The organism is Flagellimonas flava (assembly GCF_050617915.1).
Lineage (GTDB): Bacteria > Bacteroidota > Bacteroidia > Flavobacteriales > Flavobacteriaceae > Flagellimonas > Flagellimonas flava_A.
This window is the reverse complement of sequence record NZ_JBODQE010000002.1, coordinates 519,045-575,682: the sequence shown is the minus strand read 5'-3', so window position 1 is coordinate 575,682 and position 56,638 is coordinate 519,045. Positions and strand designations below refer to the sequence as shown.

At 42.1% G+C, this 56,638-nt stretch carries 59 protein-coding genes and 1 other RNA gene (2 of these 60 only partly in view); 34 read left to right on the top strand and 26 right to left on the bottom strand.

The features are described from left to right. Window positions 1-186 carry the final stretch of a lysophospholipid acyltransferase family protein gene (locus ACRHOZ_RS08340; RefSeq protein WP_420399154.1) on the top strand. The gene continues 627 nt to the left of window position 1, outside the view, so 186 of the gene's 813 nt are visible here — the last part of the coding sequence; its start codon lies off the left edge, out of view; its stop codon occupies window positions 184-186. On the opposite strand, the gene ACRHOZ_RS08335 is transcribed toward ACRHOZ_RS08340, so the two are convergent. The 3 genes from ACRHOZ_RS08335 to ACRHOZ_RS08325 all read right to left on the bottom strand — a co-directional run bounded on the left by ACRHOZ_RS08335 (window position 183) and on the right by ACRHOZ_RS08325 (window position 2,827). Next, entirely contained in the window at window positions 183-833 is a 651-nt protein-coding gene (locus ACRHOZ_RS08335; protein ID WP_431124520.1) for a hypothetical protein, read from the bottom strand. The genes ACRHOZ_RS08340 and ACRHOZ_RS08335 overlap by 4 nt on opposite strands. Window positions 834-836: 3 nt before the next feature. Continuing rightward, complete coding sequence (locus ACRHOZ_RS08330; protein WP_420399156.1) at window positions 837-1,331, bottom strand: RNA polymerase sigma factor; 495 nt, start codon at window positions 1,329-1,331, stop codon at window positions 837-839. Between the two features lie 68 nt (window positions 1,332-1,399). Further along, on the bottom strand, window positions 1,400-2,827 hold the full coding sequence (locus tag ACRHOZ_RS08325) for an amidohydrolase (protein ID WP_431124517.1): 1,428 nt from the start codon (window positions 2,825-2,827) through the stop codon (window positions 1,400-1,402). A gap of 102 nt (window positions 2,828-2,929) precedes the next feature. On the opposite strand from ACRHOZ_RS08325, the gene ACRHOZ_RS08320 reads away from it, so the two are divergent. Further along, the gene (locus ACRHOZ_RS08320; RefSeq protein ID WP_431124639.1) at window positions 2,930-4,231 is read left to right on the top strand and encodes an NAD(P)/FAD-dependent oxidoreductase; all 1,302 of its coding nucleotides are present in this window, start codon (window positions 2,930-2,932) and stop codon (window positions 4,229-4,231) included. Here ACRHOZ_RS08320 and xerD read toward each other — a convergent pair. Next, window positions 4,204-5,145 carry a site-specific tyrosine recombinase XerD gene (xerD, locus tag ACRHOZ_RS08315; protein WP_431124514.1) on the bottom strand — a complete coding sequence of 314 codons (942 nt, stop codon included), beginning with the start codon at window positions 5,143-5,145 and terminating at the stop codon, window positions 4,204-4,206. The two genes, ACRHOZ_RS08320 and xerD, sit on opposite strands and share 28 nt — an antisense overlap. Window positions 5,146-5,364: 219 nt before the next feature. Here xerD and ACRHOZ_RS08310 point away from each other — a divergent pair, with 219 nt between their 5' ends. The 3 genes from ACRHOZ_RS08310 (at window position 5,365) to aroQ (ending at window position 6,932) form a co-directional block, all read left to right on the top strand. Continuing rightward, window positions 5,365-5,856: a hypothetical protein gene (locus ACRHOZ_RS08310; RefSeq protein WP_431124512.1), complete on the top strand. Its 492-nt coding sequence runs from the start codon at window positions 5,365-5,367 to the stop codon at window positions 5,854-5,856. A gap of 121 nt (window positions 5,857-5,977) precedes the next feature. Further along, window positions 5,978-6,442 carry a hypothetical protein gene (locus ACRHOZ_RS08305; RefSeq protein ID WP_431124509.1) on the top strand — a complete coding sequence of 155 codons (465 nt, stop codon included), beginning with the start codon at window positions 5,978-5,980 and terminating at the stop codon, window positions 6,440-6,442. Window positions 6,443-6,518: 76 nt separating this feature from the next. Further along, a complete protein-coding gene (gene aroQ, locus ACRHOZ_RS08300; protein WP_431124506.1) occupies window positions 6,519-6,932 on the top strand; it encodes a type II 3-dehydroquinate dehydratase in 414 nt (137 codons plus the stop codon). 55 nt (window positions 6,933-6,987) lie between these two features. Here aroQ and ACRHOZ_RS08295 read toward each other — a convergent pair whose 3' ends face one another. From ACRHOZ_RS08295 to ACRHOZ_RS08270, 6 genes are all read right to left on the bottom strand, one after another. Next, entirely contained in the window at window positions 6,988-7,269 is a 282-nt protein-coding gene (locus ACRHOZ_RS08295) for a DUF3817 domain-containing protein (protein WP_431124503.1), read from the bottom strand. Between the two features lie 2 nt (window positions 7,270-7,271). After that, window positions 7,272-8,663, bottom strand: coding sequence for a dihydrolipoyl dehydrogenase (gene lpdA / locus ACRHOZ_RS08290; protein ID WP_431124501.1), 1,392 nt, complete (start codon window positions 8,661-8,663; stop codon window positions 7,272-7,274). 136 nt (window positions 8,664-8,799) lie between these two features. After that, on the bottom strand, window positions 8,800-9,324 hold the full coding sequence (locus tag ACRHOZ_RS08285) for a DUF1572 family protein (protein ID WP_431124498.1): 525 nt from the start codon (window positions 9,322-9,324) through the stop codon (window positions 8,800-8,802). Then, window positions 9,321-9,731 carry a peptide-methionine (R)-S-oxide reductase MsrB gene (gene msrB / locus ACRHOZ_RS08280; protein ID WP_431124495.1) on the bottom strand — a complete coding sequence of 137 codons (411 nt, stop codon included), beginning with the start codon at window positions 9,729-9,731 and terminating at the stop codon, window positions 9,321-9,323. The genes ACRHOZ_RS08285 and msrB (ACRHOZ_RS08280) overlap by 4 nt, the downstream gene beginning before the upstream one ends. A 115-nt stretch (window positions 9,732-9,846) precedes the next feature. Next, window positions 9,847-10,338: a peptide-methionine (R)-S-oxide reductase MsrB gene (msrB, locus tag ACRHOZ_RS08275; protein WP_431124492.1), complete on the bottom strand. Its 492-nt coding sequence runs from the start codon at window positions 10,336-10,338 to the stop codon at window positions 9,847-9,849. Between the two features lie 103 nt (window positions 10,339-10,441). Then, window positions 10,442-11,029, bottom strand: a complete 588-nt coding sequence (locus tag ACRHOZ_RS08270; protein WP_431124489.1) for a collagen-like protein — start codon at window positions 11,027-11,029, stop codon at window positions 10,442-10,444. 158 nt (window positions 11,030-11,187) lie between these two features. On the opposite strand from ACRHOZ_RS08270, the gene glgB reads away from it, so the two are divergent. The 5 genes from glgB (at window position 11,188) to ACRHOZ_RS08245 (ending at window position 18,520) form a co-directional block, all read left to right on the top strand. Continuing rightward, the gene (gene glgB / locus ACRHOZ_RS08265; RefSeq protein ID WP_431124486.1) at window positions 11,188-13,083 is read left to right on the top strand and encodes a 1,4-alpha-glucan branching protein GlgB; all 1,896 of its coding nucleotides are present in this window, start codon (window positions 11,188-11,190) and stop codon (window positions 13,081-13,083) included. 98 nt (window positions 13,084-13,181) lie between these two features. Then, the gene (locus ACRHOZ_RS08260; protein ID WP_431124482.1) at window positions 13,182-15,581 is read left to right on the top strand and encodes a glycoside hydrolase family 31 protein; all 2,400 of its coding nucleotides are present in this window, start codon (window positions 13,182-13,184) and stop codon (window positions 15,579-15,581) included. 40 nt (window positions 15,582-15,621) lie between these two features. Next, entirely contained in the window at window positions 15,622-16,431 is an 810-nt protein-coding gene (locus ACRHOZ_RS08255; RefSeq protein WP_431124479.1) for a M48 family metallopeptidase, read from the top strand. A 96-nt stretch (window positions 16,432-16,527) separates the two neighbouring features. Then, the gene (locus tag ACRHOZ_RS08250) at window positions 16,528-17,853 is read left to right on the top strand and encodes an MFS transporter (RefSeq protein ID WP_431124476.1); all 1,326 of its coding nucleotides are present in this window, start codon (window positions 16,528-16,530) and stop codon (window positions 17,851-17,853) included. Between the two features lie 265 nt (window positions 17,854-18,118). Further along, window positions 18,119-18,520: a hypothetical protein gene (locus ACRHOZ_RS08245; protein WP_431124473.1), complete on the top strand. Its 402-nt coding sequence runs from the start codon at window positions 18,119-18,121 to the stop codon at window positions 18,518-18,520. Between the two features lie 185 nt (window positions 18,521-18,705). On the opposite strand, the gene ACRHOZ_RS08240 is transcribed toward ACRHOZ_RS08245, so the two are convergent. Genes ACRHOZ_RS08240 through ACRHOZ_RS08225 form a run of 4 tightly spaced genes read right to left on the bottom strand, consistent with a single transcriptional unit; the run spans window position 18,706 to window position 21,654 of the window. Beyond that, a complete protein-coding gene (locus tag ACRHOZ_RS08240) occupies window positions 18,706-19,431 on the bottom strand; it encodes a head GIN domain-containing protein (RefSeq protein ID WP_431124470.1) in 726 nt (241 codons plus the stop codon). 30 nt (window positions 19,432-19,461) lie between these two features. Continuing rightward, window positions 19,462-20,553 carry a hypothetical protein gene (locus tag ACRHOZ_RS08235; RefSeq protein WP_431124637.1) on the bottom strand — a complete coding sequence of 364 codons (1,092 nt, stop codon included), beginning with the start codon at window positions 20,551-20,553 and terminating at the stop codon, window positions 19,462-19,464. Next, entirely contained in the window at window positions 20,534-21,094 is a 561-nt protein-coding gene (locus tag ACRHOZ_RS08230; protein WP_431124467.1) for a hypothetical protein, read from the bottom strand. Before ACRHOZ_RS08230 ends, ACRHOZ_RS08235 begins: the two co-directional genes overlap by 20 nt. A gap of 2 nt (window positions 21,095-21,096) precedes the next feature. Further along, complete coding sequence (locus tag ACRHOZ_RS08225) at window positions 21,097-21,654, bottom strand: RNA polymerase sigma factor (protein ID WP_420399174.1); 558 nt, start codon at window positions 21,652-21,654, stop codon at window positions 21,097-21,099. Between the two features lie 346 nt (window positions 21,655-22,000). On the opposite strand from ACRHOZ_RS08225, the gene lon reads away from it, so the two are divergent. Continuing rightward, window positions 22,001-24,451, top strand: a complete 2,451-nt coding sequence (gene lon / locus ACRHOZ_RS08220; protein WP_431124463.1) for an endopeptidase La — start codon at window positions 22,001-22,003, stop codon at window positions 24,449-24,451. Window positions 24,452-24,500: 49 nt separating this feature from the next. Continuing rightward, window positions 24,501-25,193: a (d)CMP kinase gene (gene cmk / locus ACRHOZ_RS08215; protein ID WP_431124460.1), complete on the top strand. Its 693-nt coding sequence runs from the start codon at window positions 24,501-24,503 to the stop codon at window positions 25,191-25,193. Between the two features lie 165 nt (window positions 25,194-25,358). Here cmk and ACRHOZ_RS08210 read toward each other — a convergent pair whose 3' ends face one another. The 3 genes from ACRHOZ_RS08210 to ACRHOZ_RS08200 all read right to left on the bottom strand — a co-directional run bounded on the left by ACRHOZ_RS08210 (window position 25,359) and on the right by ACRHOZ_RS08200 (window position 27,314). Further along, a complete protein-coding gene (locus tag ACRHOZ_RS08210; protein WP_431124457.1) occupies window positions 25,359-25,982 on the bottom strand; it encodes an FMN-dependent NADH-azoreductase in 624 nt (207 codons plus the stop codon). A 63-nt stretch (window positions 25,983-26,045) separates the two neighbouring features. Then, window positions 26,046-26,627: a Crp/Fnr family transcriptional regulator gene (locus ACRHOZ_RS08205; RefSeq protein ID WP_431124454.1), complete on the bottom strand. Its 582-nt coding sequence runs from the start codon at window positions 26,625-26,627 to the stop codon at window positions 26,046-26,048. Window positions 26,628-26,933: 306 nt separating this feature from the next. Beyond that, complete coding sequence (locus ACRHOZ_RS08200) at window positions 26,934-27,314, bottom strand: LysM peptidoglycan-binding domain-containing protein (RefSeq protein WP_431124451.1); 381 nt, start codon at window positions 27,312-27,314, stop codon at window positions 26,934-26,936. A gap of 266 nt (window positions 27,315-27,580) precedes the next feature. On the opposite strand from ACRHOZ_RS08200, the gene rpsA reads away from it, so the two are divergent. From rpsA to ACRHOZ_RS08150, 10 genes are all read left to right on the top strand, one after another. Further along, the gene (gene rpsA, locus ACRHOZ_RS08195) at window positions 27,581-29,419 is read left to right on the top strand and encodes a 30S ribosomal protein S1 (protein ID WP_431124448.1); all 1,839 of its coding nucleotides are present in this window, start codon (window positions 27,581-27,583) and stop codon (window positions 29,417-29,419) included. 115 nt (window positions 29,420-29,534) lie between these two features. After that, the gene (gene pyrR / locus ACRHOZ_RS08190) at window positions 29,535-30,074 is read left to right on the top strand and encodes a bifunctional pyr operon transcriptional regulator/uracil phosphoribosyltransferase PyrR (RefSeq protein WP_420399179.1); all 540 of its coding nucleotides are present in this window, start codon (window positions 29,535-29,537) and stop codon (window positions 30,072-30,074) included. Window positions 30,075-30,080: 6 nt separating this feature from the next. Then, window positions 30,081-31,004 (top strand): aspartate carbamoyltransferase catalytic subunit, encoded by a 924-nt coding sequence (locus ACRHOZ_RS08185; RefSeq protein WP_431124445.1) that lies wholly within the window; start codon window positions 30,081-30,083, stop codon window positions 31,002-31,004. A 4-nt stretch (window positions 31,005-31,008) separates the two neighbouring features. Continuing rightward, a complete protein-coding gene (locus tag ACRHOZ_RS08180) occupies window positions 31,009-31,341 on the top strand; it encodes a ribonuclease Z (protein ID WP_431124442.1) in 333 nt (110 codons plus the stop codon). Between the two features lie 32 nt (window positions 31,342-31,373). Then, entirely contained in the window at window positions 31,374-31,736 is a 363-nt protein-coding gene (locus ACRHOZ_RS08175; RefSeq protein WP_431124439.1) for a four helix bundle protein, read from the top strand. A gap of 77 nt (window positions 31,737-31,813) precedes the next feature. Beyond that, on the top strand, window positions 31,814-32,719 hold the full coding sequence (locus ACRHOZ_RS08170; protein WP_431124436.1) for a ribonuclease Z: 906 nt from the start codon (window positions 31,814-31,816) through the stop codon (window positions 32,717-32,719). A gap of 62 nt (window positions 32,720-32,781) precedes the next feature. Continuing rightward, window positions 32,782-33,429: a pyridoxamine 5'-phosphate oxidase gene (gene pdxH / locus ACRHOZ_RS08165; RefSeq protein ID WP_431124433.1), complete on the top strand. Its 648-nt coding sequence runs from the start codon at window positions 32,782-32,784 to the stop codon at window positions 33,427-33,429. A 10-nt stretch (window positions 33,430-33,439) separates the two neighbouring features. Then, a complete protein-coding gene (locus ACRHOZ_RS08160) occupies window positions 33,440-33,925 on the top strand; it encodes a SixA phosphatase family protein (protein ID WP_431124430.1) in 486 nt (161 codons plus the stop codon). A gap of 3 nt (window positions 33,926-33,928) precedes the next feature. Beyond that, window positions 33,929-36,004, top strand: a complete 2,076-nt coding sequence (gene ppk1, locus ACRHOZ_RS08155) for a polyphosphate kinase 1 (RefSeq protein WP_431124427.1) — start codon at window positions 33,929-33,931, stop codon at window positions 36,002-36,004. 10 nt (window positions 36,005-36,014) lie between these two features. Beyond that, window positions 36,015-36,902, top strand: coding sequence for a Ppx/GppA phosphatase family protein (locus ACRHOZ_RS08150; RefSeq protein ID WP_431124424.1), 888 nt, complete (start codon window positions 36,015-36,017; stop codon window positions 36,900-36,902). Here the strand turns inward: ACRHOZ_RS08150 and ACRHOZ_RS08145 are convergent. Then, entirely contained in the window at window positions 36,899-37,480 is a 582-nt protein-coding gene (locus ACRHOZ_RS08145) for a tRNA-(ms[2]io[6]A)-hydroxylase (protein WP_431124421.1), read from the bottom strand. The two genes, ACRHOZ_RS08150 and ACRHOZ_RS08145, sit on opposite strands and share 4 nt — an antisense overlap. Before the next feature lie 57 nt (window positions 37,481-37,537). Then, the gene (locus tag ACRHOZ_RS08140; RefSeq protein WP_431124418.1) at window positions 37,538-39,268 is read right to left on the bottom strand and encodes a DNA polymerase III subunit gamma/tau; all 1,731 of its coding nucleotides are present in this window, start codon (window positions 39,266-39,268) and stop codon (window positions 37,538-37,540) included. Between the two features lie 106 nt (window positions 39,269-39,374). Between ACRHOZ_RS08140 and rnpB the strand changes: the two genes are divergently transcribed. Further along, window positions 39,375-39,672, top strand: an RNA gene (gene rnpB / locus ACRHOZ_RS08135) — RNase P RNA component class A. Window positions 39,673-39,692: 20 nt separating this feature from the next. Here the strand turns inward: rnpB and ACRHOZ_RS08130 are convergent. The 3 genes from ACRHOZ_RS08130 to ACRHOZ_RS08120 are packed head-to-tail and all read right to left on the bottom strand — an operon-like array spanning window position 39,693 to window position 41,702. Beyond that, the gene (locus tag ACRHOZ_RS08130) at window positions 39,693-40,241 is read right to left on the bottom strand and encodes an RsmD family RNA methyltransferase (RefSeq protein ID WP_431124416.1); all 549 of its coding nucleotides are present in this window, start codon (window positions 40,239-40,241) and stop codon (window positions 39,693-39,695) included. After that, window positions 40,241-41,074, bottom strand: coding sequence for a DUF3822 family protein (locus tag ACRHOZ_RS08125; protein WP_420399190.1), 834 nt, complete (start codon window positions 41,072-41,074; stop codon window positions 40,241-40,243). The genes ACRHOZ_RS08130 and ACRHOZ_RS08125 overlap by 1 nt, the downstream gene beginning before the upstream one ends. After that, a complete protein-coding gene (locus ACRHOZ_RS08120) occupies window positions 41,055-41,702 on the bottom strand; it encodes a hypothetical protein (protein ID WP_431124635.1) in 648 nt (215 codons plus the stop codon). Before ACRHOZ_RS08120 ends, ACRHOZ_RS08125 begins: the two co-directional genes overlap by 20 nt. Window positions 41,703-41,896: 194 nt before the next feature. On the opposite strand from ACRHOZ_RS08120, the gene ACRHOZ_RS08115 reads away from it, so the two are divergent. The 6 genes from ACRHOZ_RS08115 to ACRHOZ_RS08090 are packed head-to-tail and all read left to right on the top strand — an operon-like array spanning window position 41,897 to window position 47,072. Further along, a complete protein-coding gene (locus ACRHOZ_RS08115) occupies window positions 41,897-43,330 on the top strand; it encodes an ATP-dependent DNA helicase (protein ID WP_431124412.1) in 1,434 nt (477 codons plus the stop codon). A 30-nt stretch (window positions 43,331-43,360) separates the two neighbouring features. Beyond that, entirely contained in the window at window positions 43,361-43,927 is a 567-nt protein-coding gene (locus ACRHOZ_RS08110; RefSeq protein WP_431124409.1) for a DUF4126 domain-containing protein, read from the top strand. Window positions 43,928-43,963: 36 nt separating this feature from the next. Next, complete coding sequence (kdsB, locus tag ACRHOZ_RS08105; protein WP_431124633.1) at window positions 43,964-44,677, top strand: 3-deoxy-manno-octulosonate cytidylyltransferase; 714 nt, start codon at window positions 43,964-43,966, stop codon at window positions 44,675-44,677. Next, window positions 44,668-45,372 (top strand): HAD family hydrolase, encoded by a 705-nt coding sequence (locus ACRHOZ_RS08100; protein WP_431124406.1) that lies wholly within the window; start codon window positions 44,668-44,670, stop codon window positions 45,370-45,372. The genes kdsB and ACRHOZ_RS08100 overlap by 10 nt, the downstream gene beginning before the upstream one ends. Further along, the gene (locus ACRHOZ_RS08095; protein WP_431124403.1) at window positions 45,372-46,496 is read left to right on the top strand and encodes an iron-containing alcohol dehydrogenase family protein; all 1,125 of its coding nucleotides are present in this window, start codon (window positions 45,372-45,374) and stop codon (window positions 46,494-46,496) included. Before ACRHOZ_RS08100 ends, ACRHOZ_RS08095 begins: the two co-directional genes overlap by 1 nt. Before the next feature lie 36 nt (window positions 46,497-46,532). After that, entirely contained in the window at window positions 46,533-47,072 is a 540-nt protein-coding gene (locus tag ACRHOZ_RS08090) for a 1-acyl-sn-glycerol-3-phosphate acyltransferase (protein ID WP_431124631.1), read from the top strand. Here the strand turns inward: ACRHOZ_RS08090 and ACRHOZ_RS08085 are convergent. Next, a complete protein-coding gene (locus tag ACRHOZ_RS08085) occupies window positions 47,069-47,563 on the bottom strand; it encodes a hypothetical protein (protein WP_431124400.1) in 495 nt (164 codons plus the stop codon). The two genes, ACRHOZ_RS08090 and ACRHOZ_RS08085, sit on opposite strands and share 4 nt — an antisense overlap. A gap of 173 nt (window positions 47,564-47,736) precedes the next feature. On the opposite strand from ACRHOZ_RS08085, the gene ACRHOZ_RS08080 reads away from it, so the two are divergent. Then, a complete protein-coding gene (locus ACRHOZ_RS08080) occupies window positions 47,737-49,992 on the top strand; it encodes a GH92 family glycosyl hydrolase (protein WP_431124397.1) in 2,256 nt (751 codons plus the stop codon). 27 nt (window positions 49,993-50,019) lie between these two features. On the opposite strand, the gene ACRHOZ_RS08075 is transcribed toward ACRHOZ_RS08080, so the two are convergent. From ACRHOZ_RS08075 to ACRHOZ_RS08065, 3 genes are all read right to left on the bottom strand, one after another. Continuing rightward, complete coding sequence (locus ACRHOZ_RS08075; protein ID WP_431124394.1) at window positions 50,020-50,487, bottom strand: hypothetical protein; 468 nt, start codon at window positions 50,485-50,487, stop codon at window positions 50,020-50,022. Window positions 50,488-50,583: 96 nt separating this feature from the next. After that, window positions 50,584-51,294, bottom strand: a complete 711-nt coding sequence (locus ACRHOZ_RS08070; RefSeq protein ID WP_431124392.1) for a YebC/PmpR family DNA-binding transcriptional regulator — start codon at window positions 51,292-51,294, stop codon at window positions 50,584-50,586. A 61-nt stretch (window positions 51,295-51,355) separates the two neighbouring features. After that, entirely contained in the window at window positions 51,356-51,643 is a 288-nt protein-coding gene (locus ACRHOZ_RS08065; RefSeq protein ID WP_431124389.1) for a 4a-hydroxytetrahydrobiopterin dehydratase, read from the bottom strand. A gap of 220 nt (window positions 51,644-51,863) precedes the next feature. On the opposite strand from ACRHOZ_RS08065, the gene ACRHOZ_RS08060 reads away from it, so the two are divergent. The 4 genes from ACRHOZ_RS08060 to ACRHOZ_RS08045 form a co-directional block, all read left to right on the top strand. Continuing rightward, entirely contained in the window at window positions 51,864-52,460 is a 597-nt protein-coding gene (locus ACRHOZ_RS08060; RefSeq protein WP_431124386.1) for a hypothetical protein, read from the top strand. A gap of 19 nt (window positions 52,461-52,479) precedes the next feature. After that, entirely contained in the window at window positions 52,480-54,060 is a 1,581-nt protein-coding gene (locus tag ACRHOZ_RS08055; RefSeq protein ID WP_431124383.1) for a hypothetical protein, read from the top strand. A 68-nt stretch (window positions 54,061-54,128) separates the two neighbouring features. Beyond that, window positions 54,129-55,118 (top strand): hypothetical protein, encoded by a 990-nt coding sequence (locus tag ACRHOZ_RS08050; RefSeq protein WP_431124380.1) that lies wholly within the window; start codon window positions 54,129-54,131, stop codon window positions 55,116-55,118. Between the two features lie 63 nt (window positions 55,119-55,181). Beyond that, window positions 55,182-56,638, top strand: partial view of a response regulator gene (locus tag ACRHOZ_RS08045; protein WP_431124378.1) — the 5' portion only. 1,507 nt of this gene lie beyond the right edge of the window; only the first 1,457 of its 2,964 coding nucleotides appear in the window; it begins with the start codon at window positions 55,182-55,184; its stop codon lies off the right edge, out of view.

The following is a 56,638-nucleotide window of genomic DNA, read 5'->3' as shown; positions in this document are numbered from 1 at the left end:
CAGTCTATGCAAATCAAAGCTCCTTTGGAAATAGACTACGATAATGAATCCATTGATTCCATTTTGGAAAAATTGGAATATGCCATTGAGCAACATCCATCTTTTTTAAAGGTGATTTCCAAAGAGGAGTTGGCGGCTTATGAGGCCGACCATCAAAAGCGCAGATACAGTTATCGAGGGGATTAGACCTCCAGTTTTTGCAATTCCCTAAAGTTTTTCCGCAATTTTCGGGTAAGAAGGCCATACAAAAGGAAATATATTCCGCCAAACAGGGCCGTGACCACAATTCCGACCACAGCGAATACGGCCATGATCATAAATTTCATCCGCTCCATTGACATATCTTCAATATTGCCATCAAGGTTCAATGCTTCAACAACATTGTCACTAAAGTAAATGCCCACTACCATGATAGCAAAGGTCAATAGTACCATGGATAAAGAGAAGATCACATAGTGCTTCACGGTTTTTCGGGTTCGCAGAATTTTGGAAGTCAATTTTTTGGCACTGTCCAAAACCGAGATTTCGCGGTATCGCTTGTAAAATTGGTAGATAAAATAGAAAACGACCAAATATTGGACTATGCTAACCACCAAAACCACTTTGGAGAGCCCTAAATTGGAATACATATCCAAAGAACTATTCCGCATAGATGGTGCGAGATAGAGTAGGTGGGGGATTATAAATTCAATGATGCTGATATAAAATATCCATTTGACAATGGAAGAGGATTTCTTCCAGATCATGGTATGTATTTCATCGTAGGACAGTTTAGGAAGATGTTCATCCTTTTTCTGCCAGTCTTTTTTTAAGAGTTCCAATTCATCCATCATAGGTTAGGGATTTAATATGGTTCTTAGCTTATTTTTGACCCGGTTCATTTTAACCCTTGCGTTCACTTCGGTAATTCCCAGTGTTTCAGAAATCTCGGCGTAGTCCTTGTCTTCTAAATAAAGAAATACCAGGGCCTTGTCAATATCTCCCAACTGTTTAACTGCCTTGTACATTAATTTGAGCTGCTGCTCCTGGGTATCGTCATATTCGTCGGCCTTAATCTTAAAAATTACCGAATCGTAGTCCTGCGTTTGCACTTTCTTTTTGGATTTCCGATACAAGGTGATGGCGGTGTTCAGGGCTACACGGTACATCCAAGTACTGAACTTGGCATCACCTCGAAACTTTGGATAAGCCTTCCACAATTGTATGGTAATCTCCTGGAAAAGATCGTTGTGGGAATCCCTATCATTGGTATAGAGACTACATACTTTATGAACAATATTTTGATTGTTCTCAAGCTCCGTCACAAAACGATGTTCCAGTTCTTTGTTCACTCAGGTTGGTTGTTTGACTAATTGGTAGGCGTTAGATCACTTTTGTTACGATCTTTTTCTGGATTTGTTCATTTCCGATAATCCAGGGCAGGCGGACGGTCTCCCAAAAGTGGAATATATTTGAAGTCCTTTCCTCTTCTTTCTTCCAATTCAGCTTTGGCTTTGGCTACGGTATCCGGGTTTTCCAGAAGATCTATGGCTGTGAGCGATAGTGCTTTGGCAGCGACCATCATTCCCTTATTTCCTATAGATGTCCCACCCGCAGCTACAGCCTGCCAGCTATGTGCAGGTGTTCCAGGAACCCAGGTGGCGGCACTCATACCCACTGTGGGAACGGTAAAACTTACATCACCAACATCTGTGGATCCGTATGCGCGAGCCTCTTCTTTATAGGCCTGTACATCAAACGCTCGAGCCTCATCCAATTGATCAAATCCAAGACTTTTGGAGATTTTCTCGGCAAACACCTTTTCCTCATCCGTATAACGGATGCCTCCAATTTTGGAAAGATTTTCATGCATCAACTTTTGAAGTGTCAGGTTGGGTAGCAGTTCGTGGGTTCCCCCTATCATTTCGTAATCCATGGTGGTTCCTGTTCCCAAGGCAGCTCCTTCGGCAGCCTTCACAATTCGGTCAAAGATATCGATGACCACATCTCGACTATTGTGACGGGCATAGTAATAGACTTCGGCAAAATTGGGCACCACATTGGGAGCCTTGCCTCCATCCGTAATTACGTAGTGGATTCGGGCTTCCTGCGGAATGTGTTCCCGCATCATGTTCACCATAATATTCATGGCTTCAACCCCATCCAAAGCAGAGCGTCCTCTTTCAGGGGCACCAGCTGCGTGGGCCGAGGTTCCGTAAAATCTGAATTTGGCAGATTTATTGGCCAATGCTGCGCCTGCACTGGCGGCATTCTGGGAACCGGGATGCCAATGAAGTGCTACATCCACGTCATTAAAAAGCCCTTCGCGAACCATATATACCTTACCAGAACCTCCTTCTTCCGCTGGACAGCCATAGAAGCGGATGGTTCCTTGTTTTTTGGATTTTTTCAGCCAATTTTTGGCTTCAATGGCCGCTGCGGTAGACGCCGTACCAAACAAATGGTGTCCGCAAGCATGTCCTGCAGCAGCGTTGGCCGATTTTTTTTCTGCAACCGCCTGTTGCGACAGACCGGGTAGTGCATCATATTCGCCCAAAATAGCTATAACGGGATAGCCGGAACCATATTCGGCAACAAAAGCAGTAGGAATTCCCGCTACGCCCTTGGTAATGGAAAAGCCTTCATCCTCCAAGGTCTCTTGTAATAAGGCAGAACTTTTATATTCCAAATAGCCCATTTCGGCCAATTGCCAGATTTCTTGGGCAATTTCCCCATATTTTTTGGATTTGGAATCCAAGGATTTAACGACGGATTCTTCATTTTTTTGGGATAGGGCGGTATGTATGCACAAGATGCCCGCAATAGCAAACAGGATTGATTTTTTCATTAGGATAGCTGTTTCGTTAGTCAAGATTTAAAGATAGCAAAAAACCTTTCCAAACATGATTTTAGCCATAGGGTATTATGTAAATTTGCGGCTATGTCCAGCATGAATATTCCACAGTCCAATCTCCCGAGGATTATTATAATAGGGGGTGGTTTTGGCGGTATAGCCTTGGCCAAAAAACTAGCGAAAAAAGATGTCCAGGTGGTGCTGTTGGACAAACACAATTATCACAATTTCCAACCGCTTCTATATCAGGTTTCTACTGGAGGACTGGAGCCAGATTCCATTGCTTACCCAATTCGGAAAGTGTTGCAGGGATACCCCAATTTTTATTTTCGCTTGGCCGAAGTAGTTCAAATCGATACTGAAAATCGTAGGATTCACACCAACATTGGCCCTATCCATTACGACTATTTGGTGGTGGCCACAGGTTCCGAGACCAATTTTTTCGGGAACAAGAACATTGAGGAAAAAGCAATGGCCATGAAGACCATCCCGCAATCCTTGAATTTAAGAAGCTTGATCCTCGAGAATTTTGAACAGGCCTTGCTCACAGATGACCTTCATGAAAGGGATGCCCTTATGAATTTTGTTATTGTGGGTGGTGGACCCACAGGGGTGGAATTGGCAGGCGCATTGGCTGAAATCAAAAAAGGGATTTTGCCTAAGGATTATCCTGATTTGGATACCCGTAGGGCACAAATCAATTTGGTGCAAGGAGGTAATCGGATTTTGCCGGCCATGAGTGAAATTGCTTCCCAAAAGGCAGAAAAATTTCTTGAAAAACTGGGTGTCAATGTTTGGAAAAACATCCGAGTGACCGATTATGATGGGAACTTCATTACTACGAACACCGATATCACCTTTGAGGCCGCAACCTTGGTTTGGGCCGCTGGGGTAAAAGCGTTGAGTATTAAAGGATTGGATGCCAAGGAACTGCTTTCACGCGGGAATCGCTTAGTGGTGAATGAATTTAACCAAGTGCTTGGACACAATGAAATTTTCGCCATTGGCGATGTGGCCCATATGGAAACCGAGGCTTTTCCCAATGGGCATCCCATGATGGCTCAGCCCGCCATACAACAAGGACAAAATCTTGGAGGCAATTTGATTCGATTGCTGGAAAACAAGCCTATGAAACCATTTACCTATAAGGATAAAGGTAGTATGGCCACGGTAGGGAGAAACAAGGCAGTTGCCGATTTAAAGCGATTCAGGTTCCAAGGGGTGTTTGCTTGGTTTGTCTGGATGTTTGTACACCTGTTTTTCTTGATAGGTTTCCGAAACAGGGTCGTAGTTTTCATCAATTGGGTATACAATTATATTCGTTTTGACCGGGAGGCTCGACTGATTATAAGGCCTTTCAAAAAAAGATATCAAGATTTCTCCTCAACTTCTGACTGAGTGATCTCGTCCTCTTTCTTGTTTCTGGGATGATGTTCAACAAGCACCTCATGCAAGTGTTTCCGATTTACATGCATGTAGACTTCTGTGGTGGTAATGCTCTCATGACCCAGCATTTGTTGAATGGCTCGGAGGTCAGCTCCACCTTCTAGCAGATGCGTGGCAAAAGAGTGACGAAAAGTGTGGGGACTAATGTTTTTTTGCAGACCAATTTTTTCCGCCAAACGTTTAATAATGGTAAAAATCATGGCTCGGGTCAGTTGTTTTCCCCTGCGGTTCAGGAAGAGGTAATCCTCATGCCCATTCTGGATTTTCAAATGGTTTCTGACCTCATTTCTATAGAGGTTGACATATTTTTTGGCAACTTGACCAATGGGTACAAAACGCTGCTTGTCGCCTTTTCCGGTCACTTTTATAAAATCCTCCTCAAAATAAAGATCGGACAATTTTAGATTGATTAATTCCGAAACACGAAGTCCACAGCCATACAAGGTTTCCAACATGGCTCTATTTCGCTCACCTTCAGCTTTGCTCAAGTCTATATTCCCAATTAACTCATCAATTTCTGAAGAGGAGAGGGTATCCGGTAATTTCCGACCGATTTTTGGTGATTCTATGAGATCCATGGGGTTATCGGTTCGGTAGTCCTCAAAAATGAGGTAGGTAAAAAAGCCTTTTAATCCTGATATAATACGGGCCTGGGAACGAGGATTGATGATTTTGGCCAGTTCATAAATGAACTGCTGAATGGTCTCCTGACCAATATCCAAGGGAGAGGCTTTAATCTCATACTGATGCAGGTAATCCACCAGTTTTTGCAGGTCCCGCGTATAGGCAAAGATGCTATTGTCTGATAAGCCGCGTTCAATTTTCATATAATGTTGGTAGTCCTGCAAGCCTTGTTTCCAGTTCATGTTTTAAAGATAATCACAATTCATATTAGACCACTTGCCCCATTGGTCAATTCAAAAGGGCCATTGATCAATTCAGGGGCCTAAAGGTTGTTCATTGACTGTATTTTCGAACCAAGTTCTGTCAGAAGTAAAGTAGATAAATTCTTCTGGAATTTTAGTGAGGTTCCATACTAGATTTATTAAGAGTGCGTTCTAGGTATTCACAAAGTTTTAACAATTATGAGAAGAACTTACCTAGTTGCAATTGCACTGTTTGCTTTTGTTTTTTCTATGTCAGCCCAGGATAGGAGCAATTTTAAAGCTGGATTTAGCGCCGGGATCCCAGTTGGTGATGCTGAGAATATTTCAAGTTTTAGTATTGGCTTGGACGTAAACTATCACTGGGGTGTTTCGGAGTTACTGGATGCTGGTGTCGCCACTGGTTTTATCAATGCCTTTGGTGAAACCTTGGAAAACCAGACGGAGTTTGAGGACATTCAGTTTATTCCTGTAGCCGGTTCTGTTAGAATTTACCCTACCTACCATTTTAAATTTGGTGTAGATGCAGGTTATGCAGTGGGAATTAATGAGGGCAATGATGGAGGATTGTTTTACAGGCCTGTTGTAGGGTACAACATTACGGGCAATACCGAATTGAACGTCTCATATACTGCAGTGGAAAACGACGGAACTTTTGCCATTGCAACCGTTGGAATTTTGTTTCTCTTTTAAAAAGGAAACTTCAACCTAGGGTGAAAACGGTTTATGGTACGGGGATATGAAACCCCGAATCTGGCTTTTGGAAGGTTCAAAAGCCATAAAACCATAATTAATAACCGTAAATACACTTAAAATGAAAAAAGCATGTATTGTTTTCACCTTAACCATTTTATTCACTTCCATTGGCATCGCGCAAACCAGTTATAGGGCAGCCTTGGGCCTTGGTGTTGATGCCTATGATGAAGCTACTTTCTTTGGAGCAACCGGAAAATATTTCTTTTCAGACCATCATGTGGGACAGGCCGACTTGGGTTTTGAAGATGGTGGAACCATAATTACAATTTTGTATTCCTACCACAAAGCGATTGTCGGATCCAGAAATCAACTCCGTTGGTATGCTGGGGTTGGTCCTAGTATCATCTTGGTTGATGATTTTGACAATATTTTTTCGCTACGGCCTCATTTAGGACTGGATTTTAAACCCAAAGGAGTACCCTTTGTGGTGAATTTTGATTGGAGACCAGCCTTGGTATTGAGTGAGACAGGGGATAGCGCAGCGGCGTCCTTTGGTTTTGGGCTTCAGTTTGCCATAAAATAACTTATAAAATCAAATTGACATAAAAGCAGGCTATTGCCTGCTTTTTCTTTTTAACAGATATTGTACTTTTACCTTCATGAAACTAATGATCATCAACGGCCCCAACCTGAACCTCCTTGGCAAAAGAGAGCCCGAAGTCTATGGGAGCACAACTTTTGAAACTTATTTTAGCCAATTGCAGGATAAATTTCCCGATGTGGAATTGGACTATTATCAATCCAATATTGAAGGGGAGTTAATTGACAAAATACAGGAGGTTGGATTTACCTATGATGGAATCGTGCTAAATGCTGCTTCATATACTCATACTTCCGTAGGTATCGGCGATGCTGTTAAGGCGGTTTCTGCCCCTGTGGTCGAAGTTCATATTTCCAACACGCACAAGCGGGAGGATTTTAGACATGTCTCCTATATATCCTCTGGTGCCAAAGGTGTGATTTTGGGATTTGGGCTGCAAAGCTATGATCTTGCGATTCAAAGCTTCCTATAACAGGAGCATCCCTGTTTACCAGAACTCAACAAACCAGATTATATCCAGGGATTGATTAATCCGCTACTTTTAGGTATTTTTTATCCACATAAAATGTTCCAAAGGGTAGTAGGGAGGCTATAAACAAAATCACAAACCGTTTTAAGCCCCATTTGCGTTCCCAACTTAGAACCACCGCCAACACTACGTACAGGATAAACAATCCACCATGGGCATAACCCACAACCAAATTGGGTTCCAATATTTGAGCCCAGTGCTTCAATGGCATGGTAATGCCAAATAAGAGGAGATAAGATATACCTTCTAGAATTGCGGTAAGCCGAAAAGCCTTGAGCATCCTTATAAATGAATTACTTCATCATAAGCATCCGCAACAGCTTCCATAACAGCTTCACTCATGGTTGGGTGCGGGTGAACGGCTTTTAGTACCTCATGGCCCGTGGTTTCCAATTTACGGGCCACAACGGCCTCAGCAATCATGTCGGTCACTCCAACTCCAATCATATGGCAGCCCAGCCACTCGCCGTATTTTGCATCAAATATCACTTTCACAAAACCATCAGGGGTTCCAGATGCTTTGGCCTTTCCACTGGCAGAGAAAGGAAACTTCCCAATCTTAAGGTCGTATCCTTGTTCTTTGGCTTGCTGCTCGGTCAAACCAACGGAAGCTACCTCTGGAATACAGTAGGTACATCCTGGAATATTCCCATAATCCAAGGCTTCCACGTGCATTCCTGCTATTTTTTCCACACAGAGGATACCTTCCGCAGAGGCCACGTGGGCCAATGCTTGCCCTGGGGTTACATCCCCAATGGCATAGTATCCTGGGATATTGGTCTGGTAGTAATCGTTGACCAAAATTTTATCTCGATCCACGGCAATTCCAACATCTTCCAAGCCAATGTTTTCAATATTGGTTTTAATTCCAACTGCGGAAAGCACCACATCTGCTTCCAGGACTTCCTCTCCTTTGGCTGTCTTTACAGTAGCTTTAACACCATCACCAGAGGTGTCCACTTGGGTTACTTCTGCTGAGGTCTTTATTTTAATTCCATTTTTCTTGAACGTACGCTCCAATTGCTTGGACACATCCTGATCTTCAACGGGCACAATATTGGGAAGATATTCCACAATGGTTACCTCGGTTCCCATGGAATTGTAGAAATAGGCAAATTCCACTCCAATGGCACCACTTCCCACCACAATCATCTTCTTGGGTTGAGTCTCGAGGGACATAGCCTCGCGGTAGCCGATTACTTTTTTGCCATCCTGAGGCAAACTTGGCAATTCCCTACTTCTGGCTCCAGTGGCGATAATGATATGATCCGCACTGTACTCGGCAGTATCTCCATGCTCACCTTTTACCAAGACCTTTTTTCCAGGCTGAACCTTACCAAAACCATTGAGTACCTCAATTTTGTTTTTTTTCATCAAAAACTGAACCCCTTTGCTCATGCTTTCGGCAACACCTCTACTTCTTCCTACCACGGCTCCAAAGTCGTGCTCTACCTTTTTAGCGTTCAATCCGTAGTCTTCAGCATGTTTTAGGTACTCAAAAACTTGAGCGGACTTCAACAAGGCCTTGGTTGGGATACAGCCCCAATTAAGACATACACCGCCCAAACTTTCCTTTTCCACAATGGCTGTTTTGAACCCTAGTTGTGACGCTCGTATCGCCGTTACATATCCGCCAGGACCACTACCCAAAACAATTACATCGAAGTTGCTCATCAGATTTTGATTTTAGTTGAATAAAAATTAGAAACCCGCCTTTTGAAAGGCAGGTGCAAAAATACGCAATTCGGGTGCCAAATACCAAGCTTTGGTTTTGTAGAATTGTTATAAATGTGAAATGGTAATGGGACGTCTACCCAAACATTTTTTTATTGAATGCTGCGGACTGCCCTTTAGGAATGGACAGGGGTACCCAATCCTGTTGCTTTATCATTTTTCCCAAGAACAAAATCTGCCCCACATGACTGGGATAGTGGGCCAATTGACGGTTTACGGCCTCGATTATGGAGTGATCCTCATTTCTTATTTTGACCTTGGAATCAAAGTTGGTATCATCAATGCTATCCAATGCGGTAAAAAGACAGTTCCATCCTTTCTCCCAGGCCTGCAGCATTTCGGATTTGGAGGCGTATGGCCCCTCAAATTCCGTATCGCGGTTTCGCCATGTTTTCTCGCCATCCTCGGTAAGGAAATTGGTCCAGCGACTCAGCATATTTCCCACAATATGCTTTACAATAATAGCGACGGAATTGTCAGAATCCACATATTTCCAATGGATTTCCTCCTCCGATAATTGGTCAAAAGTTTTTTCCCCAAGGGATTTGTAACGAAGAAATTCGGAGCGGACACTTTTTAAATAGTTTTCCTGGAAATTCATTTTTCTTCTTCTGGATTAAAGCCGATACTTACCGAGTTGATGCAATAACGTTGTCCTGTGGTTTCCTGGGGTCCGTCGTTAAAGACATGTCCCAAATGGCTCCCGCAGTTGGCACAGACCGTTTCCGTTCTGATCATTCCATGTGAAGTATCCCGAATGTACTCGATGGCTCCTTCAACCGCCTGGTCAAAGGAGGGCCAACCACAGCCGCTTTCAAACTTGTTATCACTCTTGAACAATTTGGCATTGCACGCTTTGCAGTGATAATCCCCATTTTCAAAATGCAAATTGTACTTCCCGGTAAATGGTCTTTCGGTGCCTTTTTGGCGAAGCACATAATACTCTTCTGGGGTGAGTTCCTTTTTCCACTCTTCCTCCGACTTGTTTAAAGTGAATTTGTTTTCCATACGTCAATTTACAATTATCAATTAATAAAGTACAAAGAGTGTGTTTGTTCTAAAGGACATAAAAAGAAACCGCCTAACATTTAAGCGCATTCCTAAGAATTTATAAAAAATGGAATTATTTGGAATCCGGGATGAAATCCAGTGCCACACCGTTGATGCAATGTCTCTCGCCAGTTGTTCTTCTTGGGCCATCATTGAATACATGGCCTAAATGTCCGCCGCAAGTGGCACAATGTTCCTCCGTGCGCTTATACCCTATTTTGTAATCAACGTCATAGGCCACATTACCCTCGATTTCCCGATCAAAGCTTGGCCATCCGGTTCCAGAGCGGTATTTATGTTCGCTTCGAAACAAAGGAGTGCCGCAACCTGCACAAACATAGGTACCCTTTTCCTTATTTTCCAATAACTCGCTCGTAAATGGACTTTCGGTAGCAGCTTTGCGGAGCACGTAATATTCCATTTCCGTTAGCTCCGCACGCCATTCTTCATCGGTCTTGGTGACCTTATATACCTTTTCTTTTTCCTTGTTTTTTGGTTCTTCCTGGGATACGCCCTTGCATCCTACAAGAACCAAAAACATCGCTAATAACAACTTTTTTCCCATTTCTTTTTATAGGTAGACGCGCATTTGTTAAAATCCTTTCAATCCTAAAATAAAAAAAGTCCCGCTGGTTACAACGGGACCTTAAGTTAGCATTTTTGAAGGACTATTGTAGCTCTATTTTCTTTACACCATCTTCCTGGATTCCCAAGGCGGACATCACATTGGAGAGTTTGGAAGTGTCCATTTTGGAGGAATTGGCAAATACGCTGGGTACAAATACAATCCTGAAGGATTGATTATCGGTAAAACTGGTATCCAAGGCGGAAAGGTCAAAATTTCCGTCAATAAAAAGTTCTACATCCACAAAAGTGTGGGCGGCAACATATTGAATCGTTCCTTCTGGAAGGAAAAAGCTCTGGGGAATCTGGCTCCAGGCATCTGCGGTACTCCCATCGTCAAGGTCAATGGTGCCATCAAACCTGTATATTAAAACAGCATCGGATTCAAAGACCTCGAAATCGGTAACATCACTAAAAGTGATGATGGTGCTATAGATGTTTCCAGCCACATCATAGTTAAAGTTAACTCCATCAACCTCTACCACTTGTCCCTGGATTCCATCTTGGCCGTCAAGTCCGTCAAGGCCATCCCTTCCATCAAGTCCGTCAAATCCGGGAGGGCCTGCCGGGCCTTCACAAGCGGATATTAGTAGGATAAGAAATACTCCAAGTATTGTATTGAATTTTGTCATGATTTTTGATTTTAGATTTGTGTTCATTTATCTTCTTGGGGGATGAAAATCAAAAAGCATTCCATTTTTTAAAATCTAAGCTATTTTGTGATGTGAAGGCCTTAAAATCGGATACTTTGCCAAAGATGTGTAATATTGTAATTACTAAACCACCACCTATGTCCAAAGTAGTTGCCCATAGTTTTTTTACTGAGTTTGACATCAATCTTTTTAAATCGGGAAAGCATTTTAGGCTCTACGATAAATTGGGTTCCCATCTTACGGAAGTTGATGGGGTAAAAGGCACCTATTTTGCCGTTTGGGCTCCCTCAGCACAATCGGTTTCCGTAATCGGGGATTTTAATTTTTGGGACGGAAAGGAGCACGAACTTAATGTTCGTTGGGACGCTAGTGGTATCTGGGAAGGATTCATCCCTGGAGTGGAAAAGGGTGTTAAGTATAAGTACAAGATTCATTCCCACAACAATGATATTTGGACAGAAAAGGCCGATCCTTTTGCCCGCTATTGCGAACAACCTCCAAAAACTGCCTCTGTGGTATGGGATGCTCCCTATACTTGGAAGGACAAGAAATGGATGGAAACCCGGGAACAACATAATGCCTTGGACAAACCATACTCGGTTTACGAGGTGCATTTGGGCTCTTGGAAGAAAAAAAACGGCTGGGAATTTTTATCCTATTCAGAAATGGCCGATGAATTGGTCAACTATGTAAGCGAAATGGGTTTTACCCATGTGGAGTTTATGCCGGTGATGGAATATCCTTTTGATCCCAGCTGGGGCTATCAACTTACGGGATATTTTGCACCTACTTCCAGATTTGGCACTCCGGAAGAATTCAAAATACTGGTGGACAAATTCCACGAGAAAGGCATTGGGGTAATCTTGGATTGGGTGCCTTCCCATTTCCCAGAAGATGCCCATGGACTTGGTTTTTTTGACGGATCCCATCTCTACGAACACCCAGATAGAAGACGAGGATATCATCCGGACTGGAAAAGTTTGATTTTTAATTATGGGAGAAATGAAGTTCGAGCATTTTTGATCAGTAATGCTGTGTTTTGGCTCGATCAGTTTCATGTGGATGGCCTTCGTGTGGATGCCGTAGCCTCTATGTTATACTTGGATTATTCCCGGGAAGACGGGGAATGGGAACCTAATATGTACGGAAACAACGAAAATCTTGAGGCCATGTCATTTCTACGTGAAATGAACACTGAAATCTATGCCAGTTTTAAAGGGGTACAGACCATAGCAGAGGAATCCACGGCCTTTAACGGGGTTTCCAAACCAGTGGATTTAGGTGGCTTGGGCTTTGGAATGAAATGGATGATGGGCTGGATGCACGACACCCTGGAATTTTTCAAAAAGGAGCCCGTACATAGATCCTATGATCTAAATAAGATTACTTTTAGCATGACCTATGCCTTTACGGAGAATTTTATGTTGCCTTTTTCACATGATGAGGTAGTATATGGGAAAAACTCCCTGCTCTACCGCATGCCAGGCGATGAATGGCAACGGTTTGCCAATTTGAGGCTATTGTATGGTTATATGTTTACACACCCGGGAGGTAATTTACTGTTTATGGGAGGAGAGTTTGGACAATCTTCGGAATGGAACTTCCAGGAAAGCCTGGATTGGCATCTGACCCAATATGATTATCACTCAGGAATCCAAGAGGTTATCAAGGATCTGAACAAACTCTACAAAAATAATCCCGCACTGTACGAAAAACAGTTCAGCCCGGAAGGTTTTGAATGGATAGAGCACAACGATCAGGAAAACACGGTTTTGACCTATATTAGAAAAGGGAAGGAACCCAAAGATGATTTGATCATAGCATGCAATTTTACACCTGTTCCCAGGGAAGATTACCGAGTTGGCGTTCCTAAAGCCAGTCAGTTGAAGCTCCTATTTAACAGCGATGACAAAAAATATTCGGGTAGTGGAGTGGCCAAGAAAACACTAAAACCCACCGCAAAGGAATGGAACGGGCGAAAACAATCGGTAACCATGACCTTACCGCCTCTTGGAGTGCTTGTTTACAAATAGATACAGGGCGCAAACGTTGTAGTTCACTGGTGTTCACAACATCTTTTTAATTTCTCGCGCTAAAGTCTTTCTTTTGTGGGTTACATAACCCATCATCGATGATTACCAACACCGAAATAGAAAAAAGGGGAAATCAATTTCCCAATCATATAGTTGATTTTAAGCAGGAGAACGATAAGCTTTATTTTACCACCCACAATGGGGTTATCCTAGAGTTGACCATTTTACGGGATAGTGCCATCCGATTTAGATTTGCCACAGAACATGTTTTTGAGCCCGACTTTTCATATGCCCTTAGTGACGATGTGAGTTTGGGATACAACGAATTGGAGGTAAAAGAAGAAATTCCAGAGTATGTGATTACCACATCCAAAGTGAAGGTTTATATACGCAAGGCGGATTTAAATGTCCAAATTGAGGATTTGGAAGGAACTATGATTTTGGAAGATGAGCTTGGATTCCATTGGGAAGAAAACTACGATTACGGCGGAAACATAGTTAAAATGGGCAAGGTGAGCCATTCCGGAGAAAGCTATTACGGTATGGGAGACAAGGCATCCCATACCAATTTGAAGGGAAAACGGGTAAACAATTGGGTCACTGATTCCTATGCGTATGGAAAGGATCAGGAACCTTTGTACAAGTCCATTCCTTTTTACGTGGGATTAAAAGAGAGTATTGCTTACGGAATTTTCTTTGACAATTCATTCAGTACCTATTTTGATTTTGCCCAGGAGAAGCGAAATGTGACCAGTTTTTGGGCCGATGGGGGGGAGATGAACTACTATTTCTTCTATGGACCCAAAATGAACCAGGTGGTAGAGGCCTATACCGATTTAACCGGGGTGCCAGAGCTTCCACCGCTTTGGGCCCTGGGTTTTCACCAGTCCAAATGGAGTTATTTTCCAGAGAAAAAGGTGAAAAACATAGCATCTACCTTCAGAAAAATGAAGATTCCTTGTGATGCCATTTATTTGGACATCGATTATATGGAGGGATTCCGTTGTTTTACCTGGGACAACAAGCGTTTTCCCAATCCCAAAAAGATGATTGAGGAGCTGGAAGAGGATGGTTTCAAGACCATTACCATGATTGATCCAGGAATCAAGATCGATCGTGATTATTGGGTTTACCAGCAGGCCATGGACAATGGCTTTTTCTGTAGAAGGGCTGATGGCCCCCACTTTAAGGGAAAAGTATGGCCTGGGGAGTGCAAATTCCCAGATTTCACGAATCCCGAGGTAAGAAAATGGTGGGCAGGACTCTATAAAGAAATGATCGCCGATTTGGGCGTCCATGGGGTTTGGAACGATATGAACGAACCAGCCGTGATGGAAGTTCCTACAAAAACGGCCAATTTGGATGTTAGACATGATTATGACGGGCACCCCTGCAGTCATCGAAAGGCACACAATGTGTACGGGATGCAAATGGTGCGTGCCACCTATAATGGGGTCAAAAAGTTCATGTTCCCAAAAAGACCTTTTGTGTTGACAAGGGCCGCCTATGCAGGAACGCAGAGATATTGTGCCACTTGGACAGGGGACAACGTAGCTACCTGGGAGCATTTGTGGATTGCCAATGTGCAGATGCAACGCATGTGTATGAGCGGTTATTCTTTTGTTGGCTCTGATATTGGAGGTTTTGCGGAGCAGCCCAACGGGGAACTTTTTGCCCGATGGATACAGTTGGCCGTGTTCCACCCGTTCTGTCGTGTACACTCCAGTGGGGACCATGGGGACCAGGAACCTTGGTCGTTTGGCGATGAGATAACGGATATCACAAGGAATTATATTGAGTTGCGATATCAACTTTTGCCTTATTTGTATACCATGTTCTATAAGTACATCAAAAGCGGTATGCCCATGCTGCAATCTTTGGTGTTTTATGATCAAGAGGATACCCAGACGCATTTTAGGACAGATGAGTTTCTTTTTGGAGAACAGATTTTGGTTTGTCCAGTCCAAGAACCCAATGCACAAGGTAGACGGATGTATGTTCCGCGAGGGAAATGGTATAATTATTGGACCGAGGAAGTTGTAGAAGGTGGAGTTGAGAAATGGGTTGCTGCGGATATCAAGAAAATCCCTATGTTTATAAAGGAAGGCGCAATGATTCCGAAGTATCCCGTTCAGCAATATGTTGGGGAAAAGGAAATTACCGAGTTGGCCATTGATGTGTATTACAAGGAAGGAATAGAAATTTCCGAAGTATATGAAGATCAACAAGACGGTTACGACTACAAAAAAGGAAGATACAGCCTAAGACGGTTTAGGTTACGGGGTAAAGAAAACGAACTGATCATTCAACAGTTTAAGGACGGTAATTTCATTACCCCTTATGAGAAAATCAAACTCACTTTTCACGGCCTCCCCTTCCAAATTGGAGTAGTGGAATTGGATAATGAACAAGTGGATCCCAAGGACATCAAACTGAATGGAAATAACAGTATTGAGGTCAGTAAGGATTTTACGGAACTGCATCTGGTTGGAAAATAATTTTTTAGTAATTTTCCTTTACTAAACACTATTAACACATATGAAAAAGTTTATTCTAACCGTAGCGGTTTTTTTGGCAATTACGGCCTGTAAGGTGAATCCGTTCACAGGGAAAAGTACGCTCAATTTTTACCCCAATAGCCAGATTTTCCCCATGGCTTTTGCCCAGTATGATCAATTTCTGAACGAAAACAAGGTAATAACGGGTACTTCGGATGCCCAAATGATTACCAAGGTAGGGCAGCGAATTGCAACCGCAGCAGAACGATGGTTGGATGCCAATGGGTATCCTGGATATTTAAAAGATTATAAATGGGAATATAATTTGGTCAACGATGAAACGGTAAATGCTTGGTGCATGCCAGGAGGTAAAATCGTTTTCTATACAGGTATATTGCCCATAACACAGACTGAAACAGGAGTTGCCGTTGTTATGGGTCACGAAGTGGCCCATGCTCTGGCCGATCATGGCGCACAACGTATGAGTGCCGGTATGTTGCAGCAAATTGGCGCAGTGGCCGGCAATGTGGCGATCAAGGACCCTGAAAAAAGAAATACCTTCAACCAGGCGTATGGATTGGGCTCCACTGTTGGGGTTATGTTACCATTTAGCAGAGGTCATGAAACGGAAGCAGATAGAATAGGTCTTCAGATTATGGCTATTGCAGGTTACAATCCTTATGAGGCAGCGGAATTGTGGAAGCGAATGAAGGCCAAGGCCGGTGGTCAAGCCCCGCCCGAGTTTTTGAGTACGCATCCATCCAACGATACAAGAATCAACAATCTTACGGCTTGGGCGCCTATTGCAAAACAGGAAGCGGCCAAGTTTGGGGTAACAACATTTAAATAACCAATTGATAAACCAACATTTAATGTCATTTATAGTGCAAAGAAGATGTAAAAGTCTTCATCTGCTGCTATAAATGGCATTTTTATTTTAAAAGTTATGGCACGAGCATTCGCACTTAAAGGAAGCAAGAAATTGTTGAACGCTTGGGCCTTCTATGACTGGGCAAATTCGGTGTATAGCCTGGTCATTTCCTCCGCCATATTCCCCATTTTTTACGGGGCTCTGTTTAGAGTGGCAGAGATAGAAAAAGTGACCATTTTTGGTGGCGAAATAGCCCGAGCTCCCTTGATCAGTTATGTAACCTCTTTGGCCTTTGTGTTTATTGCCATAGTGACTCCCTTAGTCTCGGGAATAGCTGATTATTTGGGCAACAAACGCATATTCCTGAAGTTTTTCTGCTATTTGGGAGCCGTTTCTTGCATAGGGCTGTATTGGTTTTCCCTTGAGAATATCTATTTCGGATTGGTCTGCTATTTCTTTGGATTGGTAGGTTTTTGGGTGAGTTTTGCTATCAACAATTCCTATTTACCTGATATCGCTTTTCCAGAGCAACAAGACGGCGTAAGTGCCAAAGGTTTTTCCCTCGGATATGTGGGAAGTGTAATTCTGCTCGTTTTTAATTTGGCCATGGTAATGCAGCCCGCTGTTTTTGGGATTACCGATGGTGGAGGTGAAGTGGCCGAAATCAAAGCCATGAAATACTCCTTTATTTCAGTGGGTGTATGGTGGATTTTATTTAGTCAGTATACTTTCTATCACTTGCCCAAGGGATACAAAAGGGAAGGGGAAAGAACCAATATTGTCCTTAATGGATTTAGGGAATTGAAGAGCGTTTGGAAGCAATTGGGTGGTGAAACCAGATTGAAACGTTATTTGGGCGCTTTCTTCGTCTACAGTATGGCGGTTCAGACCATTATGCTGATTGCCACTTATTTTGGTGAAGAGGAAATTGCCTGGGGAACGGATTCCGAACGAACTACGGGATTGATCATAAGCATACTGGTGATTCAGATTGTGGCCATTGCAGGTGCTACGCTTACGGCCTATGCGTCGAAGCTGTATGGGAATGTGAGAACCTTGATCGTAATCAATGTTATTTGGATACTCCTTTGTGTGTATGCCTATTTTCTGCAAACCCCCATGGATTTTTACATAGCCGCCGGGCTAGTAGGGGTGGTAATGGGTGGAATCCAGGCGTTATCCCGTTCTACTTACTCAAAATTTCTGCCAGAGACTACAGACACCACTTCCTTCTTTAGTTTTTACGATGTAGCGGAGAAAATAGGAATCGTTATTGGTACTTTTTTGTATGGTGCCGTGGCCCAACTTACGGGAAGCATGCGGAACAGCACAATCTTTTTGGGGCTTTTCTTTTTAATTGGCGTATTTCTTTTGCTAAGGGTCAACAAAGTGAAAAAATAAGGCAATAAGCCTCTGGGATTTTAGTTTATAAAGGTCAACCCCAACCAATTAAACCCATCCCATGATTATTTTTGGAAGTAGAGCAGCCCACGTAGGCACAAAATCCTTGAAAAATTCCACCTGCCCCAGCTGTGGGCAACAAGGCACGTTAAACCTCAGTATTTTTCGGAAGCACGCCCATATTTTTTGGATTCCCATGTTTCCCTATAGTAAAAAAGGGGTCACCCAATGCAGTCATTGCAAACATGTAATGGAAAAAAAGCAAATGCCTGAAAGAATTCGACTGGAGTATGATAAATTCAAGTCTGAAGCCAAAGGTCGCATTTGGCAATTCTCTGGCCTGTTGCTGGTAGGGGTATTGGTTGTTTTTGGATTCTTTCAGAACAAACAAGATGAGCAAAACGAACAGGCCTATCTAAATGCACCACAAAGGGGCGATGTTTACTATCAAAAATTGGATAATGGCCATTATACAACCATGCGAGTGACTGAACTGGACAGGGATAGCATTATTTTGGAACTTAATGCCTATGAAATAGATAAGATAAGTCAGGTGTATAAAATAGAAAAGGATGAAAACTATGACTCTGAGAAGTATGCGGTTCACAAGGCAGATTTGATGGATATGTATGAATCGGATGAAATCTATCGCATTCGTAGAAAATAGACAGATAATAAGGCAGTAAAAAGGCCGGAATCATTTGATTCCGGCCTTTTCCGTTTTCTGATTGTTGTTGATTTGTTCTTTGATTGGCAATAAACTCCTAATGTCAGTTCGAGCGCAGTCGAGAACTTAAGTTACATTTCCACTACCTGCCTGTCAGCGGATACGGTGCTCGATGTGACGCCCATCTATCCTTTGGAAATATCTCCTGAGCCTGATGATTTGCTATTGATTTTCTTGGGATTCCCTCGGTAACTGATGTCACCAGAACCAGATACCCGTGCATCCAAGGATTGGTTGGCCGTAACCTTAATGTCGGCAGAACCTGAAACCTGGGCGGTCACAAATTCAGCTTCCAAAGCATAGGCTTTTACATCTCCAGAACCTGAAACCTGAACGCTTAGGTCGGTGGTCTTACCTTCTAAATTGATATCACCGGAACCGGACAAGGATGCATTGACACTTTCGGCCTCAATAGTCAGGGAAACATCTCCCGAGCCTGACATCCCCGCATGGAAGTCATCAGCTTTGATAGTAGTACGGCTTACCACATCCCCAGAACCTGATAAGGAAACGGAGTTAATATCTTCGATAGGTACCGTTACAATAATACCAGAATTCCAGCTGGATGGTCTTAGATTGACCCTACGCTCTTGTTTTACGACCAATTTGCCATTTTTAACCTCGGTCTTGACGTATTCCAAAAGGTTGGATTCTCCTTTTAGGGTGATTTCTCCCTCTTGGCCTGCAACCAGTTCCAAATCGAACCAGCCGGCAAGCGCCACGGCATCATAGTCGCCAACAGAACGTTCAATGGTCACGATATTTCCATTTCCCTTTACCCTTTTGCCCCACTGGGCATTGGTTACTGCCACCACGGACAGTGCAAGTGTTAATGTGATTAGTTTTTTCATGATTGTGTTTTAATTTTTGTTTTTTGATTTTCAGTTTTGATAAAAAGTGATACCCCCGTAATCGGTTGTGATAAGAACGGTGTTTCCCGAATTTTCAGAACCGTAATAACCCTTATAGTATTTTTCGCTGGATTTTTCCTTGCTGATATTGATTTCAAAAGCATCCTTCCCGCTTACTCCAGCATATTCAGCTGAAATCTCAAAATCAAAGTGATAATCGGGATGGTAGCCAATCTTCATTCCCGTGTAGTCTGTTTTAATGTTGATATCTCCCGCATCAGGCGCCATTTGGTCAATTTTTAGGGAACCGTAGTCCGAAGTAATGCTCACATCGCCATGCACAGTACCCAACTTTACCCCAACATAATCCCCGTTTCCTGATACGTTGTTCACTTTGTTCACCTCTAAGGAACCATAATCACTGGCATATTCAAGGTTTTCCATTTCTCGTACCACACTATTGGTATAGTCGGCCTTGATAATTAGGTTACCTGCTTTTTCTACGGTAAATCCAGAGTAATCCGCTATGATCTCTGCGCTATTGATATATTCAAAGTTGGATCGTGAAGTATAATCGAATCTAAGTTCGTTGTTGCGTCCCCGTAACTCCCCAACATCTATTTTGCCATAATCGCAATGGATCTTGGCATGGCCGTCCACACGGTCCAAATAAATGTTCCCGTAATCGTTGCTAAGGCTAACACTGTTTTTTACCGGAATTTTGACGGTATAATTTACCTGCACGCTTACGTTGTTTCGTCTGCCCCATTTCCAGCCCCAGCTATTGCCGCGGTCACCAAACATGGTCCTGGCCGATACAAGGCTATTACTGTTTTCAAAATCCACATCAATTTCATCCAATCTGTCCTGGACCTTTTCCTCGTTGTTGCCGTTGGTCTTGATATGCACTTCCACCACAACCCTGTCTTCGTTCCAGGAAGTAATGTTCAGATTCCCATAGCTGTTGCGCACTTTGAAAAGGGCATCGGAATTGACATTGAACTCCTTTTTAATGGTCTTTTCCTTGGTGTATCTACCTTTTAGTTTACCATTATTGGCCACCAGCATCAGCGGAAGTAGCGCCAATGTCAAAAAGACATATTTATATCGTAATGTTTTCATCATAATGGGATTTTATATTCTTTATATTTTCAATATTGGACAGTACTTCTTTCAACAGATCTATCCGTGTTTGGAAGTTGGTTATCATGGCATTCAGGATAATTTTACTGTTGCCTCCGTTTACCAACTCTTGTTCAAGGGTTTCATAATTCTTTTCCAGCTTTTCCAACTGTATTAGGGTGTCGTCTACTAGTTTGGCGGTCTCTGGAGATTTTTCATTCTTCAACTGCTGTATTTGTTCTTCTATGACATTTACAAAGTAAAACTCAGTCTGGGATACCTCCGGGGCAATTTCCACTACCTGTTCTTTTATACTGGGCTTGGTATTGATTACTTGAATGCCCAGTAAGCAGAGAAATGCTATGGATGCTGCAATGGAAAGCGGTTTCCACCAATTGGACTTCTTGGAATTCAAGTGGGTTACACCTTTGGATTGATTCAATTTCTCCAAAAATCGATCTTGGTGGCCCATTTGGGGCTCCTCAAGATCCAATTTCCCCTGAAGTCTTCCGAACAACTCTTCTAGATTATCCTTTTCCATAATCAAACGTTTATTGTCAATTTTTTTCTGAGGCTTTCTTTTGCCCTGGAAATTGTGGTTCTGCAATTAGCATAGCTAATGTTCATGATGTCACTGATTTCTTCATAATCGTAACCTTCAATTAAATGTAAGGTCAAAGAAACTCTGTAATTGTCTTTCAAACTTTTCATGGTCTCCATCACTTTTTGAGCCTTCAGTTCTGTATAACCATTGTGATCAAGATCAACTCCGTCATTATCTTCGACCTTGTACATTACATCATCCAAATCAACAGCTCTTGTTTTTTGCTGTTTTTTGTAATGATAGATGCTATTGTTTATCACAATACGTTTCAACCAAGCTCCAAAAGTGACGTCTCCTTTAAAAGTGTTCAGTTTCGTAAACGCATTCAAAAACGATTCCTGCATCACATCTTCGGCTTCGGCGGAGTCTTTTACAATCCTAAAGGCTGTGTTGTACATGGCCTTGTAATAGCGGTTGTAAACCTCCATCTGTGCACTAGATTTGCCTTTTAAGCACGATTGAAGCAGTGCATCTATATGTTCATTTTGGTGGCTCAAAAAATGAATGGTTTGTCTTATAGAGGTATGAATTTATTGATTGTTACAGTTTTGGACGAAATTGTTTGCAATAAATCATGGAATCCCTGGCAAATGAGGAGTTTAGGGTAATGACTAATGACTAATCACTAATTATTAATTACTAATGAGTAATCAGTTTAATCTCATTTCACCAAAACCATGAACCAAAACCTATAACCACCTTGGCACAGGAATTGCCTTTATAGGATAGAATATGGATTCAAACACCTTGATATCACTGACTTTTGGAAGGATTGGTGGGTTGGAAGCCATAAAATGGACAGAAGATTTATGTCATTGGTGACAAAATGACCGAAAATTAGATATGGGAGAGATAAAAATTTCAAGTTTTGACAATATATCCATGCAGGGAATAGACGAAGATGCCGAATTGATACCCCTACTAACCCCGGAAGATGAGGAGGAGATGAATCGGGAGATGCTGCCCGAAACCCTTCCAGTGCTTCCTTTACGCAATACCGTTCTTTTTCCTGGAGTTGTTATACCCATTACGGCAGGTAGGGACAAGTCCATTAATTTGATCAAGGATGCCAATAATGGCTCCAAGACCATTGGAGTGGTATCGCAGAAAGATGAGGAAACCGAAAATCCAGGAGTTAAGGACATAAATACTTTGGGTACGGTTGCCCGAATTTTAAGGGTGTTGCAAATGCCCGATGGTAATACCACGGTGATCATTCAAGGTAAGAAGCGATTTGAAATTGCTGAGGTAATTACCGAGAAACCGTATTTCACAGCCACCGTTAAAGAAGCTTTGGAAGTACGCCCGGATGAATCTAGTGAGGAATTTGCCGCTATCATTGATTCCATAAAAGAACTGGCGTTTAAAATCATAAAGGACAACCCCAACATACCCAGCGAAGCTACTTTCGCGATCAAGAACATTCAGAGCAATTCCTTTTTGATCAATTTTGTCTCTTCCAACCTTAATTTGACGGTTGCTGAGAAACAAAATTTGTTGGAAATCCCCAATCTGCAAGATCGGGCCTTGACCACATTGAAGTACATGAACATGGAACTTCAAAAACTGGAGCTTAAGAATGATATCCAGTCCAAGGTGCGCAACGATATGGATCAGCAACAGCGCGAGTATTTCCTTCACCAACAGATGAAGACCATCCAAGAAGAGTTGGGGGGTATTTCCTATGAAGAGGAGGTAGATGAGATGCGGGTGAAGGCCAAAAAGAAAAAATGGGATAAAAAAGTAAAGGAACACTTTGAGCGCGAGCTTGCCAAAATGCAGCGCATGAATCCTCAGGTGGCGGAGTACTCCATCCAAAGAAACTATTTAGACCTGTTTTTGGACCTGCCGTGGAACGAGTTTTCCAAGGATAAGTTCGATTTAAAACGTGCCCAACAAATCCTTGATAGAGATCATTATGGCTTGGAGGATGTAAAACGAAGGATTATCGAGTATTTAGCAGTCTTGAAGCTGCGCAACGATATGAAATCACCCATTCTGTGCCTATATGGCCCTCCTGGTGTGGGTAAAACATCCCTTGGGAAGTCCGTGGCGGAGGCCTTGGGCAGGGAATATGTGCGTATGTCTTTGGGCGGATTAAGGGATGAAGCCGAAATCCGAGGACACCGAAAAACATATATAGGTGCTATGCCTGGACGAATTGTGCAAAGTTTGAAAAAGGCAGGCACTTCCAATCCGGTGTTTATACTGGATGAGATAGACAAGCTATCCAATAGTCACCAAGGAGACCCCTCTTCTGCTATGTTGGAGGTTTTGGATCCAGAGCAGAACAGTGAATTCTACGATAATTTCTTGGAGATGGGTTATGATCTGTCCAAAGTGATGTTCATTGCAACGGCCAACAATCTTGGTACCATTCAGCCTGCACTGCGCGATAGAATGGAAATTATCAACGTAACGGGATACACCATTGAGGAAAAGGTGGAGATTGCCAAAAAACATTTGCTTCCAAAGCAACTAAAGGAACACGGGCTTTCTACCAAAGATTTGAAAATTGGGAAACCCCAATTGGAAAAAATTGTTGAAGGTTACACAAGGGAATCCGGAGTTAGAAATCTGGAGAAACAATTGGCTAAAATGGTGCGCTATGCAGCCAAATCCATCGCGATTGAAGAAGAATACAATGTCAAGGTGACCAATGAGGATGTGGAAAAAGTGTTGGGCCCTGCGCGTTTGGAACGGGATAAATACGAAAACAACGATGTTGCAGGTGTGGTGACTGGATTGGCCTGGACCAGTGTTGGAGGGGATATTCTATTTATCGAATCCATTCTTTCCAAAGGAAAGGGAACCTTGAACATTACCGGAAACCTCGGCAAAGTGATGAAGGAATCGGCTACGATTGCCATGGAGTACATTAAATCCAATGCTGATTTGTTTGGAATTAACCCTGATGTTTTTGATAAGTACAACGTGCACATCCACGTGCCTGAAGGGGCAACGCCAAAAGATGGGCCTAGTGCCGGAATCACCATGTTGACGTCTTTGGTATCTCTCTTTACCCAACGAAAGGTGAAGAAAAGTTTGGCCATGACTGGAGAGATAACCTTGCGTGGTAAGGTGCTTCCTGTAGGAGGAATCAAAGAAAAAATCCTAGCTGCAAAAAGAGCTAGAATCAAGGAAATCATCCTTTGTGAGGACAATAGGAAGGACATTGAGGAAATTAAGGAGGATTACCTGAAGGGCCTTACATTCCATTATGTTTCCGATATGAGCGAGGTCATTGAGATTGCCGTGACCAACCGAAAAGTAAAGAACGCAAAAACGCTTTAATTCAATTTAAGGTAAAGGAATTTCTTCCAATTCTATCTATTTTTGGGATATGGGAAAAATAACCATAGCCATTGATGGCTATTCTTCCACGGGCAAAAGCACGATAGCCAAAAAACTTGCTAACGCCCTTCATTACATTTATGTGGATACTGGGGCTATGTACAGGGCGGTTACGCTACATGCTTTGAACAACAATTATGTGGGTAGTGAAGAAGACCTACCTGCTTTGATTGCCGATTTACCCAACATTGATTTAAAATTTGTTCCCAACCCAGCATTGGGCAAGTCCGAAATGTTCTTGAATGGAAACAATGTGGAAAAAGAGATTAGGGCAATGGAGGTTTCGCGACATGTAAGCAAAGTGGCCACTATACCGGAGGTGAGGCATAAGCTGGTGGAGATGCAACAACAAATGGGCAAGGAAAAAGGTTTGGTCATGGATGGCAGGGACATTGGCACCGTAGTTTTTCCCGATGCAGAACTGAAAATCTATATGACTGCCTCTCCAAAAGCCAGGGCTACACGACGCTATAAGGAACTTTTGGACCGCGGAGAGATTGTATCTTATGAAGAGGTGCTGGAAAACGTTCAGAAAAGGGATTTTATAGATTCTACTCGCGAAGTTTCACCACTGCGCAAAGCTGAAGATGCCATTGCCTTTGACAATAGCGATATGGGGCTTGAGGAACAGTTTGGGCGGGTTTATGACTTTGCCCAAAGAGTAATTTCCGAAAACGCGTAGAAAGTATGGGTTGAAAGCGTTTTCCTGAAACCCACTTATGGCAACATATCCGAACTGTACCGGTTTACACCCTAACTATTTTGTGCCACACCTCTATGAATGGAAAAACGGTTCAAGTGGAAACTCAAACCGCTGTGGCTTGTACATTTTGTTCGCAGCCGTTTTTCAAATCTGTTCAATCTTTTGGTAGATTTCCTTTTTAGAGTTCTCAAAAATTTCTCCACCAAACTCTTCGTTGTCCAATGAAATTATTGAAATGTCCTTTATTCCCATTATCCCGAAAACGAACTTTAAGTAGGTGGTTTGGAAATTCATATGCTCGTTTTTTTCGTTTTCTCCATAACCTGTGTCCCCACGACTTGACAGAACAAACATTTTTTTATTTTCAAGAAGTCCAACATAATCTCCGTCTGGTTCACCTGATCGGAATTTCCAAGTTTCGTTGATCCTCATAAGTTGGTCGATGTAAGATTTTAAACCGCTCGGAATTGACCAGTTGTACATTGGCGTACCCAAAACATAAATGTTATGTCCCTTAAACTCTTCAACCAATTCGTTGCTAAACCTAACACCCAACTGGTTTTCGCTTGTTCTTTCACTTGGTTTGATAAACGCACTTGCAATCCATTTTTCGTTTATTGGCGGTATTTCTTCCAATCCAACTTCTCGATAGGTAAATTGGTCGTTCGGATTTTTCTTTTTCCAGTTGTCCTCAAAAAGTTGTGTTAGTTTTCTACTGTGCGATTTTTCCCTTCTAACACTTGCGTTGATGATCAATACTTTGTTCATATTCTTAAATTTTGATTGTGAAACAAAGTTCCGAATTAGGCAATTGCAAAAAATTGATGTAGGTTAAGATGCTTGGATTTTTTTTCGCATTCTACTCAAAAATTCAGGGGTAATTCCCAAATAGGAAGCAATTAGATAGTTGGGTACTTTTTCGGCGATCTTTGGGTAATTTTTCAAAAAGTCCAAATATCGGTGTTCGGCGTCAAGAGTGTTATTTAAGATTATTCTGCGCTGTAAACTCCCAAGGTAATTTTCAAGGATGACTCTAAAAAAACGCTCAAGTTTTGGAATTTGCTTTAGCATTTCCTGAAAGGCGTCGTGGTGGATCTGTAACAGTGTAGTTTTTTCGATGGTTTGAATGTTGTAAATCGAAGCTTTTTGTTTTTGAAAACTTTCAATATCCGTTGCCCACCAATTTTCCACGGCAAAATAGAGGATTTCCTCCTTTCCTGTTTCGGGGTTGATGTAAAAAGCCTTTAGTGTTCCATCAACCACAAAATTATCAGTGCGGCAAATTTCTCCGTTTCTCAACAGATAATCTCCTTTTTCAAGCATTTTCTCCTTCCAAAACACATCAATTAAATTTTCTTCTTCAGAATTTAGTTTAACGTGTTTTGAAATGGACTTGATTAGTTGCGCTTTCATTCGAAGGGTTGCCGACAGCAAGCTGAAAAATGCTCTAATGATTCATTTTTTGCATGCTATAAGTGAAGTTCGGGAATTTCAGCGAAAAAATGAAAATAGAACTTAACCTATGCCCCTTTTGATTTGACGGATGTAGTTTATGGATTGACGGACTTGTTGGCAGAAAACCTTGGAAATTATCGTTTGTTATTAGTGAAAATTTGTGAAACCTGCCTGCCGGCAGGCAGGTTCATGTCAAACCATTAGACACAAAAAAACGGCCAAGTAATATTACCTGACCGCCTTGCATTGTGCCAAAAACTGTTTTTACAGATTCGGTATCACCAATTCTTGATCGGGATGAATCAAATCTGGATTCTTCAAGATGTTGGTATTGGCCTCAAAAATTTGTTTGTATTTCATGGCATCTCCGTAGTAATGCTTGGCAATCTTGCTTAATGATTCCCCACTTTTTACAGTGTGTCTGTGATATACAGAATCATCGCCCACAGTAATGTTGGCTTTGATATCTGAAGGACTTTGTCCACCTATTTCCTTGATTTTATCCCAAAGAACGTTCTTTTCATAAGGGGTAGCGGCCTCACCTTTGATTTTTAAAACTCCACCTTCTTCAGATACGTCACCTCCCTTTATTGCCAATTCTTGGCCCAAATCCAAAACTGCTTGATATTTTGCTTTTACACTCATAATGTTCTTTAATGTTTTAATGGTTAATACTAAGAAACAAGATATCAATAAAAGTCACATTTTGGCTTAATTTATCATTAATAATCCATGGATTTGAAATAGTGTCAATAAGGGTTTGTAAAACAAGGAATTAATTGTATTTTTGCACTCCTTTTTTGGCGATTGGCAAGAGAAAAAAGGGAACAATAAAAAAGTTAATAATATTAATCGCTTCCGCAGCATCGCCAAGCTCTTGAAAACTGTGGAATACAAATTTATATCAGCACATGGCTGAAGAAAAAGCAAAAGTTGAGGCAGAAGAAACTGCCGCAGCTGTAGAAGTTAAAGAAGAAGTACAAACCCAACAAGATCCCCAGGAATTTTTGGAAAACTTCGACTGGGACAAGTACGAAGAAGGTATTGAAAAGGTCGAAGACAGTAAATTGAGCGAGTTTGAAAAGCTCGTAGAGGAGAATTTTGTGGATACCGCCGATGAGGAGGTAGTTGAAGGAAAAGTGGTGCACATGACGGATCGTGAGGCCATTATCGACATCAACGCAAAATCCGAAGGAGTTATCTCCCTCAATGAATTCCGTTACAACCCTGATCTTAAGGTAGGGGACAAAGTTGAGGTTCTTATTGATATACGTGAAGACAAAACCGGTCAGTTGGTATTGTCGCACAGAAAAGCAAGAACCATCATGGCATGGGATCGCGTAAATGCTGCCCATGACAAAGAGGAAATTGTTCAAGGTTTTGTAAAGTGCAGGACCAAAGGTGGTATGATCGTGGACGTATTTGGAATTGAGGCGTTCCTGCCTGGATCTCAAATTGATGTGAAGCCAATCCGCGATTACGATCAGTATGTAGGAAAGACCATGGAGTTCAAGGTGGTGAAGATCAACCACGAGTTCAAGAACGTTGTGGTTTCCCATAAAGCACTTATCGAGGCCGATATTGAAGAGCAGAAGAAGGAGATCATCGGTCAGCTTGAAAAAGGTCAAGTATTGGAAGGTGTGGTCAAAAACGTTACATCTTACGGAGTATTCATCGACCTTGGTGGCGTAGACGGATTGATTCACATTACCGATCTTTCCTGGAGTCGTATCAACCACCCGAACGAGGTTGTTGAGTTGGATCAGAAATTGAACGTTGTAATCCTTGATTTTGATGACAATAAATCCAGAATCCAGCTAGGCCTTAAGCAATTGGAGAAACACCCATGGGATGCCTTGGGCGATGAGATCAAAATTGGTGACAAGGTAAAAGGTAAGGTTGTTGTTATTGCTGACTACGGTGCCTTTATTGAAGTTGCTGAAGGAGTTGAAGGATTGATCCACGTTTCTGAAATGTCTTGGTCTACCCACTTGAGATCTGCACAGGATTTCGTAAAAGTAGGGGACGAGGTTGAAGCGGTTGTATTGACCTTGGATCGTGAAGATCGCAAAATGTCCTTGGGCATCAAGCAATTGACACCAGACCCATGGACCGATATCACTTCCAAGTATCCTGTTGGATCAAGACACAAAGGAATTGTTAGAAACTTTACCAATTTCGGTGTCTTTGTAGAAATGGAAGAAGGTATTGATGGATTGATCTATATCTCCGACCTATCTTGGACCAAGAAAATCAAGCACCCATCTGAGTTTGTTACCGTTGGTGACACTTTGGAAGTGGAAGTATTGGAATTGGACGTGGAAGGACGTAAGTTGAGCTTGGGTCACAAGCAGACTACCGAAAACCCATGGGACAAATATGCCGATGAGTTTGCTGAAGGAACTATTCACAAGGCAGCTATCTCAGAGGTTGTTGACAAAGGAGCAACCATCAATTTCAATGAGGATATTGTAGGATTCGTTCCTTCAAGACACATGGAAAAAGAAGATGGTAAAAAGCTTGGAAAAGGAGAAGAGGTTGATTTCAAGATCATTGAATTTAACAAGGACTTCAAGAGAGTTGTGGCAAGTCACACAGCCATCTTTAGAGAGCAAGAAGAACGCAATATCAGTGCTGCCAGAAGAAAAGCTGCAGCATCTGCAGAGGAGACCAAAACTACTTTTGGTGATGCCAATGCACAATTACAGGCGTTAAAGGATAAAATGGAAGCGGATTCCAAGAAGAAGTAATCCGGTTTTATTACCAAAACAAAAGCCCCGCTGGTAACAGTTGGGGCTTTTTTTGTACCGTTATCTATGGCAGAAATGTTTACTTTTGCATGCAACCCAGTTGGTAGCCTAGCAAATGAGTCAAAAAGTACTTCTTACCTCCAAAGAGATAAACATCATACTGCACCGTTTGGCCTGTCAACTTTTAGAAAATCATCTCGATTTTTCAAACACGGCCTTAATCGGAATACAACCCAGAGGCGTCTTTTTAGCGGAGCGATTGACCAAGATTTTAAGGGAAGAGTACAAGGTGAAGGACATTGAACTGGGTTTTTTGGACATCACTTTTTATAGGGATGATTTTGGGCGTGGCGATAAGACCTTGAAAGCCAATACTACCAAGATTGACTTTTTGGTGGAGGACAAAAATGTGGTTTTTATTGATGATGTGCTCTACACCGGGAGAAGTATCAGAGCAGCCCTCACTGCAATCCAATCCTTTGGTAGACCTTCAGATATTGAACTTTTGACCCTGATAGACAGAAGATTTAGTAGGCACTTGCCGATCCAGCCCAATTATAGAGGCCGACAGGTAGATGCCATCAATGAGGAAAAGGTCAAGGTTATGTGGGAGGAGAACGATGGGAAAGATGTTGTGTATTTAGTAAACAAATAATAGAAAATGAGCGAACTAAGTGTAGACCACTTATTAGGAATTAAGTATCTGAACAAGAAGGATATAGAGCTCATTTTTGAAACTGCCGACCATTTTAAGGAAGTCATAAACCGTTCTATTAGAAAGGTGCCCACGCTTAGGGATACTACCATAGCCAATATTTTCTTTGAAAACAGTACCCGCACCAAACTTTCTTTTGAATTGGCCGAAAAAAGGCTGTCTGCAGATGTGATCAACTTCTCAGCTTCCCAGTCTTCGGTAAAAAAGGGGGAGACCTTAATTGATACTGTAAATAATATTCTCTCCATGAAAGTGGATATGGTGGTCATGCGCCATCCAAATCCGGGAGCGGGAATCTTTTTATCAAAGCATGTGGATGCATCCATCGTTAATGCTGGGGACGGTGCCCATGAACATCCTACGCAAGCTTTGCTGGATTCCTATTCCATTCGTGAGAAATTAGGAGATGTGGGCGGAAAAAATGTAGTGATTGTCGGGGATATCTTGCACTCCCGAGTAGCACTCTCCAACATTTTTGCACTAAATCTACAAGGAGCCAACGTAAAGGTATGTGGCCCAAAAACGCTGATTCCAAAGCATATTGAATCTTTGGGGGTGAAGGTAGAGACCAACCTTAGAAAAGCGCTGGAATGGTGCGATGTGGCCAATATGCTTCGCGTTCAAAATGAACGGATGGACATTAGCTATTTCCCATCCACCAGGGAATACACCCAACAATTTGGGGTGAACAAAGCATTACTTAATAGTCTGGACAAACAGATTGTGATCATGCACCCAGGCCCCATCAATCGCGGAGTGGAAATCACCAGTGATGTGGCAGATTCAAATCAATCCATTATCTTAGAGCAAGTTGAAAATGGAGTAGCCATCCGCATGGCGGTAATTTACTTGCTGGCGGCTAAAAAATAAAATCATGATTTTTGATAAGGAAGGAACAACAACCATTGTTTTCCAGGAAAAAACCTCCCTTAAAACCTTCCTGGATAACTTGAGAAAAGGGTATCCCAAAATCAAGCACGATAACATTATTGTGAACTTGTTCTCGTTCAGTAAATTATCAGCTGGAGATGTATTGGAATTTTTGGATATCTCAACGACACATAGAAGCACCAACAAATCATTCATTCTAGTGACCAATAAGGTTTCCTATGATGAAATTCCTGATGAAATAAATGTGGTGCCAACCATTCAAGAGGCTAAGGATCTTATAGAAATGGAAGAAATTGAGCGCGACCTCGGGATTTGAATGGAAAATCAAAAATGAAAAATTGAAAGTGATTGGAAACGAGGAGGAAGAATGTTATTGAGGAGAAGAGTTTTCGATTTGCTTTAGGAATAGTAGGTTTAGCTAAAAAACTTGTAAATGAAAAAAAGGAATTTGTGCTATCAAAACAAATTCTTAGATCGGGAACCTCTATTGGGGCATTAGTGAGGGAAGCGGAACATGCAGAAAGTAAAAAAGAATTTATTCATAAAATGTCCATTTCCTTAAAAGAGGCGAATGAAACAAGATATTGGTTGGATTTGTTAATGAATTCCGATTATATGGAAAAAAGGGAATTTGAGAAGTTAAATGACGAAGTAACGCAGCTAATAAAATTATTAGCGGCTATTGTAAAAACCTCCAAATTGAACTCCTGATGTTTAGAGAATATCAATTTTCCACTTTTAATTATCCACTTTCCATTGTTAGTTTTCCACTTTCCATTTTCAATTAAATGAAACTCACTATTCTTGGCTGCTATTCGGCCACCCCGCGAACCTTTACCAACCCTACCTCCCAAGTCCTGGAGGTTAGAAATCATATTTTTTTAATTGACTGCGGAGAAGGTACCCAAGTACAGTTAAGAAAATACAAGGTTAAGTTTTCCCGAATCAAACATATTTTTATTTCCCATTTGCATGGGGATCATTTTTTTGGACTTCCAGGCCTTATTTCCACCTTTAGGTTACTGGGTCGGGAATCTGAATTACATATTTACGGCCCAAAAGGGATTAAAGAAGCAGTAACCTTGTTTTTAAAACTAGGGGATTCTTGGACCAACTACCCATTGATTTTTCACGAACTTGAATCCAAGGATACGGAGTTGGTGTTTGAGGATGATGCTGTAAGCGTGCAGACCATCCCCCTTGATCATAGAGTGTACACCAATGGCTTTTTATTTAAAGAAAAGCCAGCACCAAGAAAGCTGGATGTAAGTGCGGTTGCGGAACATGATATTGACCGCAGTCAATTCAACAACATAAAGAATGGGGCCAATGGGAAAACAGCCAACGGAGTTGAAGTTGCCAATCAAAAACTTACATTGGACCCGCCAAATCCCAGAAGTTATGCTTTTTGTAGTGATACAGCCTATAACGAAACCATCTTACCGCTAATTGAAAATGTGGATGTCTTGTACCACGAGTCCACTTTTTTGGAGGCTGAGTCCCGATTGTGTCGAAAAACAAAGCATGCAACAGCCAAACAAGCTGCCCAGATTGCGCAAAAGGCAAATGTGGGGAGTTTGATTTTGGGACATTATTCTACGAGGTACAAGTCCATCGACCTATTCAAAGAGGAAGCCTTGGAGGTATTTCCCAGGGTGGCCTTGGCCGATGACGGAAAATCTTTTGATATCTAGTCCTTTCTGCCTTTCTATTCTGCCTTCTTTTGTTGAAATTTGTGTAGAACCTATTTGGGAATATGCAAGAAGACTTAAGCAGTTATCGCAAATCATACGAAAAAAGTAGCTTGGTGGAAGGTTCCATCAAGGAAAATCCACTGGAGCAGTTTCAAAAGTGGTTTTATGAGATTGAGGCTGCTGGTGGACCTGATGAACCCAACGCCATGACCATTTCCACCATGGGTTTGGATGGCTATCCAAAGAACCGGGTGGTGCTGATGAAAAAATACACACACGAGGGGTTTATTTTTTATACCAATTACAATAGCGAAAAAGGCAAGGCCATTTTGGCGAATCCTGCTGTATGTCTTTCCTTTTTTTGGCCCAATTTGGAGCGTCAGGTGATCATAAAGGGAAAGGCTGAAAAAATTGCTGAGAACCTGTCCGATGGCTATTTCGAATCAAGACCTGTGGGCAGTCAGCTGGGTGCTGTGGTGTCAGATCAGAGTGAAGTTATTGGTTCACGGGAGGTATTGGAAAAGAAGCTTGCTGAATTAGAGAAAGAACTGGAGGGAAAGGAAATTGAAAGACCCAAGCATTGGGGTGGTTATCTGGTACGACCGGTATCCATTGAATTTTGGCAGGGAAGGCCGAACCGGCTTCATGACAGAATTAGATATGAACTTCAGGAGGATTTGAATTGGAAGATAGAACGATTGGCACCATAAAGCGATTACAATGAAACAAATAATTCTGGTCAGACATGGGAAATCGTCCTGGGAATACGATGTTTCTGACAAAGACAGACCATTAAAGGAACGGGGGATAAGGGATGCGGGCCTAGTGTCCAAAAAATTTGCTGAAAATAAGCCTTCGATTGATTTTGCGTTTTCAAGTCCAGCCAACAGGGCACTTCACACCAGTATGATCGTTCTTAGGAATATCGGCTTTGATCTGGACAATTTTCAGGTCAAGGAAGCACTTTATGACTTTTCTGGTAATAGCGTTGCAAACTTCGTTCATGGTCTGGATAATAGTCACCAAACCGTTATGATCTTTGGACATAATTATGCCTTCACAACGCTTGCAAATACTTGGGGAGATCAGTATATTGATAACGTTCCCACGTCGGGACTGGTTCACATCAAATTCAACGTGGATCGTTGGGATAAAGTGGCAAAAGGAACTTCAGAAACGGTAATTTTTCCAAAACACCTTAAATAATTCATGATTAAAGTAAAGAACGAATACGTAAACAGGGAAATCAGTTGGTTGCATTTTAATGCAAGGGTACTCCAGGAAAGTGTGGATAAAAAAGTTCCGCTGATAGACCGGTTAAGGTTCTTGGGAATATTCAGCAATAATCTGGATGAGTTTTTCAAAGTACGGTATGCAACAGTCAAACGCATTGTGGATGCTGGAAAAAAAGGAAAGAGTGTTTTAGGGGGTGAAAAGGCCAAGGATTTGTTGGAGGAAATCACCAAGATAGTTATTGAACAACAAGCACGTAGCCAAGAAATTCTGGAAAGTATAGAGGAAGAGCTTAAGGAGGAGAACATTTTTATCATCAACGAGGATGAAATCAATGAAAACCAGGCTGAGTTCATTCGGGAATACTTTTTCAAGAAGGTGAACCAGGAGTTGATGACCATTATCCTAAACGACCTGACGGAATTCCCCTTATTAAAGGATACGGCTGCTTATTTGGCGGTGAAAATGGTCATGAAAAATGAAAATGGCACCCCCAATAACAACAGATATGCACTGATTGAGATACCGAAAGGGATAGACCGCTTTATTGTGCTGCCAAAGGAAGGGGATAAAAACTATATCATTGTTTTGGATGACCTCATTCGCTTTTGTTTGGACAGCGTGTTTACCATGTTCGAATTTGAGTCCATTTCCGCTCATATGATCAAGATTACCCGAGACGCCGAGTTGGATATTGACAATGATTTAACCAAGAGTTTTATCCAAAAGATCTCTTCCAGTGTGGAGCATAGAAAGATCAGTGATCCCGTACGTTTTGTTTATGACAAAAGTATAGACAAGGATACACTCCAGTTCCTGAAAGAGAAAATGAACATAGTGGACACTGACAGTGTTATTCCTGGAGGACGTTATCACAACCGACGTGATTATATGGGATTCCCTAGTTTGGGACGCCACGATCTCATGTACAAAAAGATAGAGCCGCTACCTGTAAAGGGATTTAGTATGAACGGTAGTCTGTTGGAACTGATAGCCCAAAAGGACTACATGATCTATACGCCTTATCATACCTTTTCCTATGTCACCAAATTTTTAAGGGAGGCAGCGTTGGATCCAAAGGTTAGGGCTATCAAAATCACTATTTACAGACTCGCCAATGATAGCCAAATAGCCTCGGCATTGATCAATGCGGTCAAAAATGGAAAGCAGGTCACAGTGCAAATTGAATTGCAGGCCAGATTTGACGAACAAGCCAATATCAAATATGCCAACCAACTTCAGGCAGAGGGCATCCGACTGATATTTGGTGTCCCTGGGCTTAAAGTGCATAGTAAGATTTGCTTGGTGGAGCGGGAAGAGTCCGAAGGCATAACCAGATATGGATTCATAAGTACGGGGAATTTCAATGAATCCACAGCCAAAATCTATACGGATTATACCCTGTTTACCTCCCATGAGGGAATCCTCAAAGAAATGGCCAGGGTATTTGACTTTTTTGAAACCAACTACAAGATTCATAAATACAAACATCTTGTAGTTTCTCCTCACTATACCAAGTCTACCTTTATGAAACTCATAGACAATGAGATTGCCAATGCCTTGGTGGGAAAGGAAGCCTTTGTCAAGATTAAGATGAATAGTCTTACCTCATACAAGATGGTGGACAAGCTCTACGAGGCAAGTAGGGCAGGAGTAAAGGTGCAGCTTATTATTAGGGGCGTATGTTGCTTGATTCCTGGGGTAGCCGGTATGAGTGAGAATATTGAGGCCATCAGTGTGGTGGACAAGTTTTTGGAACATCCAAGACTTTTCATTTTTGGAAATGAAGGTGAGCCCAAAATCTATATTTCTTCCGCAGACTGGATGACACGAAATCTTGACTTTAGGGTAGAGGTAGGTTGCCCAATTTACGACCCAGATATCAAACAGGAACTACTGGATACTTTCGATATTTCATGGAAGGACAACCAAAAAGCCAGGATTTTTTCCGCTAATCAGGACAATGCATATCGGGAGAAAACAGCAGAAGACGCTGAAACGAGATCCCAGTTCGCCCTGTATGACTATTACAAACTGAAATTAGAATCCTAATTCTTCCAAATTGATAATTCGCAAGTTGGCAGCAATTGATATTGGTTCCAATGCCGTTAGGTTGTTGGTGCACAATGTTATTGAGCATGAAGACAAACTTCCTTCGTTTAAAAAAAGTGCCCTTATCCGTGTACCCGTCAGGTTGGGGGAAGATTCCTTTACCAAAGGGGAAATTTCGGAACACAGCTTGCAACGCTTGATCAAAACCATGAAATCCTTCGATTTGTTGATGGAAATTTATGGGGTGGAAAAATATATGGCCACTGCGACTTCTGCATTAAGGGAAGCCCGAAACGGTGACGAGGTGGTTGCCAAAGTACTCCAGGAATCGGGGATTGGGATAGAGATTATTGATGGTAAAAAAGAAGCGGCAATCATTGCCTCGACCGACTTGAAGGAGCTTATCAAAAAAGATAGAGCTTACCTCTATGTGGATGTGGGAGGGGGAAGTACAGAGTTCACCATTTTCATCAGGGGAGAGCTCAAGGTTTCAAAATCCTTTAAGATAGGTACGGTTAGAATTCTTAAAGGCTTGGTAGATAACGGGTTGTGGGATGTTGTCCAAGATTGGATTCAAACAAATTTGAAGGGGGAGACCAAAGTTGAGATTATCGGTTCCGGAGGAAACATCAATAAATTACACAAGATGTCTGGAAGGAAAATGGGCCAGCCTTTGTCCTACATTTGGCTAAATGCCCAATATCATTTCTTGAACAGTATGGATTATGAGGATAGGATTTCTGAGCTGGGATTAAATCAGGATAGGGCGGATGTAATCATTCCGGCAGCCAAAATTTTTCTCTCCGCGGCCAAATGGAGTGGTGCCAAAAAAATTCATGTACCCAAGATTGGTTTGGCAGATGGAATGATCAAGACATTATATTACCAGGAGGATTAACCGTGCATGGTTTCCCTTTTGCCCAGATTTTTCATGAGTTCCGCCTCATATTCCAATAATTGCTGCCATTTTTCATCCACTTCCTCACGATTTCCGTATTTACGTGCAAATTTTAGGAACATGGTATAATGATTGGCTTCACTGGCCATCAGACTTCTATAGAATTCAGATAGTTCCGCATCGTTGATTTCTTCGGAAAGCAATCTAAATCGCTCACAACTTCTGGCTTCAATCATGGCGGCGTAGAGTAATTTGTGTATAAGGTGGGTTTCCCTGCTGCCTCCCTTAGGGAAGAACTTCATAAGTTCAATCACATACTCATCCTTGCGTTCCCTACCAAGTACCCAGCCTCTTTTTAGTATTTTGTCATGTACCATATTAAAATGGCCCATTTCCTCTCTTGCCAAAGCGGTCATTTCCTTGACCAAATCAGATTTTTCGGGAAACCCTATTATCAGGGAGATGGCCATACTGGCTGCCTTTTGCTCGCAATACGCATGATCGGTAAGAATTTCTTCAATGTTCTTCTCCACAATATTCACCCATCTCGGGTCTGTTGGCAGTTTTAATCCCAGCATTGTTCTTGATTTTGTTTTAGGGGGTAAAGATAAGCGTATTCGACCAATAGGGCGGGCTTAAAAGTCGAGGTCAAACTCTTGGCGAAGCATGTCAATGGCCGGATTTTTTTCCCGGAGCTTTTCATATTTCTCCTCAGGGGTAAACGCAAATTTCTTGGCTACTTCCTCATTGACTGTGATATACAAACTGATGGAATGGTTGTTCAGTTTTTGCTTCAGGAAATCCATCATAAGACTTTGTTCCCGCTCCACCTCCTTTTTCATGGTACTGTTGGGAAGTTCAATCCAAATGGTTTGTTCGTCCTTTAGCTTGGGAACATCGGTTTGAAGATTACTGGCCAAGATTTTACGACCCTTATCCTCTAAATGTTGTACAAAATCGTTCCAATGGGATTGCATGTCCGCTTCACTGAACTTTTCTTTGGGTAAATCTTCCTGATTTATGGCAGGTACCTTCACATTTTCATGCGCTTTCTTGGTTTTAATACTGCGCAGTGATAATCCCGAAACTCTCCTTTCAGCAGACTTTATATGGATTTTTGGAGTAGGGGTTGGAGGAGTTATCTCAACCTTGTCTTCAACCTCTGGTGCCTCTGTTGGAACGGCAACAGGTTCAGATACATCTATTTCCTTTGCTTCGGATTCTTGTTTTGGAGCTGGGGCGTCTATTCTTTCCTCCGTGGTCTTAAAGAAAGAGGCGGGAACTATGAAATCAAGGTTTTTTTTTTCTCCATTAAACGTAATGGAGGCCAATTTCATCAAGGTGAGTTCAACTAAAAGGCGTTGGTTTTTGCTGGTCTTGTACTTGAGGTCGCAATCATTGGCAATTTCCAAAGCTTTCAATAAAAACTGCTGATCTACCTTCTTCGCCTGGTCTTTATACTGCTGTTTTACATCCTCACCAACTTCCAATAGGGCATGGGTATCTTGATGCTGGCAAACCATCAAATCCCTAAAATGGGAGGCCAGGCCTGTGATGAAATGATGCCCATCAAATCCCAAGGATAAGGTTTTATTGAGCAGAATCAATAAATCGGGGATGTTATTGTCCAAGATTAAATCGGTGGTGGAGAAGTAGGTATCGTAATCCAGTACATTCAAATTTTCGGTGACCGCCTTACGAGTCAACTCTTTCCCCGAGAAACTTACTACCCTATCAAAAATGGACAAGGCATCCCTCATGGCACCATCCGCCTTCTGCGCAATGATATGAAGCGCACTTTCCTCAGCCTTAATCCCTTGTTCTTCTGCTATATATTTTAGGTAATCCGCAGCATCCTTGACCGTAATCCGCTTGAAATCGAAAATCTGACAGCGGGATAAAATGGTTGGGATAATCTTGTGCTTTTCGGTGGTGGCTAGGATAAAAATGGCATGCTTGGGTGGCTCTTCCAAGGTCTTTAAAAACGCATTGAAAGCAGACTGGGAGAGCATATGTACCTCGTCTATAATATAGACTTTGTACTTACCGACCTGTGGGGGTATACGAACTTGGTCTATAAGACTTCGAATGTCATCCACAGAGTTATTTGAAGCCGCATCAAGCTCAAAAATATTGAAGGCAAAATCCTCATCTTCCCGTTCCGTACCGTCCTGATTGATTTTTTTGGCCAAGATTCGTGCACAGGTGGTTTTACCTACTCCACGAGGGCCGCAGAAAAGCAAGGCTTGGGCCAAATGATTGTTTTCAATGGCATTGTCCAGAGTATTGGTAATGGCACCTTGTCCCACAACATCTTTAAAGGTTTGGGGTCTGTATTTTCGTGCCGATACAATAAACGGTTCCAAAGGGTAAGGTTTTGCTTTACTACAAATATAAAAATAGGAAGCGGCAAAGAAATAGGGGGAGGAACTTCATCGCTTTTTTTTATTAACAATTGGTTTACCTTTGCCGCCAGCAGGCCACCTTATCGCCGCAATCCCTTTGGGATTGGGGAGGAAAGTCCGGACACCATAGTGCGGCATAGCGGGTAACGCCCGTCCGTTGAAAAACGAGGACCAGTGCAACAGAAAGCAAGTACAGTTAGGCTGTAGTGAAATCAGGTAAACTCTATGCGGTGAAACGCCACGTATACCAGTGTTTGAGGGCTGCACGCCCAAATTGGAGGGTAGGCGGTTAGAGCTTTTGGGCAACCAAATGCCTAGATAAATGATAAGGACATACAGAATCCGGCTTATGGCCTGCTTTTTTTCGATTAACTATGGCATTCGGTTATTCCGACTCTCCAACTTCAAAAAAGCTGAAAACACTTCCCCCGTACTTCCTTTTTTCGGAAAATTGATGATGCTGGGAGAGATTGGTTTGGGCCGCGTGTTCCACAATCAGGAGTCCCTCATCCAGTAATAGGTTACTTTCAAAGACCAGATCTACGATTTTAAGAAATTGGTCTGTATCAAAATTATAAGGAGGGTCGGCAAAGATGATGTTGGCTTGTTCCTTGGTACGCTCCAAAAAACGGAACACATCCGATTTAATGGCAACAATGGGAAAATCCAGTTCCTTTGCTGTTTTGGAAATAAACTGGGCGCAACCAGAAAAGCTGTCAACAGCAATAATTTCCTTGCTTCCTCTGGAACCGAATTCAAAACTGATGTTACCCGTGCCTGCAAACAAATCCACAACCTTGACATCATCCAGGAAATATCGATTGTTCAGAATGTTGAAAAGTCCTTCTTTGGCCATATCCGTCGTTGGTCTGACGGGAAGTTTTTTTGGTGCGGTAAGCCTTTTGCCCTTGTACTTGCCGGAAATAATTCGCATTACAACTTGCTTAAAGAAGTAAAATCAATGGCTTGACTCTCCAATTGATCTAAAGGATAGTTGGAATCCACGGGAACGAAAACTGAAACAGATTGGATATACGAATAGCAAAGTTCAAAAATGGCATCCCCTTCCTCCACAAGGCCAAACAACTTGAGTTGCACTTGCTCCAAATCAATCTGCAGTTGTTCCAAGCTAAAGAGCAAAAAATAAAGGAAATCCTCCTTGGTCTTGTATTCAAAATGGTTGTAAAAGAGCAGCTTTTTATCCGATATGACCACAATTTCCATTTCCTTTTCCGCCACATGAACATAACACACAGGTTGGGATGTAGCCCGTGTCTGGTTCAATAATGTGGAAATTAAGACGGTACCTGTATGTTTAAACTCGAAGGCTCCGAAAAGATCAAATATATGGTTGTTCACATTGGCAAACGGAACATAAACATTGACAAGGTCGTGGTTGGCAATTTCATCATGGGCAATATGATCATTGGCCATTATTTTGGCATTGAACTTTAAATAGTTGGCAAGCTCCTCTTTTTTGAACAAAGCTTTGGGCACAAGACTAAACAGGCCATTTTTATGAATGACCACCACTTCTGAAAAGTTGGTGCCCACCGTGCTATTCTTGTTGAGCACTGCTTTGAGCTCTTTAAGGAGTAAATAGGGGGTGGAAGCCGTTTTGAAACTTACCTTTTCAAATGCCAGAATCTCATTGGAAATGGTATCCAGCACACAAAAAGAAAGTCCATTCAAACCAACTTGAATGGACAATTTCTTAAAAGTGTTTTCGGAATTTTGCTCCGAGATATTATTGGTCTTTTCTGTCATAGATTGGAGGCCAGTTTCCATTGGTACTCACATCGGTAAGCGAACCAACCTTAATTTCTGTTCCATTTACCTCTTCCACACTTTGATGGGCATTTTCTCTAGCCAATAGATCCGTAGGTTGGTCGTATAACACCAAATCCTTCTTTGCTTTGGCTTCGAAAACGGGAGCTTTATATCCTTGCTTGTCAATGATATCAGCTTTCATTTCAAATTTTTCTCCACCCTGGGCATAGGGAATGTCCATCATGGTCTTATAGCGATCATCATTTTTGAAAAGGGAGTCCTTTACCTTGATAAACCCTAAAGTATCTATGATCACAGTATCAACTTGCAAATCAATTTGGTATACCTTATCATAACGCATGAAGGAAGAATCCTTCTGGCTGGTAATGGTATAACTTCCAGTATCTACAAACTGAACCAAGCTATTGAAATTGCTGGCAAATCGTCCGTTTACTGCTTTATAGGCTTCTTGGGAATCCCTGATATCCTTTAGCTTGGCGATAACACGGGAAAACCTTTCTTTTCTTACCTTTTTGAACTCAATGGGGGCATTGATGGATTGATAGATTTTGTAGCCAAGAAAAATGCTCAAAAGGCCAAAGGCAATTACCAAAACAGGCTTGATTTTTTGAGGCAAAAATCTGTCAATTAGGAATACAAGGCCTATGGTCACAAGGCAAATAACAACAACAATAAGAATTAAGTTTAACATGCGAATATTGTCTTTCTTAGTTAATTTAGCGGTTACTGACAAATCTACAATTTTTTTTTAATCACGAAACTTTTTGCTTTAAAAATCCATACCATCCAAACCAGCCTATGACAGACCCTACACCTTCTGGATTTTTAGAGATTCTATACCAGAAATTTCCGCATGAGCCCACCCTTAAACAGAACATTGCATTGGAGAAGCTTTCCAACTTTGTTTTTGCCAAGAAGGAAGAGCGGGTTTTCCTTTTAAAAGGGTTTGCGGGAACGGGTAAAACAACCTTGGTGGGAACAGTGGTCAATAGCTTGTGGAAAATAAGAATGGGTTCCGTTTTATTGGCCCCTACGGGAAGGGCCGCTAAGGTAATGTCCGTGTACTCTGGAACAAAGGCGTTCACCATTCATAAAAAGATATACTTTCCCAAAAAACAATCTGGGGGAGGTATTCAGTTTGTATTGGCTCCCAACAAGCACCGCAATACCCTATTTATAGTGGATGAGGCTTCCATGATTCCAGATACCCCTGCAGATTCCAAATTATTTGAAAATGGGTCTCTCTTAGATGACTTGATGTATTATGTATATTCTGGCCATAACTGCAAATTGTTACTGATTGGTGATACCGCACAGTTGCCCCCGGTTAAACTGGATTTAAGTCCTGCTTTGGAAGAGGATAGGATAGCACTGAATTACAATAAGGAGGTGGAGAGTCTGGAGTTGGATGAAGTAATGCGGCAAACCCATGATTCGGGTATCCTTTATAATGCAACACACTTAAGGGAACAGTTACAGACCCAATTCTATGATGCCTTTCAATTTGAATTGGGCTCCTTTAAGGATGTAGTCCGATTGGTGGACGGTACCGAAATCCAAGAGGCCATTGATTCCTCTTATTCAAATGATGGTAAGGAGGAAACGGCAATCGTGGTGCGATCCAATAAAAGGGCAAACTTGTACAATCAAAATATTAGGGAGCGCATTCTTTTTCTGGACAACGAAATTGCTGTTGGGGATTATATGATGGTAGTCAAGAACAATTATTTCTGGCTTCGGCCCAATTCTGAAGCAGGCTTTATTGCCAACGGAGATATTTTGGAAATCCTGGAGCTCTTTGCTATCAAGGAATTGTATGGGTTTTCGTTTGCAGAGGTCAAGGTTAAAATGGTGGATTACCCTAATCAAAGACCCTTTGAAACTGTTTTACTTTTGGATACGATCAAGGCTGAGACCCCTTCACTTTCTTATGAAGATGGCAATAGGCTGTATCAAGAGGTGATGAAGGATTACGATCATGAAAAATCCAAGTACAAAAAGTTTTTGGGTGTGAAGAACAACAAGTTCTTTAACGCTCTGCAGGTGAAGTTTTCCTATGCAATAACCTGTCATAAGTCACAAGGTGGGCAGTGGAATAATGTCTTTGTGGAACAACCCTATCTACCCAATGGGGTGGACAAAGATTATCTGAGATGGTTGTACACTGCGGTAACCCGGGCCAAGGAAAAACTATTTTTGATAGGATTCAAGGATGATTTTTTTCTTGACTAGGAATATTCTATTTTAGACAAAGCCATGGGCATGACACCAGATACCATAATAAGCATTTTTTTGGGCATTGGCCTGGCCGCCTCAGTTGGATTTAGGGTTTTTCTGCCCCTATTCGCGCTGAGTTTGGCTGCGTATCTTGGAGTTTGGGATCTCAATGATAATTGGGAATGGATTGGCAGTTTGGCCGCCTTGATTACCTTGGGTGTGGCCACCTTGGTTGAAATATTCGCTTATTTCATCCCATGGGTAGACAATGCCCTGGACAGTTTGGCCGTTCCCTTGGCAGCTATTGCCGGAACTGCAGTGGTGGTATCCACAGTGGCCAACCTTGATCCCGTGGTAACCTGGTCTCTTGCCATTATAGCAGGAGGTGGTACGGCAACCGCCATAAAAGGGGCCAATGCAGCAGGAAGACTAACCTCAACAGCAACTACCGGCGGTGTGGCGAACCCTGTGGTATCCACCGTAGAGACAGGTACGGCCGTGGTCGTATCCACAGCCTCTATTTTGGTGCCACCCATTGCCGCTATTCTAGTAATCATTATTTTGGTCGTCATTTTTAGAATTTATCGCAAATTGCGGCCAAAAAGTAGTTAGATAAACCTTTAAGCAAGTTAGGTGAAGATTATTTCCATGATACCGGCCAGGTACCAGGCCTCTAGATTTCCGGCTAAACTAATGCAGGATTTAAAAGGCAAACCGGTTATTGTTCGTACCTATGAGGCAGCGGTCCAAACAGGTTTGTTTGATGAAGTGTTTGTGGTCACGGACAATGATGTTATTTATGACGTAATCACTTCCATAGGAGGAAAGGCGCTTCGCAGTAAGCACCAGCATGAAAGTGGAAGTGATAGAATTGCAGAGGCCGTGGAAAGCATGGATGTGGACATCGTAATCAATGTGCAAGGTGATGAGCCCTTTATAGACAAGGAAAGTCTAACAAAGGTAATTGAGGTGTTCAAAAGCGATGATACCGAAGAGATTGACTTGGCTTCTTTGATGACCCCGATTACAGATTGGGACGAAATTGCAAATCCGAACACGGTAAAAGTCATTGTGGACAAGGAGGATTTTGCCCTGTATTTTTCAAGGTCACCAATACCTTATCCAAGAGATGAAGAGGTAGAAGCCATCTATTACAAACACAAGGGCATATATGCCTTTAGAAAAAGGGCCCTAATGGATTTTCAAAGACTGCCCATGCGCTCTTTGGAGGCCAAGGAAAAAATTGAGGCCATCCGATTTTTGGAATATGGAAAAAAAATAAAAATGGTGGAAACTCACGTGACCGGCATTGAAATTGATACCCCCGAAGACCTAGAACGAGCCAAAAAAGCATGGATATAGATTTTAAAGACATAAAGGTCATTGGTTTTGATGCCGACGACACACTCTGGGTAAACGAAACCTATTTTAGGGAGACCGAGGAACGTTTCGCAGAGTTGTTGGAAGGATATGAAACCAAAAACAAGATTGACCAGGAACTTTTCAAGGTTGAAATGCAAAACCTGGAACTTTATGGATATGGAGTAAAGGGTTTTGTGCTGTCCATGATCGAGACTGCATTGGATTTATCCAACAACCGAATATCCCAGCAAACCTTAACCGAGATTTTGGAATTGGGCAAAAAAATGATTTCCCACCCCGTAGAATTATTGGATGGGGTAGAGGAAGTATTGTCCAAATTGGAGCATAAGTACAGGCTTATTGTGCTTACCAAAGGCGATTTATTGGATCAGGAACGAAAGTTGCAGAAGTCCGGAATTTCTAAATATTTTCATCACGTAGAAGTCTTAAGTGATAAAAAAGAGAACAATTACCGCAATCTATTGGAGCATTTGGAGATAGATGTCTCGGAGTTCCTGATGATTGGCAACTCCCTTAAATCGGATGTCCTACCCATTTTGAATATCGGGGCCAAAGCCATTCATGTACCCTTTCATACCACTTGGGCGCATGAAATGGTTGCTGAAGATGAACAGATAAACAATCATCTGAAATTGAACAATCTCAAGGATGTTCTAAAGTACTTGGAAAATTAATGAAGACGAACTATAACTTGGAAAGCAAGGAGACCATATCAAAAAATACCTCGTACCGGAACTTCCCCATGGTTCCCAGGGTGATTTTTGGAAAAGGAAGTTTTTCCCAATTGGGTGAAATACTACTGCCCCAAAGACGAAATTCTGACGCTCCCTTTATCTTTTTATTGGATGACTTTTTTGAAAACAGGAGTTTGGCCAATGAAATTCCTTTGATGTTCAACGATGAGCTGATCTTTATTTCGGCAGATGAAGAGCCAAAAACTGCACAGGTGGATGCCTTGGTTACAAGGATTCGGGAGAATTTTGATGAACTTCCTTCAGGAATTGTTGGAATAGGAGGGGGAACCCTACTGGATTTGGCCAAAGCGGTATCCATACTTTTGAACAATGATGGCTTGGCACAGGATTATCAAGGGTGGGATTTGGTTCAGCGTCCCGCCATATACCATGTCGGGATTCCAACCATAAGCGGAACAGGAGCAGAAGTTTCGCGCACCACGGTACTATTGGGACCTGAGAAAAAACTGGGCATCAACTCTGACCATACCACCTTTGACCAGGTAATCCTGGATCCAGATTTAACACAAACCGTACCCAAAGAACAGTGGTTCTACACGGGAATGGACTGTTTTATCCATTGCATAGAATCTTTGGAAGGAACCTATTTGAACGCTTTTAGTCAAAGCTATGGCGAAAAGGCGTTGGATTTGTGCAAGGAAGTTTTCTTGGGGGATCATCCAGAGGAGGCCGCAAGGGATATGCTTATGATGGCCTCTTGGCATGGGGGGATGAGCATTGCGTATTCCCAGGTGGGGATAGCACACGCCATGAGTTATGGTCTGTCCTACCTTTTGGGAATCAAGCATGGTATTGGAAACTGTTTGGTGTTTCAACACTTGGAGGAGTTTTATCCAGAGGGAGTGAAGCTCTTTAACCAGATGCTTTCAAAACATAATATTCAAATGCCCAAAGGTATATGTTCAAACCTTTCACAAAGTGATTTTGATACCATGGTAGAGGTGTCATTGGGAATGTGCGCATTGTGGGAAAATGCACTGGGGAAGGATTGGAAAAGCATTATGACCCCTGAGCGACTCCAAGAGCTCTACTCCCGAATCTAGGAAGCATTTCCTTTTGTTTAAAATAGTATTGATATGATGCACCAGCTCGCCAAATTTTTATATTTCAAGGTTTTGCGGTGGAAGCTGGTAGGGGCCTTTCCCGATTTGGATAAATGCGTTATAATTGTAGTTCCCCATACCCATTGGTTGGATTTCTTTTTAGGACTTTTGGTGCGGAAGGTGATCAATAAGGAGATGAACTATATTGGAAAAAAGAGCCTTTTCAAGCCTCCTTTTGGCTGGTTTTTTAGATGGACGGGCGGCGCTCCCATTGATCGGAGCAAGAGCTCCAATACCGTGGACAGTGTAGCGGAAATTTTTAAGGAAAGGAAAACATTCCGCTTTGCATTGGCACCTGAAGGAACCCGAAAAAAAGTAACCGCTCTGAAAACAGGGTTCTATCACATTGCCAAAAAAGCCCAAGTTCCCATCGTTATGGTTGCGTTTGACTTTGGAAATAAACAGGTAAAGATAGCGGAGCCATTTTTACCAACAGAGGACATTCAACAGGATTTCAAAAAAATCCGTGCCTTTTTCAAGGGAGTCCAAGGGCGGATTCCCGAATATAGCTACTAGGTCTTTTTAAGCGGTTTGGCTTTGGGTTTTTCCACTTTTTTCTTGTTTCCCGGAAATACCAAATTGGTGCTTGAATAGCTGCTGCCAAAGGTCAGCGCCGCGGCATATACTTGCTGAATGGCATCAACCACTTGATGTTCTGAAAGTTCCTTCAGCGGATGGGTATATACGGACCAAATAATCTCATCACTAAGGGCGTATTTTACATCCAAAGCGGAATGAAAGTTGGCGACTAAGGCGTTCAATAATTCTTCCTCACCAAGCTTGTCCCGTTCCACAATGGGTGAAATGATTCGCATGCGATTCGCATTTTCATCAAAAACGCAGATCAACATGGCCTCATTAAACAAAAACTGGTATTGATTCCCATTTACCTTGACAGTATCGGCCTCTTTTTCAATTATTTCATAGAGCTTGGTAGGGGTCATTTCTTGTGCAGGTAACACTCCAATACCAAGAATCATGAAAAGTACCAGGATAGAATTTCGCATGGGATGATTTTTCCTTTTGGTCGTGAGAATACAGGTTACTTTACAGGCAACTTAAGAAGGATAAACCATAAGCCCTTCACAAATCTCACCTCTTACAGGCCTTAATTTAAACATTTATGAGCTTATGGTCTTCCCTAAAGATTGACTAACTTCCCATTTTTATAATTTTTAAAATGCAAGAAAGCCGTTTAATTCTGTTCATTTCTGTATTGATATTGTCCTGTTCCCAGGTAAAGGAAACCCAGGTTACAATAAATGAGGACTATGTAGATCAGGTATATCCTTTTTTGGACACGGCCAATTCAAGATGGTTTTTCTTCTCGTCTGCCAGTCGGCCATTCGGGATGGTCAATCTGAGCCCTGATACAGAGACCGAAGGGGCGTGGGGGAGTGGCTACCGATATAACACTACTAATATTAAAGGGTTCTCCCATGTGCATGCCTGGCAGATGTCTGGACCCTCAGTTATGCCATTGATTTCAGCAGGGCCGGATAAGGATTATACCAGTTTTGATTCTGACTTCACCCACGATACGGAAAAGGTTCATCCTGGGTATCATTATGTCGAATTGGAAAAACATAACATAGAGGTGGAGTTGACCAGTACTACGCGAGTCGGATTCCACCGATATACTTTTCCTTCAATTCAAGACAAAGCTGTTTTGTTCAATTTGGAAGGGCAAAATGGACCTTCTAAAATGGTGGATTCGGAATTGGAAATTGTAGGGCAAAGAGCCATTACCGGAAAGGTAGTAAATGTACCAACAAGGAGAAGACCAAAGCCTATAGCCGTTTACTTTTATGCACTTATGGATGCTGACATTGCAGCTGTGGAAAACAAGGAGGGAAAGTTTCTGGTTAAACTGGAAGACAAGGGAAAAAAGGCTAAGATGAAACTGGCCATATCCTACACATCTGTAGCCAATGCAAAAGAAAACATGGAGGCCGAACTACCCCATTGGGATTTTGATGAAATCGTGCAGGATTCCCGCTCCCAATGGAACCAAATGTTGGGGAGGATAAAAGTCGAGGGAAATACTCAAGAACAACGGAAACGTTTTTACACCGATTTATGGCATGCCTTGCAAGGAAGGAGAATTGTTAGCGATGTAAATGGAGCATATCCGGATAACACAAAAGAACACTTTCGGATAGGGCAGATACCACTTAATGAAGAGGGCAATCCCAAGTTCAACCATTACAATTCCGATTCTTTTTGGGGTGCCCAATGGACTATTGCTGTGCTTTGGCAGCTGGTGTATCCCGAAATAGCCGATGAGTTTGTCCAATCGCTATTGCAGTATTATCAAGATGGAGGGATGGTCCCTCGTGGCCCCTCTGGAGGCAATTATACCTATGTGATGACGGGAGCCTCGGCAACACCATTTATGGTGGGGGCCTATCAAAAAGGAATTCGTAGCTATGACCCTGAACTTTTATTTGAGGGACTTAGAAAGAATCATATGCCTGGAGGAATAATGGCTAGATCGGGTTATGAGCATCAGACTGCAAGAGGTGGGGGGTTGGAATATTATATCAACATGGGCTATGTTCCTTATCCCAACCCTGAAGGTGATTTTGGAGGCCACCAGGATGGGGCAAGTATGACCTTGGAATATGCATTTCAAGATTATGCTTTGGCGCAATTGGCCGAATCCTTGGATAAAAACGAAGACCATAAATACTTTATGGAACGATCAATCAACTACAAGAACGTATTTGATTCCCAGACCCATTGGATTAGACCTAAAAATGTAGAAGGAGAATGGAAATCTGATTTTGACCCATACGAATATCAAAATGGTTTTGTAGAAGCCAATGGTTCCCAAGCAACGTGGTTTGTCCCACATGATTTGGAAGGGTTGGCCCGATTGATGGGCGGTAAGCAAGCCGCGGTGACCAGGTTGCAAGATCAATTTAAGGAAGCCGAAAAAATGGGATTTACTTCCGGTACTTCCCATGCAGTGGAGACACATCCTGAATATAAGCGTATTCCTATCAATTATGGTAATCAACCATCCATGCAGACTGCACATGTGTTCCATTGTTTGGACAGGCCTGATTTAACCCAGTTTTGGGTTCGAAATGTAGTTAATAGTGTTTATAGTGGGCTGTGTCCGGAAACTGGGTACAATGGGGATGAAGACCAAGGATTGATGGGATCTCTGGCCGTTCTTGTTAAAATGGGCTTGTTTCAAATGACAGCAGGTGTGGAAGCCGAGTCGGAATATATTGTTACCAAGCCAATTTTTGACCGGCTTACCATCCAACTAGATCAGAACTATTATCCAGGAAAAGAGCTTATTATTAAGGTCGAGGATAGAAAAGTGGACACTATTTCCAAATTGAAGTTTAACAATGTGGAATTTCCTGGTTATGAGATTAGGCATTCTGAATTGGTCAAAGGGGGAACTGTGGTCATTGAATAGTGTTGAACTTTGGATGCTGCAACTTGGCTAAGTCCTTTCAAAATCCAGTTCTGCCCTTGCAGGGTCATCGGTACCATCCCCATCCAAATCAAACTCTGCAGGACCGCTAATGGAAAGCGTATTGGCTGTGCTTTGTATGCTAAAGAATTCATCATCTCCTGGTGAGTCGTCAAATTCAACCACTAACAGGTCTTCATCAAAAGACATTTGCCCAGTGCTAACATCGGGATCCTCCCCCATTTCAGTAATGGTCAATGTAAATCTTCCGTTGGATTGAATGACTAGGGTTACCGTGCCGCCCTGTTCCACCACATCAATTGCCATGGAAGCCCCGCTTCCTGCAATATCAAATACCGCTCGGGTAGCATTCCAACTGCCTGCAATATCGCTGATGGAAATTTCCGATCCGTCAAGGTCAAGTCCTTCGTCTTCTCCACATGCATAAAAACATATGAGAAGCAAGGCGCATCCAAAAAATCTGGTGAATACTTTCATAATTGATATAATTCGTTGATGAGTAATAAGTTACGAACTATATCGATAGTAAGATAAATCTTAAAGTTAAATTTATCGACCCCCTTATCCGGACAATTATTCCTTCATTGTGTGGTACACGTTCTGAACGTCATCGTCTTCCTCAATCTTTTCCAAGAGTTTTTCTACGTCCACCACCTGTTCTTCGGAAAGTTCCTTGGTCACTTGGGGAATTCGTTCAAAACCAGAGGAGATGATTTCTATTTCACGGGATTCCAATTCTTTTTGGATAGCGCCAAAACTTTCAAAGGATGCATAGATATGAATGCCATCTTCATCCACGAATACCTCTTCGGCACCAAAATCAATGAATTCCAGTTCCAGTTCTTCAGGATCAAGACCTTCTCCATTAATGGCGAAGTTACACGTATGGTCAAACATAAATTCAACGGAGCCAGAGGTGCCCAGGCTTCCATTGCACTTATTGAAGTAACTACGAATGTTTGCCACGGTTCGGGTATTGTTGTCCGTTGCAGTCTCAATTAAAATGGCAATACCATGGGGCGCGTAACCTTCAAAGAGAACTTCCTTGAAATCACCTTGACTTTTATCCGACGCTCTTTTAATGGCCCTTTCAATGTTGTCCTTGGGCATATTTACTGCCTTGGCATTTTGAATCACAGCACGCAATCTGGCATTGGAGTCCGGGTCTGGACCACCCTCTTTTACCGCTATAACGATATCCTTGCCAATTCGGGTAAATGCCTTGGACATGGCCGCCCAACGCTTCATCTTCCGTGCCTTCCTAAATTCAAATGCTCTTCCCATAAATCTTGATTTTGGACAGCGACAAATTTAGCAAAAAATGCCTCCTTGTCAAGTTGAAGTTCTACCCTTTGGCCACGATTTGTTCAATAGCGTTGGCCAGGTCAAAATCATTTTGGGTGATGCCGCCCACATCATGGGTATTCAACTTTATGGTAAGTTGATTGTAAACGTTTTCCCAATTGGGGTGATGGTTCTGCTGTTCGGCTACAAAAGCAATATGGGTCATCATTGAAAATGCCTCCTTAAAATCCTTAAAAACAAAAGACTTACAAATACTTCCGTTATCATATGTCCATCCATCCAGGTTCTTTAAGCGGGCTTTTATCTCGGCCGCAGTCAGTTTGTCCATTTTTTTGATTTAATATAGTGAATAAATACAATCCCAGTCCTCTTTCCCATTCACTTTTAGGCTCCCTTGTTACATTTCCAAAAGCATTTGTTACATATGGAGAATCCCCCAAAAGAAGTCGCTTCTAATTTTGAAACAAAGATGACCTCCATGCCATAATGGATGGGAATATCTAAGAAAACTTCCCCCTAAAAACAAGGTTAACATTAAATCTAAAATCATGAAAAAAGTACACTTCATTTTTTTGGCCGTTGTTGCAATGGCATGCACGGTTTTGATTGCTTGTTCTGCGGAGGATGGTGAGACAGGACCTCCGGGACCACAAGGAATCCCCGGAATTGACGGACAGGATGGGCTAGATGGAACAGATGGTCAGGACGGAACTGATGGGCAAGATGGCAACGCCAATGTAATTTTTTCCAATTGGCTTGATGCGGATTGGAATGTACAGGACGACCCCAGGGCAAAGTCAATGAACATATTGATTACAGAGATAGACAATATTGAGCTTAGGAATAGAAGCTTGGTGTTTGTATATCTACAACAATGGGGAACTTCAAGTATTTATCCCATGCCCAATGCTGGTCGTTGGTCAAACACCCTGTACTCCTATACATTTGGAAATAATGGGATAACCTTAAATGGTATAACCGTAACGCTAGTAAGTACCAACGGGGTTGATTTAACAGAATTTCAGTACTCAGGCTCCAGAGGAAACAGGTTTCGATATGTGTTGATTCCAGAAAGCGCCCAATCGGGCAAATTGGACTATTCCAACTATGAGGCAATAAAATCTTTTTACAACCTTCCAGATTAAACCTTTCAAATCAGTAACAATGAAAAAAATAATAGGATTCATTCTTTTTTGCACTTTGGTAAGCCCTATTTGGGGTCAGACCAAAAAAATGACACGCTTTAATCCAGTTCAGCATGGATTTAAATTCAACAACAGTTTTAAGAACATCTTTATTGATGCGATAGATTGGAGAACGGGAGGACTTTGTGGGGGGATGTCCTACGCCTCTTTGGATTATTATCACGCTACAAGCATTTCCACACCTAAAACTGCGCTTCGTCCCACGGAAGGGAGTCCCTTACAGAAATACCTTTATGACCGTCAGGTAACTTCCATAACATCCAATCTGGACAAATGGGGAGAAATCGGAATCAATATAGAGGGAGTCCGAAACAGTGAATTTTTCAATTGGGGGGTGGAAAACAAGAGTGGCAGCCGGATCAATGAACTTCGTCCTTTTATTAACAGGGGGCAACCCGTGCCTTTGGGCCTTCAAAGTGTTGGGGAGAAAGATACCGACCCAGGGAACCATCAAGTGGTGGCTATTGGCTATGATTTTGGAACTGCCCAAGATTTGGCAAATGGGACATACAAACACAAAATGAAGATTTACACCTATGACCCCAACTACCCCAATAGGATTATGACCCTCCGACCCAATTTCAAAGATGAGGTTTTTTATTACCAGGAAGAACCACATATGAGATGGAGAACCTATTTTGTGGACAAGAATTACCGAAAAAAAACACCTTTGAGAACTTCGTTGAGAGATTATCCAAATGATGGGAAAATACACGAACTGGTTTTCGAATTTGGAGTGGGTAAGGACGACCTAAGGGGAGGAAATGACAATTTAAATTTGACTATTTTATATCATAACGCCGCCCCTCAAAGAGTGTACAATGTAAACAGGGGGAACAAATGGATAGATGATTATTCGCAACATATCACGGTGCAATTGCGTACTCCTGTTCTTGTAACTACGATAAAATCGGTACAACTGAATACTATTTCAGGAAATGACAATTTCAATCTGGACTTGCTGCGCATTTATGTAAAGGGTTATAATAAGAATAGGAAAGTCTATGAAAGGCGAGGTGCCCCACTCAAACGCTTTACTGGTCAGGACAAAACCTTTATGGCAATGATCCATAATAACCCACCCCAGGCAAGAACGGCTACCAGTACATCGACCTCAGGCCCTGTAAAGGCTAGGACTGTGCCATCAAGAAAACCAATTGATGGGTTGCGATTCTGGATTAGAACAGGGGATGATGACCTGAGAGGAGGAAACGACAATCTGAATATTGTAGTGCATTATAGAAATGGGGGAACACAGACGATAGGGAATGTGAACAAAAGTACTCGATGGAAAGACCATGCCACTACTTCTGTTGATGTAACCTTGAACAAAAAGATTTATGCCGCTTCAGACATTTCCAAAGTGGTTTTGCAGACTACTTTTAGAGGAGGAGTAGGGGGCGATAACTGGAACATGAATTCACTGAAAATTGAAGCCTTTAAGGGATTTAGTAAAGAGACCTATTACGAACGGGGTTCCAACGATACCCGTTTGCACCGCTTTACAGATAAGAACAGATCTTTTGTGGCCCAACGATGAGATGCCTTGTGAAATATTATGAAGCTAAAATTTGGGCTAAGCATCTTTTGAAAACCTCCTTGGTTTTCATGATTCTTGCTTGCGGCAGTGATGATGGTAGTGAACCGCCTCCGTCTTCGGTCTGTGAAACAGGTTCCAATCCCAACGTGACCTTTACGAATTCATTTACGGATCTTGATGATATAGCACATATCGAGCCTCTTGGAGAATTGCAGGCGTTCCATAACTTTTCGGCGCACACCTACGTTTTTATCAAGCCCGAAGTGACGGAAGTACCGGTTTATGCTCCAGTTGATATGGATTTGGTGAACGTTACTTTTAATGGCACGGACTATCAGCCTACGTTCCGAGCCAGTTGTGAGGTGGTGATACGTTTTGGGCATATTACCAATCCAGTTTCTACAATTCGGGATGCAGTGGTGACCCAAGGTATACCTTTGTTTGATGCCCAGGCTCCAACCTTGGCTAGTTTTTCAGCTGGAGAACGGATAGGAACCACATCTGGCACCGTTCAAGCGAAGAGCTTCGATTTTGGTGTGTATCACTCGGAGCGCTCCCTAACTTTTCTCAACAATGATCGTTTCCATCCTGTTGAGACTTTTCGGCATACCACTTGCCCATATGATTATTTCTCAACCGACTTGCGAAATCAGATGTACGACCTTTTTGGCCCCAAACCCATTGCACAGCCCTTAAGTTGTAGAGGCCCACGTGGGAGGGCGGGCACCATTGCCGGGCCATGGTTTGATACGGAAGAAGTTTTTTCAACACCTTATCATGGGCAAACCGAATTTTCACCACTGCTGGTAGCTACCACATTAAACGGAACGGTCAAGATTGTGCGGGGTACGGAATCCAATGTTTACAGAACCCTTTTGGGAGCTGCTACCCATGCCGATCCTGAAGAAGTGACTACGGAACACTGCTATGAAATGGAATCAGGCGGATATTTCTATTTTCAGTTACAGACGGATGGAACTTTGCGGGTTGTCAGGGAAACTTCAGGTACTTGTCCTCCTGAATTTCCCTCTTCTGGATATATGACCTATTATCGATAAGCTCGAAATTCAACAAACTTCCATTTATATGGTTTTTGTACCTTTTTATGATTCAACCTTAAAATGAAGCATGTAGTTTCCATAACCCTCCTATTTCTCTGTTTTTCCGTATCGTGGGGTCAAACCGAAAAGGAAATTGATTCCTTGAAACAGTTGCTCAAGGGAAATACCAATGTTGAGGAATCAGTAGAAATAAACGAGCAGCTGTTTGTGGCCTATCTCTACACTTCTCCTGATTCCGCGGACCGCTATCGAAAAAACATTAGAACAATTGCTTCCAAGAACAACTACACCGAGGGGAAGTATCTATATCAATCGCTTAGTGGGCGTTATCAATTTGCCAAATCTGACATTGATAGTGCTTTTTACCATATCGAAAAAGCCTCGAAAATAGCTGAAAAACTTCAAAATAAATCCTATTTGGCGGACTGTTATAAGAAGATAGGGGTGATTTATAATATCCGAAGAAACGACTCCTTATCCAAGAAGTATGCGCAGTTGGCCTTGTTCAATGCGAAACAAACTGACGATTGGAGAACGCTTTCCTCCATTTATATTTTGCTGGGAAATCAGCACTTTGAGCTTACGGAATACCCAGAAGCTCTTACGTATTATTTAAAACTGGATTCTATTTATACATCCCGGAATGAAATGGACAAATCATTGGCCGCCGCCTATACCAATATAGGTATGATCTATTCCGAACTTAGAAATTCCGCAGCAGTACCCTATATTGAAAAAAGTATTGAAATCTATGAGAACCTGGGATTGGAAGAGGGTGTTAACTATGGTGAATTGGCCCTAGGCACATATTACGACCTAGTACAGGAGAATGAAAAAGCCATTGAACACTTACTTAATGCCGAGAAGTATTATGAATCTTACGGGGATTTTAGAATCCTGGGAAGTATTTATGGAAGATTGGGTGAAACCTACTTGGAAATCAATGACTTTACAAATGCTGAAAACTATCTTTTAAAGGCCTCCAAAATTCCTGAAAGATCAACGAATCAGGTATCCGTTGTCTTGGATCAAACTAACTTGGGAGACCTTTATTGGCATAAAAAGCAGTATCAAAAAGCCATTGTCCATTTCAAAAAAGCTTTGGAATTCATTGAAGCGGATGGCAATGAGGAGTCCATGCGCATGCAGCTTCTCAACGTCTATCGAGGACTGTATGGTGCTTACAAAGACAGTAAGGATTACAAGAATGCGTTGATGGCACTTGAAAACCAAATGGAATTGGAAGCCGTTGTACAAGAATCCCAAAACGAATTGGAAGTTGAGGAACTCAACAAAAAATATCAGACAGACAAACAACAGCAAGAAATAGAACTGTTGACTTCCCAATCGGAGTTGGCAGAACAAAAATCCAAAAATCAGCGGAATTTGTTTCTGGGGGGCATTTCCATTTTGGGGCTGGCGTTTATCACCTTGTTCTTTCTTTTTAGGAACAAACAAAAAACCAATCAAAGACTTAAGGAACTGGAGGCCGCCAAATCCAGGTTCTTTGCCAATAT

What these genes read in the sequence shown, in the direction of transcription:
- ACRHOZ_RS08335 (WP_431124520.1), bottom strand. Translation starts at nt 833, where the DNA reads ATGATGGATGAATTGGAACTCTTAAAAAAAGACTGGCAGAAAAAGGAT.
- ACRHOZ_RS08325 (WP_431124517.1), bottom strand. Translation starts at nt 2,827, where the DNA reads ATGAAAAAATCAATCCTGTTTGCTATTGCGGGCATCTTGTGCATACAT.
- ACRHOZ_RS08320 (WP_431124639.1), top strand. Translation starts at nt 2,930, where the DNA reads ATGAATATTCCACAGTCCAATCTCCCGAGGATTATTATAATAGGGGGT.
- xerD (WP_431124514.1), bottom strand. Translation starts at nt 5,145, where the DNA reads ATGAACTGGAAACAAGGCTTGCAGGACTACCAACATTATATGAAAATT.
- ACRHOZ_RS08310 (WP_431124512.1), top strand. Translation starts at nt 5,365, where the DNA reads ATGAGAAGAACTTACCTAGTTGCAATTGCACTGTTTGCTTTTGTTTTT.
- ACRHOZ_RS08305 (WP_431124509.1), top strand. Translation starts at nt 5,978, where the DNA reads ATGAAAAAAGCATGTATTGTTTTCACCTTAACCATTTTATTCACTTCC.
- aroQ (WP_431124506.1), top strand. Translation starts at nt 6,519, where the DNA reads ATGAAACTAATGATCATCAACGGCCCCAACCTGAACCTCCTTGGCAAA.
- ACRHOZ_RS08295 (WP_431124503.1), bottom strand. Translation starts at nt 7,269, where the DNA reads ATGCTCAAGGCTTTTCGGCTTACCGCAATTCTAGAAGGTATATCTTAT.
- lpdA (WP_431124501.1), bottom strand. Translation starts at nt 8,663, where the DNA reads ATGAGCAACTTCGATGTAATTGTTTTGGGTAGTGGTCCTGGCGGATAT.
- ACRHOZ_RS08285 (WP_431124498.1), bottom strand. Translation starts at nt 9,324, where the DNA reads ATGAATTTCCAGGAAAACTATTTAAAAAGTGTCCGCTCCGAATTTCTT.
- msrB (WP_431124495.1), bottom strand. Translation starts at nt 9,731, where the DNA reads ATGGAAAACAAATTCACTTTAAACAAGTCGGAGGAAGAGTGGAAAAAG.
- msrB (WP_431124492.1), bottom strand. Translation starts at nt 10,338, where the DNA reads ATGGGAAAAAAGTTGTTATTAGCGATGTTTTTGGTTCTTGTAGGATGC.
- ACRHOZ_RS08270 (WP_431124489.1), bottom strand. Translation starts at nt 11,029, where the DNA reads ATGACAAAATTCAATACAATACTTGGAGTATTTCTTATCCTACTAATA.
- glgB (WP_431124486.1), top strand. Translation starts at nt 11,188, where the DNA reads ATGTCCAAAGTAGTTGCCCATAGTTTTTTTACTGAGTTTGACATCAAT.
- ACRHOZ_RS08260 (WP_431124482.1), top strand. Translation starts at nt 13,182, where the DNA reads ATGATTACCAACACCGAAATAGAAAAAAGGGGAAATCAATTTCCCAAT.
- ACRHOZ_RS08255 (WP_431124479.1), top strand. Translation starts at nt 15,622, where the DNA reads ATGAAAAAGTTTATTCTAACCGTAGCGGTTTTTTTGGCAATTACGGCC.
- ACRHOZ_RS08250 (WP_431124476.1), top strand. Translation starts at nt 16,528, where the DNA reads ATGGCACGAGCATTCGCACTTAAAGGAAGCAAGAAATTGTTGAACGCT.
- ACRHOZ_RS08245 (WP_431124473.1), top strand. Translation starts at nt 18,119, where the DNA reads ATGCCTGAAAGAATTCGACTGGAGTATGATAAATTCAAGTCTGAAGCC.
- ACRHOZ_RS08240 (WP_431124470.1), bottom strand. Translation starts at nt 19,431, where the DNA reads ATGAAAAAACTAATCACATTAACACTTGCACTGTCCGTGGTGGCAGTA.
- ACRHOZ_RS08235 (WP_431124637.1), bottom strand. Translation starts at nt 20,553, where the DNA reads ATGAAAACATTACGATATAAATATGTCTTTTTGACATTGGCGCTACTT.
- ACRHOZ_RS08230 (WP_431124467.1), bottom strand. Translation starts at nt 21,094, where the DNA reads ATGGAAAAGGATAATCTAGAAGAGTTGTTCGGAAGACTTCAGGGGAAA.
- lon (WP_431124463.1), top strand. Translation starts at nt 22,001, where the DNA reads ATGGGAGAGATAAAAATTTCAAGTTTTGACAATATATCCATGCAGGGA.
- cmk (WP_431124460.1), top strand. Translation starts at nt 24,501, where the DNA reads ATGGGAAAAATAACCATAGCCATTGATGGCTATTCTTCCACGGGCAAA.
- ACRHOZ_RS08210 (WP_431124457.1), bottom strand. Translation starts at nt 25,982, where the DNA reads ATGAACAAAGTATTGATCATCAACGCAAGTGTTAGAAGGGAAAAATCG.
- ACRHOZ_RS08205 (WP_431124454.1), bottom strand. Translation starts at nt 26,627, where the DNA reads ATGAAAGCGCAACTAATCAAGTCCATTTCAAAACACGTTAAACTAAAT.
- ACRHOZ_RS08200 (WP_431124451.1), bottom strand. Translation starts at nt 27,314, where the DNA reads ATGAGTGTAAAAGCAAAATATCAAGCAGTTTTGGATTTGGGCCAAGAA.
- rpsA (WP_431124448.1), top strand. Translation starts at nt 27,581, where the DNA reads ATGGCTGAAGAAAAAGCAAAAGTTGAGGCAGAAGAAACTGCCGCAGCT.
- pyrR (WP_420399179.1), top strand. Translation starts at nt 29,535, where the DNA reads ATGAGTCAAAAAGTACTTCTTACCTCCAAAGAGATAAACATCATACTG.
- ACRHOZ_RS08185 (WP_431124445.1), top strand. Translation starts at nt 30,081, where the DNA reads ATGAGCGAACTAAGTGTAGACCACTTATTAGGAATTAAGTATCTGAAC.
- ACRHOZ_RS08180 (WP_431124442.1), top strand. Translation starts at nt 31,009, where the DNA reads ATGATTTTTGATAAGGAAGGAACAACAACCATTGTTTTCCAGGAAAAA.
- ACRHOZ_RS08170 (WP_431124436.1), top strand. Translation starts at nt 31,814, where the DNA reads ATGAAACTCACTATTCTTGGCTGCTATTCGGCCACCCCGCGAACCTTT.
- pdxH (WP_431124433.1), top strand. Translation starts at nt 32,782, where the DNA reads ATGCAAGAAGACTTAAGCAGTTATCGCAAATCATACGAAAAAAGTAGC.
- ACRHOZ_RS08160 (WP_431124430.1), top strand. Translation starts at nt 33,440, where the DNA reads ATGAAACAAATAATTCTGGTCAGACATGGGAAATCGTCCTGGGAATAC.
- ppk1 (WP_431124427.1), top strand. Translation starts at nt 33,929, where the DNA reads ATGATTAAAGTAAAGAACGAATACGTAAACAGGGAAATCAGTTGGTTG.
- ACRHOZ_RS08145 (WP_431124421.1), bottom strand. Translation starts at nt 37,480, where the DNA reads ATGCTGGGATTAAAACTGCCAACAGACCCGAGATGGGTGAATATTGTG.
- ACRHOZ_RS08130 (WP_431124416.1), bottom strand. Translation starts at nt 40,241, where the DNA reads ATGCGAATTATTTCCGGCAAGTACAAGGGCAAAAGGCTTACCGCACCA.
- ACRHOZ_RS08125 (WP_420399190.1), bottom strand. Translation starts at nt 41,074, where the DNA reads ATGACAGAAAAGACCAATAATATCTCGGAGCAAAATTCCGAAAACACT.
- ACRHOZ_RS08115 (WP_431124412.1), top strand. Translation starts at nt 41,897, where the DNA reads ATGACAGACCCTACACCTTCTGGATTTTTAGAGATTCTATACCAGAAA.
- ACRHOZ_RS08110 (WP_431124409.1), top strand. Translation starts at nt 43,361, where the DNA reads ATGACACCAGATACCATAATAAGCATTTTTTTGGGCATTGGCCTGGCC.
- kdsB (WP_431124633.1), top strand. Translation starts at nt 43,964, where the DNA reads ATGATACCGGCCAGGTACCAGGCCTCTAGATTTCCGGCTAAACTAATG.
- ACRHOZ_RS08100 (WP_431124406.1), top strand. Translation starts at nt 44,668, where the DNA reads ATGGATATAGATTTTAAAGACATAAAGGTCATTGGTTTTGATGCCGAC.
- ACRHOZ_RS08095 (WP_431124403.1), top strand. Translation starts at nt 45,372, where the DNA reads ATGAAGACGAACTATAACTTGGAAAGCAAGGAGACCATATCAAAAAAT.
- ACRHOZ_RS08090 (WP_431124631.1), top strand. Translation starts at nt 46,533, where the DNA reads ATGCACCAGCTCGCCAAATTTTTATATTTCAAGGTTTTGCGGTGGAAG.
- ACRHOZ_RS08085 (WP_431124400.1), bottom strand. Translation starts at nt 47,563, where the DNA reads ATGCGAAATTCTATCCTGGTACTTTTCATGATTCTTGGTATTGGAGTG.
- ACRHOZ_RS08080 (WP_431124397.1), top strand. Translation starts at nt 47,737, where the DNA reads ATGCAAGAAAGCCGTTTAATTCTGTTCATTTCTGTATTGATATTGTCC.
- ACRHOZ_RS08075 (WP_431124394.1), bottom strand. Translation starts at nt 50,487, where the DNA reads ATGAAAGTATTCACCAGATTTTTTGGATGCGCCTTGCTTCTCATATGT.
- ACRHOZ_RS08070 (WP_431124392.1), bottom strand. Translation starts at nt 51,294, where the DNA reads ATGGGAAGAGCATTTGAATTTAGGAAGGCACGGAAGATGAAGCGTTGG.
- ACRHOZ_RS08065 (WP_431124389.1), bottom strand. Translation starts at nt 51,643, where the DNA reads ATGGACAAACTGACTGCGGCCGAGATAAAAGCCCGCTTAAAGAACCTG.
- ACRHOZ_RS08060 (WP_431124386.1), top strand. Translation starts at nt 51,864, where the DNA reads ATGAAAAAAGTACACTTCATTTTTTTGGCCGTTGTTGCAATGGCATGC.
- ACRHOZ_RS08055 (WP_431124383.1), top strand. Translation starts at nt 52,480, where the DNA reads ATGAAAAAAATAATAGGATTCATTCTTTTTTGCACTTTGGTAAGCCCT.
- ACRHOZ_RS08050 (WP_431124380.1), top strand. Translation starts at nt 54,129, where the DNA reads ATGATTCTTGCTTGCGGCAGTGATGATGGTAGTGAACCGCCTCCGTCT.